This window comes from Mycobacteriales bacterium (assembly GCA_035550055.1).
GTDB lineage: Bacteria > Actinomycetota > Actinomycetes > JAFAQI01 > JAFAQI01 > DASZTV01.
The window spans coordinates 1-57,671 of record DASZRO010000117.1; the positions used below are offsets into that span (position 1 = coordinate 1).

The following is a 57,671-nucleotide window of genomic DNA, read 5'->3' on the forward strand; positions in this document are numbered from 1 at the left end:
GCGTGGTACCAGCCGCCGAACGGCTCGTAGATGCGGCCACCGATCGAAGAGATGTTGATGATCCGACCACGGCGCTGCTCACGCATGTGGGGCAGCACGAGCTGCGTCAGGCGCGCCAAGCCGAACACGTTGACGTCGAACTGGTAGCGCGCCTCGGTCATGGCCACGTCCTCGACCGACCCGTACGACCCGTACCCGGCGTTGTTGACCAGCACGTCGATCCGGCCCGTCTCCGCCACGATCTGCTGAACGCCGGCGACCATCGACGCGTCGTCCGTGACGTCCATCTTCAGCGCCCGGATCCCGGCCTGCGCCAGGTCCGACATTCGCTCCACGCGCCGGGCTGCGGCGTACACGGTGAACCCGGTCTTTGCCAGCCGGAGCGCGGCCGCCTCGCCGATGCCGGACGAGGCGCCGGTCACCAGCGCTGTGCCCGTCGATCCAGCAGTGCTCTCGGACATGAGGCCTCCCCGCATCGAGTCGCTCCGTGGGATCATCCACCACGTGGCGGATGAGCATGTCGATTTGCTGATCATCGGTGCCGGCCTGTCCGGCGTCGGCACCGGCTATCAGTTCGCGAAGACCTTCCCGCGCAAGAGCTACGTGATCCTCGAGCAGCGTGAAGAGCTCGGCGGGACGTGGAGCCTGTTCAAGTACCCGGGCATCCGCTCCGACTCCGACATGCACACCCTCGGCTATCGCTTCAAGCCGTGGACGGCCGCCAAGGCGATCGCCGACGGTCCGGCAATCCTGGACTACGTCCGCGAGACCGCGCGCGAGGGCGACGTCGAGCGCCACATCCGTTACCGGACGAAGGTGGAGCGCGCAGAGTGGGACACCGCCACCGCGCTGTGGACGGTCGAGGCCCGCAACGTCGCCACGGACGAGGTGACGACCTACACCTGCCGGTACCTGTTCTGCTGTGCCGGCTACTACGACTACGACAACGGCTACCGGCCGGACTTCCCGGGCGAGGAGCGGTTCACCGGGCCGATCATCCACCCGCAGTTCTGGCCCGAGGACCTCGACTACACGGGCAAGCGCGTGGTCGTGGTCGGCAGCGGAGCAACCGCCATCACGATCGTCCCGGCGATGGCCCAGACCGCCGAGCACGTCACGATGCTTCAGCGATCGCCGACGTACATCGTGTCGTTGCCGGGCGAGGACGCGCTGGCCAACCGGCTGCGCAAGCACCTGCCGGCGAGCTGGGCGTACGGCATCGTGCGCTGGAAGAACGTCCTGCGCGTGCTGTTCAGCTTCCAGATGAGCCGCCGCAAGCCCGAATGGGTCAGGTGGGTGCTGCGCAAGGCGCTGGAGAAGAACGAGGGACTGTCGCCCGCCGAGATCGACGCGAACTTCACGCCGACCTACAACCCATGGCAGCAACGGTTGTGTGCGGTCCCCGATGGTGACTTCTTCCAGGCGATGCGCGACGGCAAGGTGTCGGTCGTCACCGACCACATCGAGACGTTCACCGAGACCGGCATCCGGCTGAAGTCGGGCGAGGAGCTGCCGGCTGACATCGTCGTGACCGCGACGGGACTGAGCCTGATCCCGTTCGGCGGCGTCGAGCTCGTGGTGGACGGCGAGAAGATCGACGTCGCCAACACGGTGACCTACAAGGGCATCATGCTCAGCGGCGTCCCGAACTACGCCATCGCCTTCGGCTACACGAACTCCTCCTGGACGCTGAAGGTCGACCTGACCTACGCCTACATGTGGCGGTTGATCAAGCACATCGAGCGGAGGGGGTTGCGGCAGTTCATGCCGCGGCACAACCCGCCGGTCAGTGACACGCCGTACATCGACTTCAACTCCGGCTACGTCCTACGAGCCCTCGACAAGATGCCGAAGCAGGGCATCGAGCAGCCGTGGCGGCTGTCGATGAACTACGCGATCGACTTCTTCGAGCTCCGCTACACCAAGGTCGACGACGGCGAGATGCAGTTCAGCAACCCCGCGTCGAGGTCTACGAAGACCACATAGGGCTCGACGGGAGGGTCAGCGGCCGATCCGGCCGCGGTGGGAGACCGCGTCCACGGTGACCGCGGCGAGCAGTACGACGGCGATGACCATGTCCTGGCCGGCTGCACCGATCTGGATCAGGCCCATGCCGTTGTAGATCGTGGTGATGACCAGGCCGCCGAGCAGCGCGTAGCTCATCCTGCCGCGACCGCCGAACAAGCTCGTGCCGCCGATGACGGCCGCCGCGACGGCGTAGAGCACGTAGTTGCCGCCGTCGATGTCGCTGCCGATCGAGCCGAGCTGCGACAGGTACACCAGGCCGGCAAGGCCGGCGGTGAAGCTCGACAGCGTGAACGCCAGCGTGCGGACGTTCTTCACCCGGATGCCGGCGCGGCGCGCCGCTTCGGGATTGCCACCGATCGCGTACATGTAGCGACCGAAACGGGTCTTGCCGAGCATCACGGTGTAGACGATGAGGACCACGGCCAGGAACGGCACGATCCAGAGCACGCCGGACAGATGGACCAGCAGCGACCCGCGGTTGTGGTTGCTGATCAGGACGAGTACGACGCCGGCCGCGGCGACCCCGGCGACCTTGAGCGCCGTCAACGACAGCGGCGGCGTGACCAGGCTGCTCGCACTGCGCCGACGGTGCTGCAACAGCGCGTAAGCCGCGAACACGGCGACCGCGACGATCATCACGATCCAGCCGGTCGAGTTCGACATCGAGCCCTGGTCGATGTCGTTGAGGACGTTGCTCGTCACCGCGATGCTGCCGCCGGGCGCGTGCTTGTCCTTCTGCACGAGATAGAGCAGGAAGCCTTCGCCGCCGAGCAGGCCGGCCAACGTGACGACGAACGAGGGCAGACCGAGCCGCGAGATCAGCAGACCCTGGATCGTGCCCCAGACTGCGCACACGGCCAGGCCGGCGAGGGCGGCGAGGAACCAGTTCACGTTGTGGGGCGCCGCGTTGAGCTCGGCGGTGACGGTCGCACCGATGCCCATCACGAACCCGGTCGACAGGTCGATCTCGCCGAGCAGGAGGGCGAACGACTCCGCCATTCCCAGCAACACGAACACGCCGCACTGCTGAATCAGGTTGTTCAGGTTCGTGGCGGTGAGGAACTTCGAGTTCTGGGTCTGGAACGCGATCACGATGATGATCAGGCCGACGACGACGGGAAGCACGCCGCTCTCGCCCGCCTTGATGCGCTTCCACTGGGCGGCGGCGTACTCGCTGAGGCTGTCCGCGACCAGCTCGTTGCTTGCGGTCGGCGCCTGGGCCGCGACGTCGGTCGCCGCAGGCTCTGAGGTCATGACGGGCCCTTCCTTCCGGCCGATCCGGTGGAGCCGCGGAGTGCGCCGGTCGTGATGAGCTCGACCGCCTGCTGGGTGTCGAGCTGAGAGGTCGGGTAGGTGCCGGCCAGGTGGCCGAGGTAGAGGACCGCGATCTGGTCCGCGACGCTGAACACGTCGACCAGGTTGTGGCTGATGATCAGCACCGCGACGCCCGAGTCGCTGAGGGTCTTGACGAGGTTGAGCACCATCGCGGTCTGCGAGACGCCGAGGGCCGCGGTCGGCTCGTCCATGATGACGAGCTTGGCGTCCTCCAAGACGGCTCTGGCGACCGCGACCGCCTGGCGCTGACCGCCGGACAGCGAGCCCACCGGCTGCCGGATCGAGCGCACCGTCGTGACGGAGAGGTCGCTCAGCGTCTTACGTGCGGCGAGCTCCATCGCGGTCTCGTCGAGGAACCCGAACCGCTTCGGCTCCCGGCCGAGAAACATGTTCTGGACGATGTCGAGGTTGTCGCAGAGCGCGAGGTCCTGGTACATCGTGGCGATGCCGAGCGCCGCCGCGTCGCGCGGACTGCGGACGTGGACTTCCTTGCCCTCCCAGAAGACCTGGCCGCCGTCGGGCGACCACATTCCGGAGATGGTCTTGATCATCGTGGACTTGCCGGCCCCGTTGTCGCCGACGAGCGCCACCACCTCGCCCGGGTAGATCTCGAGCTCCACGTCGGTCAGCGCCTGCACCGGGCCGAAGTTCTTGCTGACCTTGGCGAGCTTCAGCAGCGGCGTGCCGGAGGCCCGGTCTTTCGACCGGGCCTCCGCTCCTTGCACGTTCGCCATGCGGCTAGCTGATCCCCGCTGCCGTGCACTCCGCTGCGTAGCTGCCCGTGCAGAGCTGCTTCGCGGTCACGAAGTTGTCCTTCACGACGGTGTCACCCATGTTCGCGGTGGTGACCCACTCGGGGGTCAACAGCACCGACGGCATCGGCTTGTTGTTGTCGTTCGGGTTGTCGGTCGACCCGTTGACCAGCGCCGAGGGCGGCGTCTGGCCGGCACGGGCGAACATCGCCACGGCGGCGGCAGCCTGCGCCTCCAGGAAGATCGGCTTGTACGCCGTCCCGCACTGGTAGCCGTCGAGGATGTTGTGCAGGCCGTCCAGCGTGGCGTCCTGACCGGTGATCGGGAACGTCTTGGCCTTGACGCCGCGGCCCTTCAAGTAGTGGATGATCGGCGCGGCGTTCTCGTCGTTCGGGATGATCGCCGAGTTGGCCGACGAGTGGGCCGTGTAGGCCTGCTGGAACTCGGTCAGCGCGGTCGGCGGGTCCCAGGTGCCCGGAGGCGTCGCGAGGACCTTCCAGCTCGGGTTGGCCTTGATGACCGAGTCGTAGCCCTGCTTGAACAGCGTGGCGTTGTTGTCGGTCGGGTCGCCGGCCATCTCGATGATCTGCGGGCTGGTGACGTTCCAGTCCTTGGCACATGATGCGAAGCCCTGACCGATGAGCTTGCCGACCTCGACGTTGTCGAAGCTGATGTAGTACGAGCCGGCCGTGATGCGGTCGTAGTCGATGACCGCTACGCCGTGCTGTGCGGCGTACTTGGCGACGGTTTCGCCGGTACCCGGGTCCTCAGGGTCGATGAGCAAGACGGTGGCACCGTTGGTGATCATCGCCTGCGCGTCGGAGATGAACGTGCTGTCGCTGTGCTGCGCGTTCTTGATCGAGATCTGCGACGCGTTGAGCCCGGCCATCGTGAAGGCCTTGGTGAGCAGCGGGGCGTCGAACTCGGTGTAGCGCGACGAGGTGGTCGTGTCGGGCAGGATGACGCCGACCGAGCCCTGGCCCTGCGCGGCGAGCGGGGCCAGCTGCGACATCGCCGAGAAGTCCTGTGTGAACGATGACGCCGTGATGTTGATCGACGACGACGACGATCCGGTCGACGGCGCAGTGCTGCTTCCCACCGAGCTGTTGCCGCCCGACGAGCTGCTACCGCACGCCGACACGAGCATGGCCGCTCCGCAGAGCGCCGCGCCGTACGCGTGCTTCCTTGTTACCCGCAAGATTGCCCTCCTAGTTCCCGGCAGATGCTGCCTGTGGGACATCGTGCCCCGCACGGACCCGTTGCGTGATCACGAACCTGTAACGGTCTGGTCATCAAGCGGTAGGAACGAACCGGTAGAGCAGCGCGTCGAGCGTCACGTCGAAGGCGCCCTGGTAGTCGACCGGCCCGGCCAGGGCGGCGATCAGATCCGGGTCGTCGGTGATCGCGGGCCAGGCGGCGGGGTCGGTGGCCGCGGTTGCCGGCCCGCGTTCGGCGGTGCGGGCGATCACCACCGACGACACGACGTGCAGCTGAAGGGTTCTGATCGCGGTCGCCGCGGCGCGTCCGCGCAGGCCGACGGCGTGGAGCTCACGCGCCAGCGCCGCCTGCATCGGCTGGAACATCGCGGCGGTCTTCCCGCGCTCGTGTGCCACGGCGATCAGGTGCGGGTGCTCCCAGAGCCTGCGCCGCCACTGTTTGCACAGCGACGTGATCCGGGCTCGGGGGCTGCGCCCGTTGACCGTCACATCAGCCATGTCGGAGAGCAGCCGGTAGACCATCAGGTCGAGCAGCGCGTCGCGGTTGCCGACGTGCCAGTAGATGGAGGTGACCGCCGTGCCCAGCTCGGCGGCGAGTCGGCGCATCGTCAGGGCTTCGAGGTCGAACTCCTCGACGAGGCGTACGGCGGCCTCGACGACCACCTCGCGATTGAGCGTCGGCTCACGGGCTGGTCGCGAGGCCTGGCTCATCCGCTCAGCCTGGCACCGGGGCGAACGGGAACTCGTGGCCGGTCAGCCAGTGCCGGCCGACCTCCCGGTGGCCGGCCCAGCGCGCCACGTTGGCCGCGTCGTCGGTCTGCCCGAGCGAGGCAGGGGTCACGTTGATGCGTTCGGCGTGCGGGCGCAGCGACGCGAGGTCGAATCCGTAGATCTCGGCGGCCGCCTCGCCGATCATCCGCCGCGTCTCAGCGATCGGCACGTCGTGGTAGGTCTTCGCCAGCCACTCGCGCGACCGCGGCCAGGTGCCTTCGGGGTGCGGGAAGTCGTTGCCCCACGGCATGTTGTCGATGCCGATCTCGTAGCGCATCCCGATCTCGCGCCGTTTCGTGTTGGACGACCCGATGAAGCAGTTGCGGTCGAACAGCTCGCTGGGCTGGGTCTGGATCCCCATCGAGGAGAGCTTCTCGGCGCCCTTCTGGCCCAGGAAGAGCCGGTCCCAGAACCACAGCAGGTTCGGCACCCACCAGCAACCGGCTTCGGTCACCCCGAACTTCAACCGCGGGAACCGGTCGAACACGCCGGACCAGAGCATGAACCACATCGGCCGGGCCGGCCACCACACGACCTCGGTCACGTAGATCCCGAGGTGGTCGCCGTAGGACTCCTTGTCGGCCGGTCCGCTGTGGGTGCACACCGGCATCTCGAGGTCCTGGCACAGCTCCCACACCGGGTCGTAGTGGCGCGAGTGATATGGCTCCTGGTTCATCCACATCGCCGGGATCATCACTGCGCGCAGTCCCGACTCGTGGGCGCGGCGGATCTCGGCGAGCACGTCGTCGAGCGGAGCGGTGATCTGCACCAGGGCGACGCCTTTGCGTCGCTCGGGGGAGTCCGCGCAGAGCTCGGCGAGCCAGCGGTTGTGGGCGCGCGCACCGGCGAGACCGAGCTCCGGATCGGTGTCGCCGGACAACCCGAGACCGACCCCGAACGGGGCGCAGGTGCGGCTCTCCACGGCATCCGCGTCGGGGAAGATCACCTCTGCGGTGATGCCGTCGTTGTCCATCTCCTTGTTGCGGCGCTCGGCGTCCCAGCCGCCTTCGAGTCCTTCTTCGTTCTCCGCGAACCACTTGTCGGCGAACGCCTTGTCCGACGTACCCATCCGGTGGATCTCCTCGACCGCCTGGTCACGCCCGGCGAGGAACTCCTCGAACGCCGGCCAGTACTTCTGCTCCAGGTAGTCGCGGTACTGCGGCGTCGGCAGGCCCGCGTGCGCGTCGGAGGAGATGACGGTGTAGACGTCGTCGCTCATCGCGTGGTGCTCCTAACTCGGTTCTGCACTGCGTTCATCCGGGCACCGCCCGCAGGTAGTTGTCGGGTTGGCTGCGCTCGAGGATCGACTGCGTGCGCTGGCGCAGCGCGTCGTCGGTGCGCGGGTTGTCGGGATGGATCCAGAACTTGTCGTTGCGCACCGCGTCGAGGGTCGCCGCCGCGACCTCGGTGGGCTCGGTGTAGGCGATCTGCACGCCGGCGGCGCGCATCTGTTCCTCGAGCGCCTCGACGGTGGTGTACGGCGTCTTGCGCTCTCGGGTCTTCGCGAAGCGGTCCGGCCGCGACCGCCACGACTCGAACAGGCCGGTGCGCAACATGTGCGGGCCGGGGAAGAGCACCGATGCCGACAGCGCGGTGTCGGCGAGCTGTCCGTACAGACACTCGGTGATCGTCACGACGGCGGCCTTGGTGGCGGCGTACTGCGGGGTCGACGGCAGCGGGGAGATGCCGCCGTTGCCGCTCGAGGTGTTGACGATGTGGCCGGGCTCACCCGCTGCGAGCATCGCCGGCACGAACGCGTTGATGCCGTGGACGACTCCCCAGATGTTGACGGCGATCGCCCACTCCCAGTCGCGGAGCTCGTGTTCCCAGATCGGACCCTCGGCACCCGCGCCGATGCCCGCGTTGTTGCACACGACGTGGACGCCGCCGTACTTCGCGATCGCGGCGTCGCGAAGCGCACACACCGAGTCGAAGATCGAGACGTCCGTCGGCACCCCGATGACGTCGATGCCGTCTGCCTCCAGCGCCGAGACGGTCTTGGCGAGCGGCTCCGGTTGGACGTCGGCGAGCACGACCTTCATGCCGGCCTTGCCGAAGACCTCTCCCATCGCGCGGCCGATCCCGCCCGCGCCGCCGGTGACGACCGCAACCTTGCCGTCTGTGTCCATCGTTGAGCCGCGCCCGGTCAGTCTGAGCCGACCGGGGACAGGTCGTCGTAGCGCTGATGCACGTACGGCGCCACCCAGTCAGCGGGGATGGTCGAGACGACCTCACCGGTCTGGACGCTGGAACGTTCCGCCAGCTCGATGCTGCGCAGCTTCCGCACCGGCAGGTCGGCGACCGGGTCGAACCGCGACTCACGAAGCACGACCTCGCCGTCGACGTTCCACATCGCCTTCGTCTTCTCGGCGCGGCGGCAGTAGACGAGCATCGGGTCGCCGTCGAAGCCCTTGCCGGTCGGCGATGGCAGGAACTTCAGGTAGAAGCTCGTGCGGGTCCGCTCCGGCGACGGTTCGACCTCGCCGGTGACGCGGCCGGTGACCTCGACGAACGTCGTACCCATGCGCGTGAAGTGGCCGCGAATGTCGTCGCCGTTGCGGTCGAGTCCGATCTCGGCCAGCTTCTTCGGCTCGCCGAACGTCTCGCGCCCGCCGACGACCGCCTGCTCGGTCGTCATCGGCATGACCAGCGCGTAGTCACCGTCGACGTCGTCGTGGCGGGCGTGCACCGCGAACGTCCCGGCACCGAAGACGGGGTAGCCGCGCCCGAGGTCGACGGTGGCGATGGTCAGCCGGACGAGTGGCTCGGCGGGTGGCGACAGCGGCGGCGGCAGCACGGCCGCGATCGCGTCCGGATCGGTCTCGTACGTCGCGACCAGCGTGGTCGCCCAGGTGTCGACTTTGGTCGCCTCCACCTCGCGGTTGCGGAGCTCGTCGAGCGAGCGTGCGCCGTACCTGACTCGTGCCATGTGCTGACTCCTATTCAGGTTTGCCGAAGCCGACCAGTGCGGGGCACTTCTCTGCTTCAGCCGGAAGGGTGTGTGGCGTGAGCGGCTCGTCGACTGCCGTGACGAGCGGGCCGAACTTGTCGGCGAGCGGCGCGAGGGCGTCGACGTCGAAGCCGTAGACCCGAGCGGCGTTGAGGCCGAGCATCGTCTGGACCTCGTCGTGGTCGATGCCGGCGAAGCTCGCTCGCAGCGCCTCGAGGGTGAACGGGTTGCTGCCTTCTTTGTGGGGGTAGTCGCTGCCCCACATGATCTTGTCGAGGCCGACCGAGTGCCGGATGCGTGCTTCGTCGGGGCGGATGAACGACGAGCCGACGCTGACCTGGCGGGTGAAGTACTCGCTGGGTTTCAGGCTCATCCGCTCGACGACCGGCAGCCCCCACTCGGCCTCCTGCGAGCCCGACGCGTTGCGGAACCGGTCGAAGAAGAAGTCCAGGCGCATCAGCTCGTCGGGGATCCACGCCGTGCCCTGCTCGGTCAGCACCAGGTGCAGGTCCGGGTGTCGCTCGAAGGCGCCGGACACCAGCAGGTGGGTGAACGCGCGGTGGGCCCACCAGGTGACTTCGAGGATGAGGATGACCTGGTCCTCCGGCCGGTCACCGGTGTTCGGGGCGGCGCTGCCGCTGTGGTGGTTCACCGGCATCCCGAGCTCGGCGCACGTCGCCCACAACGGCTCGTAGTAGTCGGGGTCGAACAGCGGCGGGAGGCCGGAGCCGGGCGGGGCTCCCGGCAGCAGCACGCCGCCGGTCAGCCCGTTCTGCTTGGCCCAGTGGATCTCGGCGATCGCCTCGTCGAGGTTGTGCAGCATGATCTGCGCGACGCCGGCGCGACGGCCAGGCGCCTTCGCGCAGAACTCGGCGAGCCAGCGGTTGTGAGCTTGCAGACCGGCCCAGCGGGCCGCGAGGTCGCCGGCGTTCTGGGGCGGTGGCTGGTCGGCGAGGCTCGCCTTCGGGAAGAACGGCGGAACCGTGTTGGGGTAGATGACCTCGGCGACGATGCCGTCGGCTTCGAGGTCGGCGAGGCGGCGCTCGGAGTCCCAGTTCCGTTCCCCGTCGGGACCTTTCATGTCCTCATACGGGATCTCGTACGTCGACGCCCAAGCGTCGAACTCGTCGTGCCAACGACGGGCGAGAAACGGCTTGTAGTCGGTGATGTTGCCGCCGCCGTGGCAGTCGGCAGAGATGACCAGATACCGCTCGTTGTCCATGCCCAGTCCCCGGCAAGAGGTTGCTGTAACGGCGTTACAGTAACCGCTCGCCGGGGAGGGCGCCAGACCCGCTCTAGCCGGGGGAGCGGGCCCCCATCACGTCACGCTCAGACGTAGGTGTCCTGGTCCTGGATCACGGTGCTGCCGCCAACGGGTGCGCCGTATCCGGGGCCACTGCTGACGACCCGGGTGCGCCGCCGACGCGGCATGAAGATGATCAGGTCGAGCGCTACGCCGACGATGCCGACGATCATCAGGATCACGCCGATCGTCTGGATGTCGATGCCGTTCACCGTTGCGTTGACGCCCCAGGTGAGCACCGCACCGACCGCTACTAGGAACAGACCGCCGCCGACACCCATGACTTCAACTCCTTGTCCAGACGGCTGCGCCGTGCAGCCGAAGATGTAGTGGAGTTATTGGCTTTTCCCGGCCGAGCAAACCGGCCGAACGGGCGACACTGCGGGCGGTCACCCAGGTGACCGCCGTGCCCCGCGGCCGCTAGTCGAGGAGGCCGGCGGCCCGGAACATGCGGTCGTAGATCTCGCGCACGACGGGCTGTTTCCTCGCGTTGTAGTCCATGACGTTGCCGCCGCCCGGCACGGCGGCCCGCTTCGCCTGCTCGTACTGCTCGCGGTCGGCCGGGTGGGAGCGCAGCCAGTCGCGGAACATCAGGTGTCGGACCACTTCCGGGCAGTCCGGGCCGAACACGTGCAGGTTCGCTCGCGGCTCAGCGAAGCGAAGCAGGCGGTGTTGGTGCCAGGAGGGTTCGCGGACCCGCAGCTGCCAGCCGCCCGCTTCGAGTGCGGGGACGTACGCCGCCTCGTCGGAGGGGTCGGCGACGACCAGGTCGAGATCGATGACGTCCTTCGCGGCCAGCCCGGGAACCGCCGTGGAGCCGACGTGTTCGAGCTCGAGGACGCACTCGCCCAGGCATCGCCGGACGGCGCCGGCGAGCTGGTCGAAGCGGGCCGGCCAGCGGGCGTCGTACTCGACGATCTCGACGGACTCTTCGGGCTCGGGCGCGACGACCCAGGGGTTCTCCGCCGGGTCCGGCTCATGATGCCGCGTGATGTCCTCAGCGGTGGCCACTCCCCGACGCTATGCGACCCCCCCCGCTTGTTCGAAGTAGCACACAACGCGCTGCGATTCGCCGAGTACGTGCCCGGATGTCCGGTTCGGAAGCGACGTTGTGTGCTACTTCGAACCCGCGGGCGGGGTCAGATGGCGCGGTAGTCGAGGCGCGACATCCGCGGGCCGCGGCGTTCTCGCCGTACGCCGCTGAGCTCGAGGAGGCGGACCAGCCGGTAGCGGTGCGGTCGCCACGGCTCGAGGAACGCCTCGCACTCCTCGTGGGGTATCGGGGTGCCGTCACCGAGCCCCTCGCCGAGCAACGCCGGCAGGTGGTAGTCACCGATCGGCGCGGCATCGGCGTCTCCCAGGGCGCGGTGGCCGACCTCGGCGGCGGTCCACGCGCCGATCCCGGGAAGCGCGGTCAGCATGCGGTAGACCTCGCTCGGCGCGGCGGTGTGCGCTGCGGCTTCCAATCGCGCGGCGTACGACGCGGCCAGCGCGATCGTCTGCGCCTTGCGCTGCTCGACACCCGCGCGGTGCCACTCCCACGTCGGGATGTCCTGCCACTGCTCGGCCGTCGGTGGCAGCCGCATCCCGTCCGGGGCAGGTCCCGGTGCCGGGCCGCCGTACTTCGTGACCAGCCGGCGCCACGCCGCAAAGGCGTCGACGCCGACGATCCGCTGTTCGAGTACGGCGGGCACCAGTGACTCCAGCACGCGACCGGTGCGTGGCACCCGCAGCCCGCGCAGCCGCCGGTGGGCGACGCGGACGATCTCGACGCGAGGCTCGAAGGACTCGGGATCGTCTCGGCTGCCGAGCAGGTCCGGCAGTGTCGCGATCAGCTCGTCGGCGCCGGGCCCCCACGCGCCTGCCTCGACCGCGGCAAGCCCGCGCTGGCGGATCCGGTAGCTGACCGGCCCGGTCGCCAGCCGGCTGGTCCGCCAGATCGAGCCGTCGCCGTCACGCCGATGACACGGGTCGGCCGCTCCGTGCTGGAGCACCGAGAGCGTGAGGCCGACCGAGATCGGATAGCCGGGCTGCCAGATGGTCAATCGTCAGTCGGACGAGCGGTCCGGGTCAGCGGATCGGTCGGCCTGCCCGTAGTCGTTGAAGGGCTTGTCGCGCTGCGCGAGCGAGTCGGACAGCTTGCCTTCCACCATCGCGCGCAGGTACTCCTTCGACGAGCGCTGGTGCAACCCGAGCGCGGTGAGCTCGGACCCGTAGCGGATCGCGCTGCGCATCCCCATGACGTCCATCGCGCGGTGGACCGTGCGCTTGTTGATCTGAAGGAGGTCGGCGGGGATCTTCGCCATCCGCTGTGCCATCTCGAGCGTCTTCGCTTCGAGCTGGTCGGCGGGGAAGGCGCGCGTCGCCCATCCCAGCTGCGCCGCCTCGGTCCCGGTCATCGAGTCGCCGGTGAGCATCTGTTCCATGGCGGCCCGCATCCCCATGAGCCACGGGTGGTACTGCATGTCCGCCGTGCTCATGGTGCGGATCGCCGGATAGCCGATGGTCGCGTCCTCCGCGACGTACACGACGTCACAGCCGGTCGCGAGCTCACTGCCGCCCGCCAGGCAGTACCCGTGGACCTGGGCGATGACCGGCTTGCCCAGATCCCAGATCTCGAACCAGCCGGCGACCACGTTGCGCGGCCACTGGCCGTCCCCGCCGGCGGTGTGCCACGGGAACGGGTCGCCCTTCCTGGGGGTCAGGTCGTAGCCCGCCGAGAAGCAGGGTCCGGCACCGCGGATGATCATGACGCGTACGGCGGGATCGGCGTCCCCCTCGTAGAGCGCGTCGAAGAGCTGGCGGCGCAGCGAGTTCGACAGTGCGTTGCGCTTCTCGGGCCGGTTGAGCGTGATCCGCCGGATGCCCTCGACCGGCTCGTCGACCAGCACCAGCGCCTCGTCCGTCATAGGACCATCTTCGCCCAGCTACGGCTTGGGGAACTTCGTGAGGTGGTTGTAGACCTGGGTGCCGTTCGGCGCCTGCGGGCTGCTGAGGTCCGGGGTGAGCAGGTCCGGTCCGTAGCCCGGCTGGCCGCACGACGGCGACCCTTTGTCGCTGGCGACGAAGGCCCAGGCGAGGTAGCTGACGCCGTGGGCGTCCGCCCAGTCCATCCACTGGGTGTCGAACGTGGTCTGGCAGGCGAACTGCCCGAACTCCCCGGTGACGACCGGGACCTTGCTCGCGACGGAGGTGATGGTGGTGTTCCAGCACGTCGTCGTCGCGCAGCTCGATCCTTCGTAGTTGTGGTACGACGCCGCCAGCTGGGCGGGCCTGAGGGTGTCCTTCGGCTCGTTGGCCAGCCAGCCGGACAGGTCGTTGGCCCAGTTCAGGCCGCCGAGCATGATCGGCTCGGTGGCACCGGCGGAGCGGATCGCGCTGACCAGAGCCTGCATGCCGACCGCCGGGTAGGTGTGAGCGGTCGAGCCGTAGGTGCTCGAGACCGGGCAGCCGCCGTTGCGCCAGCACGCCCAGCTGATCGGGGCGCCGGGCTGGGAGACGGGTTCGTTGAACGCGTCGAAGATCACGGCGTGGTCGCTCTTGAACGCTCCCGCGACCGACTTCCAGAAGGCGACCGAGTGGTCGTCACCGAGCTGTGCCTGTGCCTTCGACTGGGTCGAGCCGTTGGCCGACCAGTGCAGGTCGAGGATGGCGTACATGTGTTGGGCGTTGACGTCCTTCACGAACCCTTCGATCGCCTGGCGGTACCCGGCGGCCGTGTCGCCCTGCCATGCCGGCTCGCCGTTCAGGCCGAGCCAGCAGTCCTCGTTGAGCGGGATCCGGACCGCGTTGGCGTGCCAGCTGGCGATGTACTTCGCCTCCGCCGGAAGCGTGTAGGTCGCGTACTGCGGCGTGCCGGTCGAGAAGCCGAACGTGCACCAGTACTCCGTACTGATCTCGTCGACGCCGCGGAGCTGGACCGTCTTGCCGGTCCCGTCGACGAAGTGGTTTCCCTTGATCGAGATCGACAAGCTCGCCGCCGCCGCGGCGCGTGGGACCGCCGGCGCAGCCACTGCTGCCAACAGAGCCAGCAGGCCGGCGACGGTGACCAACCGCCGGCGGGTGAGCTGTTCGTGACGCGCCTGTCGAAACGGCATGAGGTTCCTCGATCCCGGTGACCGCGCGGGGGGTCCGCTGTCGGTGCGGGCAGCAAACCTCTCATCGTCCGCCGGGAAAAGAAACCGACGTTCGAGCTGTCGGCGATCCGACAGTCCGCGCGACGAGGTCAGGCGCGCAGCAGCAGCGCAACCGGCAACGCCGCCAGGAGCTCGGCGACCGGCGCGCCGGTCACGAGGTCGACCGAAGCGCCGGTGAGCACGTCGGTGTAGGTACCGGCACAGTCACCGGGGATCGCGATGCGGGTGTCACCCCACGCGCCGCCGACCGGGAACCGATCGGGGCCGGCAACGGAGTGGGCGAGCCTCGGTACGACGGCGACGGCGACCTCTGATCCGCGACGTCGCACGAAGCCCACGACGTGCTGCGCCGCCTCGCCGGTGGCCTCCAGCGCCAGGTAGTCGCCGGTCGCGAAGAGGTCCGGGTGGTCCCGGCGGGCTTGCAGCCCGGTTCGCAGGACCGCCTGCTTGACGCGGCCGTCGTGCCAGGCGTCGAGCAGGTCACCGACCCGCGCGGTCGCCAGAGCGGCCATAGCGGTGCGGTGCCGTTCGAGCTCGAGCGGGCGCCGGTTGTCCGGGTCGACGAGCGCCAGCTGCCAGAGGTCGTCGCCCTGGTAGACGTCGGGTACGCCGGGGGCGGCCACGCGCAGCACGGTTGCCGCGAGCGCGTTGCTCACCCCGGCGCGCATCACCTCCGAGACGACCGCCGACAGCACCTTGCGCGTTGCGTCGTCGTCGAGCAGCCGCTCGGCGAAGCTGCCGAGCGCTTCTTCGTACGACGCGTCGGGCGCAAGCCAGCTGCTGTGCCGCTTCGCCTCGCGCGATGCCTTGACCAGGTGCTCCTGCACGCGTCGGGTGAACTCGGCGTCGGGCTCGCCCGCAGCCGGCCACGCGCCGACGATCGTCTCGTAGGCGTAGCGGCGGTCCGCCGCGTCAGGCAGTACGTCGGTGGCGCCGTCCGCAGCGGCGCCGGGAGACACGAGGTGCTCGAGCTCCTCGACGGCGGCGAGCCACTGGGGCGCGATCTCGGTGAGCACGGCGAGCCGGCTGCGGACGTCCTGGCTGCGTTTGCTGTCGTGGGTCGAGGCGGCGCTGAGGCTGCCGGGCCAGCTCTGCGCGCGCCGGTCGAAGAACTCGTGCAGCTCGGCCGGCGAGACCGCGGGACGGTCAGGGTCGGTCCCTACGTCGACCCCGACCAGGGCGGCGCCGGCGGCGTAGAGCGAGGTGTCCTCGACGCCCTTCGCCACGATCGGGGCGGTCAGCTGCTGCCATGAGGCGATCGCTTCCCAGGCGGCCGAGCCCGGGTTGACCGGCCCACGCAGGACGTCGAGCACGCGGTCGAGCGCAGCCTGCTCCGGCGGTGTCAACGCCGGCGCCGCGGCGGCCGCGGCCGCCGCGAGGTGGTGGCGGTCGGCCTTCGACAGCTGGTCGCCCGGACGCCGGTACGTGCGGTAGACCGTCACGTTCGTGGTGAGCTCCTCGACAGCGACGGAGGTGTCGGCGAGCGACGGCCGAGGGGGCTCGATCGCCCGGTTCAGCCGCCGGGTCACGACGCCGAGCGACCCGATGAACAGCTGGCCGGCCACGAGGTGCTTGTTGTCGACCGCGCGCTCGCCGAACGTACGGCTGTCGCCGGTCACCGTCGCCGTCTCCGCGGCGATCCGGCTCGCGCCGGCCTCGTGCACGAACAGGCCGGTGACCGCGGCCGCGAACTCGTACCCGGTCGTCCCTGACACCGGCCAGGGCGGCAGCTGCTCGCTGCGTTCGAGGATCTTCTCGACGACGATCACGGGCTGACCGGCCCAGCCTTCCGCGGCGGCGTTGAGCCCCGCGCGCAACGAGGACAGGTACGCCGCCGGGTCGCGCAGCCCGTCGATGTGGTCGACCCGGAACCCGGCGACGCGCGGATCGCGGGCGAGCTCGAACACCAGCGTGTGCGTGGCGGCGAACACCCGGGCGTCCTCTTGCCGCACGCCGATCAAGTCGTTGATGTCGAAGAAGCGGCGGTAGTTGACCAGCCGGGCGGCGTCACGCCAGTTGACCAGCCGGTAGTGCTGGCCGGCGAGGACAAGCTCCAGCTGGCGGCGCCCGGCTGCATCGAGGTCGCCGCGACTGGCGGCGAGCTCGGCGACGATGTCCTCGTTGCCCGTCGGGTCGAGCGGCAGCTCGTTGTCCCGGTACGTCAGCACGTACTCCGCCGCCGACGTTCGTCGCAGTCGGATCTCGTTGGCGTCGAGGACGTCGGCAAGGGCCGCGTCGAGCATCGGCAGCACGATCGTGTTGTCCGCCGTCTCCCACGCCACGTCGAAGAACGAGGCGTACTGCGAGCGCCGGCCGTAGCGCAGCACGTCGGTGAACAACGGGTTCTCGACGGTCGCGGCCATGTGGTTCGGCACGATGTCGACCAGCAGCCGCATCCCGTGCTCGTCCAGCGTCTGCAGCAACGCCGCCAGGCCGTCGGCACCGCCCAGCGCCGGGTCGACCTGCGTCGGGTCGACGACGTCGTAGCCGTGGCTGCTGCCGGAGCGCGCTCGGGTGATGGGGGAGACGTAGAGCGTCTCGACTCCCAGATCGGCGAGGAACGGGACGGTTGCCGCCGCGCCCGCGAACCCGACACCGTTGAGCTGCAACCGGTACGTCGAGCCGAGCGCACGAGAGGGGCTCGTGGTCATGGTCGACGCCTCCTCAGGCGACCGGGTTCTCGTCGTGGCGCAGCAGCATCATCGAGTGGCCGGCGATGTTCACCGCCGCGGTGCGGACCGAGCGACGGCCGGGCCGGGCGGTGCTGAACAGCTCCTCCCACACGCCGGGGCGGCCGAGCTTGGGCAGCGTGTACTTGCGAGGCGACGAACCGGCGTTGAGCAGCCAGAACAGCGTCTCGCCGACCAGCGCGCGACCGCGGTCGTCCACCTCGTCGCCGGCCCGACCCGGCATGAGCATCGCGAGGGCGCGGTTGTTCTCGTCGCTCCACTCGGCGTCGGTCATCTCCTGCCCGTCCGGCCGGATCCACACGACGTCGGGGTCACCGTTGTCGGCCGCTGATCCGGCGAAGAAGTGGCGGCGGCGAAGCGCGGGGTAGCGCTTGAGGATCGCGATCAGCTCACGGGTGAAGTCGAACAGCGCCTGTGCCGGCTCGTCGATGTCCCAGTTCAGGTAGCTGGTGTCGTTGTCCTGGCAGTAGGCGTTGTTGTTGCCGAACTGGCTGCGCCCGATCTCGTCGCCGCCCAGGATCATCCGGACGCCCTGGGAGAACATGACCGTGGCGAGCATGTTGCGCTTCATGCGCTCGCGCAGCCCTTTGATGCCTTCGGACTCGGTCTCGCCCTCGACTCCCCAGTTCGAGCTGAAGTTCTCGGAGGTGCCGTCGTTGTTGTCCTCGCCGTTCGCCTCGTTGTGCCGTTCCTCGTAGGTGACGAGGTCGGTCAGCGTGAAGCCGTCGTGGCAGGTGATGAAGTTGACGCTGGCGTACGTCGGGCGACGGCTCGGCGCGAAGATGTCGCTGGATCCGGCGAGCCGCGACGCGACCTCGGGAACCATCCCGGGGTCGCCGCGCCAGAACTTCCGGATGCTGTCGCGGTACTGCCCGTTCCACTCCGACCAGCCCTGCGGGAACCTGCCGAGCTGGTAGCCGTCCGGGCCGACGTCCCACGGCTCCGCGATCAGCTTGACCGTCGACAGGATCGGGTCCTGCTGCACGATCTCGAAGAACGCGCTGGGTGCGCCCTCCTCACCGCGAGCGAGCACCGGCGCGAGGTCGAACCGGAAGCCGTCGACGTGCATGTCCGTCACCCAGTACCGCAGGCTGTCCATGATCAGCCCCATGGTTCGCGGGTGGACCAGGTTCAGGCTGTTGCCGGTCCCGGTGTAGTCCATGAGGTAGCGCCGGTTCTCCGGGGAGAGCCGGTAGTAGGCCGCGTTGTCGATGCCGCGCAGGGACAGCGTCGGTCCGAGGTGGCTGCCCTCGGCGGTGTGGTTGTAGACCACGTCGAGGATCACCTCGAGGCCCGCGCGATGCAGCTTCTTCACCATCGACTTGAACTCGCTGACCTGCTCGCCGGACTGTCCGGTCGTCGCGTAGCCGACGTGCGGCGCCAGGAACCCGATCGAGTTGTAGCCCCAGTAGTTCGTCAGGCCCTTGTCGATCAGGTCCCGCTCCGGCAGGAACTGGTGGACCGGCATCAGCTCGACCGCGGTGATGCCGAGGTTCGTCAAGTGGTCGATGACCGGGTCGTAGGCCAACCCAAGATAGGTGCCGCGCAGCTCTTCGGGCACCTGCGGGTGTCGCATCGTCATGCCCTTGACGTGGCACTCGTAGATGATCGTGCGGTGCCACGGGGTCCGGGGCCGCTGGTCGTCGCCCCAGCTGAACGACTGGTCGACGACGACGCACTTCGGCATCGCGCCCGCGGAGTCGCGGTCGTCGGGTGTCAGGTCGGCGTCGGGACCGCCGATCGTGTACCCGAACAGGTCGTCGCTCCAGGTGATGTTCTCGGTGATGGCCTTGGCGTACGGGTCGATCAGCAGCTTCGCCGGGTTGAAGCGGTGCCCTTCCTCGGGCTCGTACGGTCCGTGGACGCGGTAGCCGTAGAGCATCCCCGGGCGGGCGTCCGGCAGGTACACGTGCCAGACGTCATCCGTCGCCTCGGGCAGCACGATGCACTCCGACGCTTCGGCGGAGTCGGCGCGGTCGAACACGCACAGCTCGACCCGCGTCGCATGCTCGGAGAACAGCGCGAAGTTGACGCCCTCGCCGTCCCAGGTCGCGCCGAGCGGGTACGGCGCTCCGGGCCAGGTGCGCATCATGCCGCTGATCCGGCCGGGGTGCGGACCGAGAGGGCGTACGGCGCAGCGAAGTCGAAGGTGATCGTCAGCTCCTCGTCGTCGCGCCGCCGGGTCACGGTCAGCGTGGAGCCGCTGACCTCGGTCGTGGCCGCTGCGGCCGGGTCGCGCAGCAGTGGGTACGTGCGGCGTAGCTCGATCAGTCGTCGAACCATCTTCAACACCTCCGCGCCGTCGGTCGTGTCGCGCTGGGTGCGGTCGAGCCGGGCGGCGTCGTACGTCGACTCCGCGGCCGGGTCGAGCTCGTCCGCGTCGCGTCCGAACTCCTTCGCCCGCCCTTGGCGTACTGCTTCGAGCAGGTCCGCGTCCTCGTGGTCGACGAAGTACGGGAACGGGGTCGTCGCGGCGTACTCCTCTCCCATGAACAGCAGCGGGATGTTGGGGGACAACAGCGTCGCCGCAACCGCGAGGCGGTTCTGCGCCGGTTCGAGCAGCGCGGCCAGTCGCGCCGCGTCGGCTCGGTTGCCGATCTGGTCGTGGTTCTGCGCGAAGACCACGAGACGGTCGCACGGCACCGGAGGCGTCGCCACGCCGTGGCGGCGGCCCCGGAACGCGGAGTACTCGCCGCGGAAGACGAAGCCGTCACGGAAGGCGGCGGCGAGCTGGTCGAGCCGGCCGTAGTCGCGGTAGTAACCGTCCTGCTCGCCGGTGAGCACAGTGTGCAGAGCATGGTGAAAGTCGTCATTCCACTGTTGCCGGAAGCCCAACCCGCCGTTGGCTGCCGGAGTCACGACCATCGGGTTGTTGTCGCCGCTCTCGGCGATCGGGACCAGTTGCCGGCCGAGCTCCATCGACAGCTCGGCGATGGCGGTCGTGGTCTCGCGCAGGAACGGCGACGCGGTGGGGTCGACGATGCCGTGGACGGCATCGAAGCGAAGGCCGTCGACGTGGAAGTCCCGCAGCCACATCAGCGCGTTGTCACGGAAGTAGCGGCGGACCTCGTCGGATCCCGCTTCGGAGAAGTTCATCGCGGCGCCCCATGGCGTCGCGTAGGTGTCGGTGAGATACGGCCCGTAGCTGGCGTGGACGGCGCCCTCCGGCCCGAGGTGGTTGTAGACCACGTCGAGAATCACGGCGAGCCCGCGCTCGTGGCAGGCGTCGACGAAGCGCTGGAAGCCGGCAGGACCGCCGTAGCTCTCCTGGACGGCGTACGGGAACACGCCGTCGTACCCCCAGTTGTGGGTGCCCGGAAACGACGCGATCGGCATCGGCTCGACGGCGTTGATCCCGAGCTCGGCCAGCTCGTCGAGATGCTCGATCGCCGAGTCGAACGTTCCGGCGTCGCTGAAGGTGCCGACGTGCAGCTCGTAGATCACCAGGTCCCGCGCTGGTGGAGCGACGAACTCGGCGTCGTGCCAGACGTGCGCCTGCGGGTCGAAGCCCTGCGAGGGCCCGTGTACGCCGTCGGGCTGACGGCGCGACGCCGGATCGGCGAGGACCTGACCGTCGGCGAGCACGAAGCGGTAGCGCGGCTCGCCCGCCAGCCCAGCCACCGTGGCCGAGTGGTAGCCGCCGTCACCGGCGGCCAGCTCGACCTCGCGGCCGTCGCCGTCGTCCTCGACCCGTACCGATACCTGAGAGCTCAGTGGCGCCCACACGGTGAAGCGCCAGCGGTCGTCGGCGACGCGGACCGCGCCTAGCGGGTAGGTGCACTCCGCAGCGCCAGCCGGGCTCACTCCGCAGCCTTGAACGCGACGATGCCGAGTGGTGGCAACGTGACGGCGACGCGGTAGGGCAGGCCGCCCCACTCCTGCTCGGTCGCGACGACCTGGCCGAGGTTGCCCACTCCGCTCCCGCCGTAGATCTCGGCGTCGCTGTTGAGCAGCTCACGCCACGGTCCGCCGAGTGGCACGCCGAGGGTGTGGTTGTCGCGGGGGATCGGAGTCATGTTCATCGCCACCAGCATTGCCTCGCCGGAGCGCGAGTAGCGCAGGAAGCTCGCGGTGCTGTTGTCGGCGTCGTCGTGGCGCAGCCAGCGGAAGCCGGCGGCGTCGCAGTCGAGCTCGTGCAGCGCCGGTTCGCTGCGGTAGAGCCGGTTGAGGTCGCTCACCCAGCGCAGCACTCCGGCGTGAGCCGGCTGTGCCAGCAGGTCCCAGTCGAGCGACTGCTCGTGCGCCCATTCGCGGGCCTGCCCGAACTCGCCGCCCATGAAGAGCAGCTTCTTGCCCGGATCGGTGAACTGGTAGCCGAGCAGCAGACGAAGGTTGGCGAAGCGCTGCCACTCGTCGCCGGGCATCTTCGTGAGCAGCGAGCCCTTGCCGTGCGTGACCTCGTCGTGCGAGAGCGGCAGCGTGTAGTTCTCGGTGAAGGCGTAGACCGCGCGGAAGGTGAGCTCGCCGTGGTGGTGGCGGCGATGGATCGGGTCGCGCTCGAGGTAGGACAGCGTGTCGTGCATCCAGCCCATGTCCCATTTCATGCCGAACCCGAGACCGCCCGCGTCCACGGGCCGGGACACCGACGGCCAAGCCGTCGACTCCTCGGCGATCATCTGGACGTCGGGGTGGTCGGCGTACACCCCGGTGTTGAGTGCCTTGAGGAAGTCGACGGCTTCGAGGTTCTCCCGCCCGCCGTACTTGTTCGGCAGCCATTCGCCGGGCTGCCGGGAGTAGTCGCGGTAGAGCATCGATGCGACGGCGTCCACCCGCAGCCCGTCGGCGTGATAGGTGCGCAGCCAGTGGTCGGCCGACGAGGCCAGGAACGAGCGGACCTCGTGGCGGTCGTAGTTGAAGATCAAGCTGCCCCAGTCGGGGTGGAAGCCCAGCCGCGGGTCGGCGTGCTCGTAGAGGTGCGTCCCGTCGAAGCCGGCGAGCGCGAACGCGTCACCCGGGAAGTGCGACGGCACCCAGTCGATGAGTACGCCGATCCCGGCCTGGTGCAGCCGGTCGATCAGGTACATCAGGTCCTGCGGGGTGCCCTGACGAGCGCTCGGCGCGAAGTACGACGTGACCTGGTAGCCCCACGACCCGTAGAACGGATGCTCCATGACGGGCAGGAACTCGACGTGGGTGAAGCCGGCCGACGTGACGTACTCGATGAGCGGCTCGACGATCTCGCGATAGCTCAGCAGCTCGGACGGTCGTGCCGGGTCGCGACGCCACGACCCGAGGTGCACCTCGTAGATCGAGATCGGCGCGTCCAGGGCGTTGCGCCGGCCGCGGGTTGCCATCCATTCGTCGTCGTGCCACTCGTGGTCGAGATCCCACAGCACCGATCCGGTCTGCGGCGGCCGCTCGGTCGCGAAGGCGAACGGGTCCGCCTTCTCGAGCACCAGTCCGTTGCGCGTGGTGATCGCGTACTTGTAGATCTGGCCCTTCTTCGCGGTGGGTACCACGCCCTCCCAGATCCCCGAGCTGCCGCGCGGGTGCAGCGGCGATGCGGCAACGTCCCACGCGTTGAAGTCCCCGATGACGCTGACCGCAGTGGCGTTGGGCGCCCACACGGCGAACGAGTACCCGGCCGGCTTGCTCCGGGCCGTCTTGCCCGGCACCCGATGCGCCCCGAGGTGCTCCGCGAGCCGGCGGTGCGTTCCCTCGTTGAACAGGAACAGGTCCGCGTCGCTGAGCAGGCTGTACGGCTGATGCGCCGTCTCGACGCTCATGGGACTGATACCTCCTCGTCGGTGCCGCGCCGGTCCTCGGCGGGCCGTGCCGCGGTGAGCCCCTTCATGAGGCGATGGAGCCCGTCGTCGTCGGCGAGCTCGTCGATCGTGCGGGGGAGCCGGCGCCGCCAGTTGCCGGCTTCAGGTCCGGTGCCCGGTCGGTTGTCCGGCTCGGTTTCTCCTTCCAGGTCGGCGACGTCCACCAGCAGGTAGTCAGCGGGTCCCTCGGTGAGCGAGTCCAGGCAGACCGCCAGGGCGCGCGCCGGCTCGGTCTCACCGACTGCGGCCACGAGGTCACGCTGTGCCGGGTCGCTCCAGTACGCCGCGAAGCGCGGCAGGTCATGGCTGCCGAGCGAAGCGGCGGAGGGCTGCCGCGGTTGCGGCAGCGGCGTCTTGGCCGAGGCCTCGAACTGGTAGACGAACGAGTGCAGGATCCCGCCGCGATCCATCGCGCGCCGGATCGTGGGAGAGACGGTGCCGAGGTCCTCGCCGACGATCGTTGCTCCGGCGCGGTCTGCCTCGATCGCGACGATCGCGAGCAGCTCTTCTTCGGCGTAGCGGACATAGACCCCGGACCGGGCGTCCGCTCCCGCCGGGATCCAGTAGAGCCGCTGCAGCCCGAGGATGTGGTCGAGCCGGATCGCTCGCGCGAACCGCAGCACCTGGCGCAGCGCTGCGATGAAATAGGAGTAACCGCAGCGCCGCAGCTCCTCCGGATGAAGCGGCGGAAACCCCCACGCCTGGCCGTCGGCGGCCAGCGCGTCCGGGGGCGCGCCGACCTCGGCGTCGGCGAACAGCTCGGGATGCGACCACGTGTCGAACCCGTCGGGATGCACCCCGACCGGCAGGTCCAGGTAGAGCCCGGCCGCGGGGCCGTCGGCGATGGCCGCGAGCTGGGTCGATGCGGCGTACTGCACGAACCGGTAGTACTGCGCCGCCTCAGGGTCGACCGAGCCGTCGGGCACCGCGCCGGGCGGGCTGGCCCAGCGGCGCCACCCGGTGCCGGTGTGCTCGTGGGCGGACCGGAACTCGGCGTACCGGCCGAGCTCGGGATGGTCGGCGAGGAAGCGCTCGAAGTCGTCGCGGCGCGCTCCGCCGGTCGAGTGGATGGCGGCGGCGCATGCCTGAAGGGCGCGGCGCTTGGCGCGGGCGACCTTCTCGTAGTCCACCCGCTCCCCGGCGCGCACCTTGGTCGGCGGTCGCGCCTGCGTGACCTCCGTTGCGCGGTCGGCCCCGGCCAGCCGGGCCGCCGACGGTACGTCGACGTACAGCTCGTTCCAGAACATGCGGCTGACCGGGACGTACGGGCTCGGGTCGATCGGAGTACGCGTGAACGTCGCGAACAGCGGCAGGGTGCCGGCGAGCCCGGCTCCCCATCGTTGCGCCAGCTCAGCCAGCTGCGCGAGGTCCGCGTAGCTGCCGATTCCCCAGTCGTGATGTCCGCGCAGCGCGTAGACCGGCGCATTGACGACCAGCTGCCTCGTCGGCGCGCGCCGCTTGCTGGGCGGAACGAGCAGCAGTGCCTGCTCGCTGCGGCGGGGCAAGGTCACGGTCAGCCGGTGATAACCGGTCGTGAGCCCCGGCGATGAAGGATCAACTCGCGCGCCGTCGATCTCGACCAACCCGGACTCCGGCAACGCGCTGGACAACGAGCCGTCGGGCCGGCGCACGATCACCGGCTCCAGCAGCTGGGTCTGACGCCGGTGACGGGCTGCCGCCAGCGAAGCCGAGATCGCGGCGGCATCACCCACCGCGTGGCCGAGCGCTGTGAGCGCGCCGGCCAGGCTCTCGACCGACGCGGTCACCGGCTTCCCGTCGTTGCCGGTGTAGCGGAGCTGGACGCCGCTGAGCTTGGCGAGCTCTCGCAGCTCCCGGCGGGTTGTTGCGGCACTCACGTCGCACCGAGGAGGTCCAAGACACCCCGGGCCGGGATGTCGACCCAGGTCGGCCGGTTGTCGGCTTCGTAGCCCAGCTCGTAGATCCCCTTTTCCAGCAACAGGAAGTCGAGCAGGTCTGCGAGCTCCCCGTCGGAGGTCGGCAGGAAGCCACCGGCTCCTGCCGTCGCGAGATAGGACCGAAGGAAGACGCCCGTGATCGAGCGGTACCACAGCGTGGTGAGCGGGTCGAGCCGGGCACGTTCGTCAGCGAGGGTCAGCTCGCGCGAAAGCCGGTCGCCGGCCACTCGCGACACGTAGTGGAACGAGCGGATCATCCCGGCGACGTCGACCAGCGGCGGGCGCTTGAGTCGGCGTGCCGACAAGGGTCGGGCCGGCTCGCCCTCGAAGTCGATCAGCATGAAGTCCTTGCCGGTCCACAGCACCTGGCCGAGGTGGTAGTCACCGTGGCAGCGGATCTTGCGGGCGCTGATCGGGCGCCGCATCGTCGCTTCGAGGCGGGCGAGGATGTCGGCCTCGCGGCCGAGGAGCTCCCGCACGCAGTCGCTCGGTTCGGGGATCGAGCGAAGCGCTCGCAGGGAGCGGCGCAGCAGGCTCTTGGCCCCGTGATGCAGTGAGCGCCGGTCGACCGCGGTGAACGGCTCCGGGGCGAACGCCTCGTCGGTGCCGTCGATGGCGAGCGCGAGGTGGAGCTCGCCGGTACGCCGGCCGAGCATCTCGGCCCAGTGCAGGTGGGGGCCGACCAGCGGGTGGTCACGCGCCGGAGTCGCGGCTGCCGCGGTCAGCGGGTCCGCCGAGACCGCGATCCGCAGCTCGTCCTGCGACGGGTGCGTGATCACCTCGGCGAGCACCCGGCTGAGCGCATCGAGGACATAGCTCCACCCGTCGCCTTCGTTCGCGACGTACTCCTGGGCGACCACGATCGCGGCCGCGTCGTCGTCATCCGTGGCGTAGCTGATCGATCCGCCCAGGCGTGGCGCGTTCGGGAACCTCGCCACATCGGTGAGGAAGCCGCTCACCTCGACGTCTGGGTTCACGCCGTCTTCGAGGCGGCGGATCACCTTGACGACCAGCTGGTTGCCGACGATCACCGACGTGTTGCTCTGCTCTGCCGAGATCGGCACGGCGGGAGTTTCGGGGGTGATCCCGTCGCGCATGCGCCGGAACGTCCGCGTCGGCGACGGTTCGAGTCGCCCCGCCGTGCCGTTGAGCTGCCGGCGGCGGCCCATCAGCTCGACCAGCGCTTTGACGAATGGCGCTGCCGTCACAGCGTCGTACAGCACGCCGTCGCCGTCGGCGGACCGGATGTCGCACATCACGCTCTCCGGCCGCCACTTGCAGATCTCCGCCGCCTCCTCGCTCAGGGCATGCCCGACGGTCAGCACGTAGCGCTCGGGCAGCCCTTGGTCGAGCTGCACGTCGACGATCACCAGACGGCCTGGTGACTGGCCGCCCATGCCGGTGGCGGGCGGAATCTCGATGACGTCGGCGATCGACGTCGCCCGGATACGGCGCGACTTGTCGCGAAACCAGCGCCGGGTCGCGAGGTAGGGGCCGAGCACCCGGTTGAGCGGAGCGCGGCTGCCGCCGCGCACCGCGTCGGTCCACGGACCGGTGACCACGATCGGGTCGCGTCGCGGCTCGACCGCGGTGCGCCGCTGCAGCGAGAACCAGTAGAAGCCGTGACCGCCGAGGGTGATGAAGTACGGCAGGTCGCCGACCTCGGGGAAGTCGGTGCTGCCGAACAGCTCGGTCGGGATCGCCCCGCGGTAGGCCGACAGGTCGAGCTCCACCGCCTGGGTGAACCGCGACAGGTTCACCACCACCAGCACGGTCTCCTCGCCGTACTTGCGCAGGAACGCGAGCACCTTGCGGTTTTCGGGATAGAGCATCTCCAGCTCGCCGCGGGCGAACGCCTGGTAGCGGTTGCGCAACGCGATCAGGCGGCGCATCCACCACAACAGGGAGTTCGGGTTCTGCTCCTGCGCGGCGACGTTGACCGCTTGCGCGTGGTACTCCGGGTCGATGATGACCGGCAGGTAGAGCCGCTGCGGGTTGGCGGTCGAGAAGCCGGCGTTGCGGTCGGAGTCCCACTGCATCGGCGTGCGTACGCCGTTGCGGTCACCGAGATAGATGTTGTCGCCCATGCCGATCTCGTCGCCGTAGTAGACGATCGGCGCGCCCGGCAGGGAGAACAGCAGCCCGTTCATCATCTCGATCAGCCGGCGGTCGTTGCCGAGCAACGGCGCGAGGCGGCGACGGATGCCGACATTGACCCGGGCCTGCGGATCCTCGGCGTAGACCTTGTACATGTAGTCGCGCTCGTCCTCGGTGACCATCTCGAGCGTCAGCTCGTCGTGGTTGCGCAGGAACAGACCCCACTGGCAGTTCTCCGGGATCGCCGGTGTCTCGTTGAGGATGTCGACGATGGGGTAGCGGTCCTCCTGCCGCGCCGCCATGAACATCCGCGGCATCAGCGGGAAGTGGAACGCCATCTGGCACGCCTCGCCGCCGGCGAGGTACTTCACCGCGTCCTCGGGCCACTGGTTCGCCTCGGCGAGCAGCATCCGGTCGGAGAACCGCGAGTCGATGTGGCGGCGCAGGTCCTGCAGGAACGCGTAGGTCTCCGGGAGGTTCTCGCAGGTCGTGCCCTCCCGGCTGTAGAGGTAGGGCACGGCGTCGAGCCGCAGCCCGTCGACGCCCATCTCCAGCCAGTAGTCGACGACGTCGAACATCGCCTGGCGTACGTGCGGGCTGTCGTAGTTCAGCGCCGGCTGGTGGGAGTAGAAGCGGTGCCAGTAGTAGGCCTTGGCGACCGGGTCGAACGCCCAGTTCGAGGTTTCGAAGTCCTGGAAGATGATGCGCGCGTCGGCGTACTTGTCCGGGGTGTCGCTCCACGTGTAGAAGTCGCGGTAGATGCTGCCGGCCGGAGCCATCCGCGCGCGCTTGAACCAGGGGTGCTCGTCGGAGGTGTGTGCGAGGACCAGCTCGGTGATGACGCGGATGCCGCGGGCGTGTGCGCCGCGCAGCACGGCCCGGAAGTCGCGCAGCGTGCCGTAGGCCTCGTGCACCTTGCGGTAGTCGGAGATGTCGTAGCCGTCGTCGCGCAGCGGTGAGGGATAGAACGGCAGCAGCCACAGCGCGGTGACGCCGAGCTCCTGGAGGTAGTCGAGCTTGCCGAGCAGGCCTTTGAAGTCGCCGATGCCGTCACCGTCGCTGTCGGCGAAGGCACGGACGTGCGCCTGGTAGATGACGGCGTCCTTGTACCAGGTCGCCGTCTCCGGATCCGCGGCGATGAGTGGTGCGGTTGTCATGACCGCACCTGCTCCGCCGGCGCCGGAGCGATCGCGGGTTCGATGCGGAAGACGTGCGCCGGCGTCACGTTGGGATCGAGGATCACGAAGCTGCGCGGCCCGGTCCACGTGTAGCGCGATCCGGTGAGCAGGTCGTGGACGTCGTACGACGAGCCCTCGGCGACGCCCAGCGCGCCGAGGTCGAGGTCGACCCAGGCTGACTGACGGTAGCGATCATCGAGGTTGACGATGACCAGGATCGGCGCGCTCGAAACCGAGTAATCCCCGCCGAGACCGGCGGGGAGCGTCTTCGAGTACGCGATGATCGCGTCACTGTCGGTGTGGTGGAAGCGCAACGTCCGGTCGTGCTGGAGGGCGAGCTGCTCGCGGCGGATCCGGTTCAGCTCGGCGAGCAACGGCGCCAGGCTGGTCGCGGCGTCGAGGTCGTAGCTGCGCAGCTCGTACTTCTCACCGGCGAGGTACTCCTCGGACCCTTCGTGACGCGGCTGGCGCTCGGCGAGCTCGAAGGACGGCCCGTAGATCCCGTAGTTGGCCGCGAGCGTGGCGGCGAGCACCGCGCGCATCGCGAACGTGCGGCGGTCGCCACGCTGGAGCTGCTCGGTGAGGATGTCCGGGGTGTTGGGCCAGAAGTTGGGACGGAAGTAGTCCGCCATGTCGGTGCGGGTCAGCTCGGTGAGGTAATGCTCGAGCTCCCACTTCGCGGTGCGCCACGCGAAGTAGGTGTAGGACTGCGAGAAGCCGAGCTTTGCCAGCCGTTTCATCACCTTGGGGCGGGTGAACGCCTCGGCGAGGAAGAGCACCTCGGGATGCGTCTCGTGCACCGTCGGGATCAGCCACTCCCAGAACGGGAAGGCTTTGGTGTGCGGGTTGTCGACCCGGAAGATCGAGATGCCCTGCTCGATCCAGAACTCAACGACGCCGTGCAACGCCTCCCACAGCTCGCGCCAGTGCGAGGTGTCGAAGTCGAGCGGATAGATGTCCTCGTACTTCTTCGGCGGGTTCTCCGCATAGCGGATCGTGCCGTCCGGGCGGTGGCGGAACCACTCCGGGTGCTCGCTGACCCAGGGGTGGTCGGGCGAGCACTGGAAGGCGATGTCGAGGGCGATCTCGATCCCCGCGTCGCGGGCGGCGCCGACCAGCTTGGCGAACTCCTCCAGCGTGCCGAGGTCGGGGTGGATCGAGGTGTGGCCGCCGGCAGCGCTGCCGATCGCCCACGGGCTGCCGACGTCGCCGGCTTCGGCGGTCACGGCGCCGTCTCGGCCCTTGCGGTTGGTCACGCCGATCGGGTGGATCGGCGGCAGGTAGAGGACGTCCGCACCGAGGCTGCGCACGTAGTCCAGCCGGTCGATGACGTCGAGGAACGTCCCGTGCCGGCCGGGCTGCGCCGCGGCAGAGCGCGGGAACAGCTCATACCAGGTGCTGAACCGGGCGCGCTCGCGGTCCACCCACAGGCCGTACGCCGGCGACAGCGTGGCCGGGTCGGGCGAGTAGCGCGCGACGAGCGAACCGAGTTCTTCGAACTCGGCATCGCCTTCCGCCGCAATCGCGGCGGTCCTGACGTCGCTGGCGAGCGCCAGCAGCTGCTTGGAGTGAGCTCCGCTGGCCCGGTCGGCGGCCTGCTCGGCGAGCCGGGCGCCGACTTCGAGCTCGCCGCTGATGTCCTGACCGGCGGCCGCGCGGGCGCGCAAGTCCCGCAACCAGGTCGCGAACCCGTCAACGCGGGCGCGGACCTGGAACAGGTAACGGCCGACGTGGTCGGGGGTGAACGCGCCGTGCCAGCGGTCGTCCCCGATCGGCGCCATTCGCACCTGCTGCCACGCCCGGTCGCCCTCCCGGCGGTACAAGACGTCCACCCGGAGCTGGTCGTGTCCGTCGACGAAGGCGTCGGCGTACACGTCGACCGGAGCGCCGACGGTGGCTTTGGCGTCGAAGCGGCCGTCGTCGACCCGCGGTCGGACATCTTCGACGACGGGGCGTGGCGGGGCCTGCTTGGCCGGGCTGATCTTCACTGTGGTCCGACCTACCCCACCAGCCGGGCGATAAGTCCCGGTGACGCCGATGTGAACGGCCCGCGTCACACCCGGCGCGGGTTCAGCAGACCAGGTCCACCAGTCGGTCGAGCTCGGCGAGGTCAGCCGACGTCGGGACCAGGATCAGCTCGTCGCAGCCCGCGTCCTCGAGCCGCTTGACCGCGTCGGTGACCGCCCCGGCGTTGCTCGCGGTGCACAGGTCGGCCATCGAGTCGCCGACCGCGGCGCCGAAGATGGCGAGGTAGCGCGACGCGTAGTCCTTCAGCTGGGTCGCGCCGTCCGCGGCGAGGGCGTACCAGAAGCTCGTGACGTGACGCGGCCGCTCGCTGCGCCCGGCGGCGCTCCAGGCGTCCTCGACCATCCTGAAGGTCGCGGCGTGGTCCTGGCCGATGGGGTCGAGCACGAAGCCGGCCACCCCTTCGGCCCACCGGGCCGCGCGCGCCGTCGCCTTGGGGCCGAGCGCCCCTGAATACAGAGGAGGGCCGCCGGCTCGGACCGGCGCCGGGCCGACCGGGCTGATGCCCTCGGCCGGTGCGGCACCCGCCCACACCCGTCGCATCGTCGCGACCTGTTCGTCGAGCATCTGATGGCGCTTGGCGTCCGAGCGTTCGAGGGCGCGAAAGTCCTCGCCGCGCCCGCCGATGCCGACCCCGAGCCGCAGCCGGCCGGCCGAGATGACGTCGATCGTGGCGGCCATCTTGGCGACCTCGATCGCCGGATGCGCGGGGAGTACGACGATCGTGGTCATCAGCGTGACCCGCTGCGTGACCGCCGCTGCCGCCGCCAGCGTCGTGAACATCTCCACGTTGGGGTAGGCGATCCGCTCACCCACCGCGAGAGTCGAGAACGGGCCTTCGTCGACTCGGCGGCACCACTCGAGAATCGTGTCTCGGTCGAGGCCCGACACCATCGACGGCAGCGTCATGCCGATCTCCATGGTGCCGGACCCTAACGTCACTAAGGTGCGGCTATGACTGTGCCCGGGCCGGCACCCGCAGCCGGGAGCGCCCCGGTGAGCATCCAGCTGCGCGCCGAGGCGTCCGAGGTCGGCATCAACGCCCGACGAGGCATGGTGCGCATCGCGCCCGCCGTGCTGGCTGCGCTCGGCGCGCGGCCGTATTCGGTGGTGAAGCTCACCGGCACGAAGGCGACCGGCGCGCTCGTCGCGCAGAGCGGACCCGATCTGGACCCGGGCGTGATCCGGGTCGACGACCTGATCCTGGGCAACCTGGGGGTGGCTCCGGACACTGCGGTCACCGTGGAGCTCGTACCGTCGCTGGCCGCCGACCGGATCGTCGTCAGCGGCCCCGAGCAGGTCTCGTCCGTGCTGCCGCCGCAGACCGTCCGGCTCGCTCTGCTGGGCAAGGTGGTGTGTCAGGGCGACGCCGTGTCACTGCTCCAGCAGGACGTGGCGTTGCCCGAGGGGTCGAGCGCTGAGCTCATGGGTCAGGGCCGACTCCAGCTGCAGCAGCTGTTCGGCCAGGCCTGGCAGGGCATGGTGCTGACCGTCGTCGAGGCTCCCGCAGTCCCGACCGTCGTCACGATGACAACGGAGGTCCAGTGGGCAAGCGGGCAGCCCGCCGCCGCGGCCCCGGTGGCCGGTACGCCGCTTGCGGTGGCGACGGTCATCCCGCCGGCGGCCGGTGCCGCGGCGCCCACCTCGGCCGAGGCGAAGCAGCTGCGGGAGCTCCTCGACGTCGGTCTCAACCATCCGGAGCTGCTGGCGAAGCTCGGCACTTCGCCGTCGCTCGGCGTACTGATCAGCGGGCCGTCGGGCAGTGGCAAGAACACGATGGTGGGCCAGGTCGCGTCGGCGCTCGGCCTGACGGTCAAGGCCGTGTGGTGTCCGCAGCTCGCGTCGTTGGCGCCTGACAAGGCGGCTGCCGAGATCGCGTCGCTGAAGGCCGACCTGCTCGCCGCCGCCGACGCCCGATCGGTGCTCGTCCTCGACGACGTGGAAGATCTCGCGCCGGCCGACGGCGACGCGCCGCTTGCCGCCGTGCTGGTCGCCGCCGTCGCGGACCTGGTGAAAGCCGGGCGCGCCGTCGTCGCGTTGACCGCGGCGCCGCAGTCGGTCAGCCACGACCTGCTCGGTCCGGCGATGTTGTCGAACCGCATCGTCGTCCCGCTGCCGGACCAGCCGACCAGGCGGGCACTGCTGGCCGGCCTGACGCAGACCGTCGCGCTGTCCGCCGACGTCTCCCTGGACGACCTTGCGGCGAAAACCCCCGGCTTCGTCGTCGCCGACCTGCTCGCCCTCGTCAACGCCGCCGGCCGGCTGGCGGCCGTGCGCGAGCAGTCGGCGCCGACTCCCACCCCGGCCATCGCGGCCGCGGACTTCGCTGCCGCGCTCGCGACGGTCCACCCGTCGAGCATGGACGGGCAGCTGGTCGATCCCGGGCAGGTCGGGATGGCGGACATCGGCGGGCTGGGCGAGGTGAAGCAGGTCCTCACGGAGACCGTGCTGTGGCCGATCGCCTACCCCGACACCTTCGCCCGGCTCGGGGTCGCACCGACCCGCGGCGTCCTGCTCTACGGGCCGCCCGGCTGCGGCAAGACCTATCTCATCAAGGCGCTCGCGCATGACGGCCACGCCAACGTGCTGTCGGTCAAAGGTGCCGAGCTGATGAGCAAGTGGGTCGGTGAGAGCGAGGCCGGAGTACGCCAGCTCTTCGCGCGCGCCCGTGGCGCCGCGCCGAGCTTGGTCTTTCTCGACGAGGTCGACGCGCTCGCCCCGGTACGTGGCGGCGGCGGCGCCGGCGACGACGGGGTGGGCGACCGGGTGGTCGCCGCTCTGCTGACCGAGCTGGACGGCATCGACCAGCTCCGTGGCGTGGTCGTCGTCGCCGCGACGAACCGTCCCGACATGGTGGACCCGGCGCTGCTTCGACCCGGCCGGCTCGAACGGTTGCTCTTCGTGCCGCCGCCTGACCAGGCCGCTCGTGCCGCGATCCTCACTGCGGCGGCCGCGCACACCCCGCTGGATGCCGGCGTCGATCTCGCCGCCGTCGCGGCGCGCACCGAGGGCTTCTCCGGCGCGGACTGCGCGGCGCTGATCCGCCAGGCGGCGTTGGCCGCGATGCGCCGGTCGATGGACGCGCCAAACGTCACCGGCGCGGACATCGACGCCGCGCTCGCCGTCGTACACCCGTCCCTGGATCCGGCACAGCTCCAGAAGCTTCAGGAGTTCGCCGCAGAGCGCGGGAAATAGGCCCCTCGAGGCATTACACGTTTGCCGGGCCGCAGGCATCTTAGAGACGTGACGTTCGAGGAGTACGCCGCAGCCCGACTGCCCCGCTTGCTCCGTTACGCCGTCATCCTGACCGGCGACGCCGACCTGGCCCAGGACGTCGTTCAGGAGGTGCTGGCCCGCGCGCAGGTCCGGTGGAGCCGGATCCTGCGCGCCGGCTCACCCGACGCCTACGTCCGCCAGATGGTGCTCAACGAGTACCTGTCGTGGCGGCGGCGCTGGGCGGTCCGCAACATCCAGGCGGTGGGTGAGCGGCTCGTGGAAGTGGGCGACCGCACCAACGCCCATCGAGACCACGCCCACGACCTCGTCGAGAGCGACGAGATCTGGGCTCGGCTCGCCACCTTGCCGCGAAAGCAGCGCGCGGTCCTCGTCCTGCGCTACTACGAGCAGCTGTCCGACGGCGAGATCGCCACGTTGCTCGACTGCGCGCAGGCCACCGTCCGCAGCAACGCATCAAAGGCCTTGGCAACCCTGCGGCTTCAACAGGAGCCGCAGCGAATCCCCGTAGCAGGAGACGCCCGATGACTCCCAACCTTCACCAGCTCGACGAGGCCTTCTCGACCCACGAGCTGCTCGCGCCCGACGCGGATGCGGTGCTGTCCCGATCCCACGAGATCGCCCGCAACCTCAAGCGTCGGCAGTGGGCGGTGCGCGCGACCGGCGGCGGCGTACTCGCCGCAGGCTTGATCGCCGGCGGCGTCGTCATCCCACACGCGCTGCAGCACCCGTCGCACAACGTGGTCCTGCACGAGGCCTCCGAAGGTGACGGGTCGTCGCCCAAGGACGTCGCACCGACGCCGACCGCGGCGAGCTCGACCGACGATGCGTACGCGGCGTACTTCGACGCCGGGTACACCTACTCCGACGCGCAGCAGCTGGCGCAGCTCTGGCACGAGTCGGGTCCTGACGCGATTGCGAACGTCAAGGCCGAGGCCGGTGCCAAGCTGCTGAAAGGCCAGACGCTGCCGATCCCGCCGAGCGGGACTCCTGCCTCGCCGCAGGAGCTCGCGATGGACGCGTTCTGGAACGCGGGCTACGACTACAGCGACGCGCAGACGCTGGCCCAGATGTGGCACGAGACCGACATCACGCAGGTCAAGGCCGAAGCCGGTCAGAAGCTCGAGGACGGGCAGACCCTGCCGATCCCGCCGAGCGGTGGTCCGGTGACACCGGAGGACAGTGCGGACACCGACGCCGTCGATGCGTTCTTCGCCGCCGGTTACACCTACGACGATGCCGTCCAGCTCGCGCAGACCTGGAACACCGCGGACCCCTACCACGCGAAGATCGAGGGCGGTCAGAAGCTGGAGGACGGGCAGTCGCTGCCGATCCCGCCGAGTGGTACGCCGTCGACGGCGTACGTCGACCAGCAGGCTCGGCAGGCGTTCTTCGCCGCGGGCTACGACTACAACGACGCGGTCCGGCTCGGTCAGCTCTGGCACCAGACCGACACCGACCAGATCAAGGCCGAGGCCGGGCAGAAGCTCGAGAACGGGCAGACCCTGCCGATCCAGCCGTCATCCTGAAGCGGTGACGACGCTCCATTCGCGGATCGGCTTCGAGGTCGAGCTCCTCGCGCCGCGCGGATCGAGTCGTCGCACCCTGGCCGAGGAGCTCGCCACCCGATCGGGTGGCGAGCTCCTTCCCGTCTGGCACCTGGACAGCGAGCCCGTCCCGCTGGAGTCACTCGGTGGGCGCTTCCTTCACCTGACCCACGGCTTCGAGGTTCGCCGCGCGGGCGGCGAGCAGTTGTGCACGCTGGTCGACGACATCACGATCGCGGCCGACCTGGACCCGACCGCGCCGGCGGCCGACGGCTGGCATCGGCTGTTGACCGACGACATCCGGCTGGCCCGGCTGCTGGACCGGCAGTGTGACCCCGCGGCGGGGATCGAGGCGGTGCTCGACCCGGTCGCGCGGCTGTGGGGTACGCCGGTCGAGACCATCGGCCACATCCGGCGGCTGGACGTCGCGGGTGCGACCGTCGTACTGGCCGCACCGGCCGGGGGCGAGCGGGAGCGGCCCTGCGAGATCGTCACGCCGCCGTTGACCGCCGATCACGGTGACGCTCTTGAGGAGCTGCTCGCGCCGGCTCGTGAGCTCGGTTTCGTCGTACCGCGCGAGGCCGCCATCCACCTGCACGTCGACGGCGCGCCGTACCGGAACCCGGCCGCGCTCGCCAACGTGGTGCGGCTGTTCGGTTACTGGCGGGAGCCGTTGCGCGAGCTGCTCGGGACCAATCCGCAGTGCCGCCGGCTCGCGCCGTTGCCCGACGAGCTGGTCGCGGCAGTCGCCGGGGAGCCGACGTATGACGAGCTGCGCGCGGCGGCGAAGGCGGGCGGGCTCACGAAGTTCTACGACGTGAACCTCACCCAGCTCTTCCGTGACGACCCGATCCGCGACACCCTCGAGATCCGCATCCTGCCCGGCGCGATCAGCGCCGAGGATGTCGTGTCCCGCGCCGCGGTGGTCGAGGAGCTGCTGCAGCGCTGCCTCGACCCGGCCCCGATCGCGCGTCCGCGCGAAAACCCTCCGCCGAGCCCAACCTTTTTGGTCTCTCCCGGCCCCTGAGAGACCAATATCGTTGGGCTCGACATGATCGCGGACCTGGTCGGGCGTTGGCACCGGTTTGTCGAGGCCGGGGATCCGGCTCTTCTCGACGCGTTGCTCGCCGACGACGTCGTCTTCTACTCGCCGGTCGTCTACACGCCGCAACGCGGCAAGGCCGTCACGACGATGTACCTGAAGGGCGCGACGCAGGTGCTCGCGGGTGACGGCGGGGACGGCGCGTTTCGGTACGTGAAAGAGGTGCTCGCCGGGGACAGCGCCGTACTCGAGTTCGAGACCTCGCTCGACGGCAAGTACGTCAACGGCGTCGACATCATCAGGTGTGACGAGACCGGGAAGATCGTGGAGTTCCGGGTGATGCTGCGACCGCTGCAGGCGATCAACGCCGTGCACGCCGCGATGGGTGCGATGCTCGAGGCGCTCGAGGGCTGACCGGATGATCGTCGAGCCGTTCCTCGCTGCCGGGCTCGCTGCGCTCTTCGACGACGGCCTGCCGGCGCCGCAGCCGGGCGAGCCGTTGCCGGCGTACTGGCATCTCGCGGCGTGCGCAACACCGGCCGCGAGCCGCGATCTCGGTGCTGACGGGCATCCCCGAACCGGGATCCTCGTGCCGCCGGCCGACTTGCCCCGGCGGATGTTCGCGGGCGGGTCGCTGCACATCGACCGGCCGCTGGTCGTCGGCGAACGGGTGGAGCATTCGGCGGCGGTCGTCGACACGAGTGACAGGCAAGGCCGCAGTGGGCCGCTGCGCTTCGTGACCGTCGAGCACACCTTCTCCCGGGCGGAAGGCGCAGCGCAGGTCGAGCGGCAGCAGATCGTCTACCGCGCGCCGACCGAGAGCCTGGCGGCGGCTCCCGGCCAGCCGCGACACTCCACACAGGAGCGGCTGCTCACCCCCGGGCCGGGGGCGATGCGCGCGCAGCTTTGCGCGGACCCGGTCGCGCTGCAGCGGTTCTCGGCGCTCACGAGCAATGCGCACCGGATTCACTACGACTACCCGTGGGCCACCGGGGTCGAGGGGTACCCGGACCTCGTCGTACACGGGCCGCTGCTTCTGCTCGCGTTGCTCGAGCTGCTGCGCCTGGACGACCCGCATCGCCAGGTCACCGATGTCGAGTTCACCGCGAGCGCCCCGGTGTTCTGCGGCGAGGAGGTGGAGCTGACCGGTACGCCGGACGGCGACCGCGTCGTCCTCTGCGCGCGCAGTCGCGGCCAGGTCGCGATGACCGCGACCGCCGCCCTCGGTTTCCCGAAGTAGCACACAACTGCCCCGCGGCGGTGCGCTTTGTGGTGGTTTGCCCCGGCCGGCGGAGGACTTCGTGTGCTACTTCGGGGACGGGGGGCGGGTGGTGGTGGCGCGGCGCAGGAGCGCCCGGGCAGTGGCGACCACCGGCGCGTCGACCATGCCGCCGTCGACGACGACCACGCCGATGCCCTCGGCCTCGGCCGCGTCGGCGGCTTCGACCACCTTGCGGGCCCACTGCGCCTCTGCGTCGGTCGGCGCGAAGGCTGCCGCGATCGGCTCGATCTGAGCCGGGTGGATCAGCGCTCGTCCGGAGAAGCCGGCGTGGCGCAACCGGGCGGTCTCGGTACGAAGCAGATCCGCGTCGTGGATGTTCACGCTGACCGGGCCCACCGAACCAGCCAGCCCCGAGGCGGCCGACGCGATCACCACGCCGTCACGCGCAGCCTGCATTGGGCCGGGCAGGGGATCGGCCCCTTTCGACAGATCCGGCGGCAGCCCGAGGTCGGCGCGCAGGTCCTGCTCGCCGAGCTGGAAGAGCGCGACGCGGTCGCTGGCCGATGCGAAGTCGCGACAGCGAAGTACGCCGCGCGCGGTCTCGACCATCAGCATCAGCGGCCGGCGAGCCGATCCGGCGGGCTCGAGCCGGTCCAGGACCGAGCTCATCGCCGCGACCTCGTCGGGCGACTCGACCTTGGGCAGGCAGAACCCTTCGACCAGCGGGTGCATCGCGGCGGCGACGTCGTCAGCCACCGACCCGGCGTTGACGCGGACCCACAGTCGCGGGCGCGGCGCGGCCGGATCGACATCGGCCAGCCATGACGCGAGGCAGTCCCGTGCGGCGTCCTTGCCCGACGCGGACACCGCATCCTCGAGGTCGGCAAGGACCGCATCGGGCCCGGCACTCAGCGACTTGTCAAGCTTGCGGCGCGAGTCGCCCGGGACATACATCCACGTCCGGACGTCGGAGATCCCCATCATCGCAGCGGACCCTAGCGGGCGCACCCGGCGGCAGCTCTCGTCACCCGCCGCCGCTACCGTCGCGCCATGGAGCAGCGCGTCAGCCTCATCACCCTCGGCGTCGAAGACCTGACACGCTCACGCGCGTTCTATGAGGCACTCGGCTGGCAGGGCCAGGAGGTCGAGGAGACCTTCTTCGTGCAGACCGGCGGCAGTGCCGTCGTGCTGTGGGACCGCGGCAAGCTCGCCGCCGACGCGGGAGTCCCCGATGCCGGCAGAGCCACGTTCGGCGGCATCGCGCTGGCCCACAACGTCCGCAGTCGCGAGGAGGTCGACGCGATCCTCGCCGCCGCCGACGCGGCGGGTGCCACAGTGACCAAGCCCGCGGCGGAGACCTTCTACGGCGGGTACGCCGGCTACTTCGCCGATCCCGACGGGCACCTGTGGGAGATCGCCCACAACCCCGGGTTCACCCTCGACGCGGACGGGTCGCTGACGCTGCCGGACTTCGGCGCCTGAGCCGACGTCACATCAGCGGGTCGGGAACCCCGTCGCGCAGGAAGCCGACCAGCAACTCGTTGACGACCTTCGGCTGCTCGATCGGCAGCCCGTGACTTCCGGGGATGACCGCGAGCCGCCCGTCGGGCAGCCGGTCGGCGACCTCGGCGCTGTGGGCGAGGGTGACCTCGTCGCGGTCGCCCTGCAGCACCAGCGTCGGCGCGGTCACGCTGGCGAGGTCAGCCAGGTCGATCTCCGGCTCACTGCCGAACATCGCAAGCAGCTTGTCGCGGACGACCGCAAAGTGCTCAGGGCCGTCGGGGGAGTACGGGTCGTACATTCCCCGCAGGAAGCCTTCGGCCTCCGGTGAGGCGATCATCGACAGCAACGTGCTGCCGGGCACCTTTCCCGAAGAGTTGAAGTACTGCCCGATCAGCACCATCCGGTCCACCAGGTCGGGGCGGCGCATCGCGACCAGCAACGCCACCACCGCCCCGTCGCTCCACCCGACGAGGTGCGCCGCACGGCCGACGACGTCGTCGAGGTAGGAGACGGTGTCCTCGGCCATGAGTCCGTAGGTGATCGGACCGTCGACGTCCGGCGTACGCCCGTGGCCGCGCCGCTCCGGCACGAACACCTGGAACCCGGCGGCCTCGAGGGCCGGCGCCTGCAGCAGCCACGAGTCGGCGCTGGCGAACCCGCCGTGCAGCAGTACGACGGGGTCGCCGTTGCTGCCGTGCACGGCGTGCCAGACGCGTTGCCCGCGGACGTCGAGGTAGCCGGTCTGCTGCGTCACGACTCCTTCCTATCCGCCTATCCGGCCGCGGCGTAGGTCGAGGTGCCGGCCTGCTGCGCGACGTCGACGCGTGCACCCACGCGCCGCGCGCCGGAGCCGCCGACCGCGTGGCCGTCGCGCCAGATCACGACGCCGTCACGGGCGAGGGTCGCGTGCCGGGAGTCGGTCGGGACCGACACGGTGCCGTGCTCACCGGGCGGTGAGTGCACGGTCATCACGAACTCGCCCGTGCGTGGCCGTCGCCACCGCACGCTGATCGGGCCGTGTGGGGTCGGGACCGTACCCTGCGCCCACCGCAGCCCGGCCGGCTGCGGCGACACCTGCCAGCTCGCGAAGCCGGGCGCGGCCGGGCTGACACCGAGCACGTACTCCGACAGCGCCGGTGTCGGGCCGGTCGACCATGCGTGGGCCATGCTGTCCGACACCGCGCCGAGACTGCCGCCCGCGGGCAGCCCGTCGAGCTGGATCCGCTCCCACTCCACACCGCCCGGGTCGTGGTCGACCATGTAGCCCCACTCCTGGCGGATCAGCCCGAGGGCAGCGCCCGCCCGGCCGGTGGCGAAGTCGGCGAGCACGTTGAAGCTGCCCATGTACGGCGAGATGTCGAGCTTGTACGCCGTCGGCGCCGGCCGCGCCGCCACCAGCGGACCGAACCGGGTGTGCAGCTTGCGGGCGAGCACCGCGAGGATCTGGCGAGCTCGGGACCTCCCGGGGATGCCGGCGAGGATCGCCGTCACGTTTGCGTCCTGGACGTAGTTGTCCCGCAGCGTGGTGCCGGCGTCGTAGACGTGTGTCCGCGGGTTCCACAGTTCACGGTTGACCGTCCGCTTCACGGCGAGCGCGGTGTGTCGCCAGGCGCTGGCATCCGTGTGGTCGCCGACCACGTGTGCCAGCTTCGCGGCGTCGTCCAGCGCGAGGACGTAGAGCGCGTTGACGTAGGTCAGCTCGCCGCTGATCATCTCGAGGTTCCACGACGCGTCGTCGGTGGCGTCGACCTTGACCAAACCGTCGGGCGCGGTCTGGGTCGCGTCCCAGCGCATCTGCCGGAGCACCGCTGCCCAGTGAGCGCGGACGAAGGCGGCGTCCGCGGTGAAGCGGAAGTAGTTGTAGACCGCCGGGATCACGGCGAGTGAGTAGCTCGTCGACCAGGTGACGCAGCCGTCGTCGAGCACCAGCGGGTTCGGGCTGCACGCGCCGGGCAGCGGTCCGGGCAGCGCCATCAGTCCGGCGGCCGGGGTGACGAAGCTCGAGGCCGAGGCCGGATGGTCGAGGAACAGTGCGTCGGAGTCGCGGGCGTACACCGGATCGCTGACGTAGTAGTCCGTCAGGTCGGAGATCATGTGGTCCCCGCTCCACACCGCGCGGTCCCGCTTCGCGCCGTCGAGAAGCAGATGGCGGCGGTTGACCTGACCGAGTGCGACCCGGGTGCCCGGCGTCAGCTGGTTGATGTTGAGCGTGTACGCCCCGGCGTACCAGATGCGGTTGAGCAGATCGTCGCTGGACAGGAAGTGTCCGCGCATCCGGCTCGGGGTCTCCCGCAGTGGAGTGAACCGGATGCCGGCGCTGCGTAGCGTGACCGATCCCGGCGTCGCCAACGTCAGTCGTTCATAGCGTTCCCCGCCCTGCACGAGGGTGCCCTCGACCACCCCGGGCGACAGGATCGGGAACACGTCGCTGCGGGCGATGTCGCCGGCTTGGAAGAGGTCGACGCTCGTCGCGCTGTCGACGCCGAGGTTGCGCAACGTCTCGGAGTACGTCGCGCCGATCGAGGTCCCGGACGTCCTGGTGACGTCGAAGGTCGGGTAGCCGCCGACATCCTTGCCGTAGTCGAGCAGCAGCGACGGGGCCGGCCCGCCGACCCGGTAGGTGAGCGTCGTCGCGTCCGCGGTCGTGGGCGTCGTGAGCGCGAGCGGGTCGCTCACCTGACCGCTGACCGACGCGATCGCAACCGGTGCGACCTGTGCCGAGCGCGGTGCCTCGTCGTAGCGACGCCACCCCGGGTCCGTGGGGACCGGCGTCTGCGACAACGCGGCTGCGGTCGGGTACGCCGGGCGGTCGGTCGAGACCGGCCGTGCGGTCGCGGGACTGACCGTGGCGGTGGCGACGGCAGCAGCTGCCGCCAGCAACCCGACGAGGGGCGATCGGCGCACCCGCGAGAGTCTGCCGCAGCGTCCGGTCCGCCCGGTCACGGGGCCGTCACGTCACGGCGACGCGCTGGAACCTAGCGCGGGCGCACCGTGACGGTGACGGTCGCACCGTGCCGATCGCTGACCAGCGTCAGCCGCTGTGCTCCTGGGCGCGAGGTGACGTGTGCGCCCGAGACGTCGGCGCGGTATCCGTTGCGGTAGACGAAACGCGGCACGAAGACGACCGTCGCCGTACCCTTCGCGAGCGTCGCGCCGGGCACCGCGGTCGCGGCGTAGGACAACGTCATCGTCCGGCTGGTCCGGTCGTAGCGGTACCCGCCCGGCGTCCCTGCGATCGCCTGCGGATACGGCACCTCGAACGCGCCCAGCTTCGCCGTCTTGACGTTCGCGAGGCTGCCGGGTCTCGCGTCGTCGCGCAGCAGGCCCTGCCCGGGACAGTTCGCGGGGTCGTCCTTCGCTGCGTAGTACATCCATGCCATCCACGAGGTGTACCGCTCGTCGGCGGCATCGACCATCGCGGCGTTGTCGTCGGTCGCGTCGTTGCAGGAGAACTCGCCGAGGATCGCCGGGACGTCATGACGGGCCGCGAACGACTCGAAGCTGCCGATGCCGTGCCGCTCGAGCGGCTGGCAGGCGGCGTCCGTCGGCTGGACCGCGGTCGCGTCCTGCGTGAGCGGGCAGTAGTAGTGGAAGCTGAACGCCGTCTGCGGGTCGCCGAACCGCGGCAGCGACGGCTGGGCGAGACCGTTCTGCGCGACCCCCTCCGGGAAGATCACGTGGCGGTCGCCGGTCGACCGGATCGCTTTGATGACCCGCCGGTAGAACGCCGCGAGGGGACCGGACTCGAATGCCGGACAGGGTACGAACGGGGCGCACAGTGACTTGGTCCCGGCGTACGGCTCGTTGAACGGGTCGAGTCCGATCAGTGACGGTGCGGCGGGGCTCGCGTCGATCAGCCGTACGACGTGGCGCCACGCGGCAACGAAACGGGTCTGGATGCCGACACCGCCCGGGCCCGGCCGGTTGTCCCAGAACGCCTGGAAGTCCGACAGCAGGTTGTTGCCGAGCGTCGCCCACCGCGGGGCGCCGTCACCGCCGGCCGACGCCGACCAGGCGTCCTGGTGGAAGTCGACGAGGGCATGGATCCGGTGCGCTGCGAGCAGGTCCGCGAACCTGATGAACGTGCGGAGGTAGCGGTCGTCGTAGACCCCGGGCCGCGGCTCGACCGCTGACCAGATGAGTCCGATTCGTACGCCGGTGAACCCGTTGCGCACCAGGAAGTCGGCGTCTTTCGCCGTGAAGTGCGACGGGTAGAACGGCGCGGTCTTGCGGATGATGTCGAACCCGTGCAGCTCGACGACGCGACCTTGTCGGTCGACCAGCCACGAGTCGACCCGCGAGATGTCGGTGCGTGCACCCGGCGAGCGCCGCGCCGCGGTGGCGAGGCTCGGGACCGCGGTGGGCAGCAGCAGTGCGAGGACCGCCCCCAGCGCCAGGCGGGCTGGCCAGGTCGCGCGACGCACCCGGCAAGTCAACACCGGTTGTGGTCCGCGGTCGCGCGATGACCAAAGATGTTTCCCATGAGCGAGATGCGCGTCGTTGCCCTCGGAGTCCACGTTCTCGACGTGCTGGTCCGTCCGGTCGAGTCGATCCCGGAAGGCCAGGGCGGCGCGATCGTCGAGGAGATCCGGATGACCGGCGCGGGCACGGCAGGCGGCACCGCGATCACCCTCGCCAAGCTCGGCGCCGTCGTGCGGTCCGCCGGCGCGATCGGCAACGACCCGCTGGGCGACGCGCTGCTGCGACTGCTCACCGCGGCCGGCGTCGACGTGTCGAACCTCCTGCGGCGCGACGACGTCCAGACCTCCTCCAGCGTGCTGCCGATCCGCCCGGACGGCTCCCGGCCGGCGTTCCATGTGATCGGCGCGAACGGGACCTATCTCGCCGACGACGCGCCCTGGGAGGTGATCGCGGACTCGACCCATCTCCACCTCGGCGGTCCGGAGTTCATGGGCGGCGAGGAGGCGGCGCGCATCCTGTCGTTCGCCCGCGAGCACGGCGTCGTCACGTCGGCCGACTTCCTGGCACCGGGCGAGCAGCTGCGCGACCTGGTCGACTGGGTGGCGCCGATCTTCCCGCTGGTGGACTACCTGTTGCCCAACGACGAGCAGGTCCGGGGGCTGACCGGGCTGGAGTCGGTGGCGCAGGGTTGCCAGGCCCTGGTCGGACGCGGGATCGGGTGCGTCGCCGCGACGGTCGGCGCCGATGGGGCCGTCGTCGCGACCTCGGACGGCGTCGAGCGGGTGCCGGCGTACACCGTCCCGGTCGTCGACACCACCGGCTGTGGCGACGCGTTCTCCGCAGGGTTCCTGCGCGGTCTGTCCCTCGGTCGTGACGTCGCCGCGGCAGCGGCGCTCGGCTGCGCCACGGCGGGCCTAGTGGCCCAGGGGCTGGGCACCGACTACGGCGAGTTCGACCTGGCAACCGCCGACGCCCTCGTCGCCGAAGCCTGACGCGCCCTCACAACCGCGCGAGGACCTCCTCGGCGGCGCGGTAGCCCGAGGAGATCGCACCGTCCATGTAGCCGTTCCAGTACGTCGCGGTCTCGGTGCCGGCCCAGTGCGTGCGCAGGAACGGCGTGGTCAGGTGCGGCAGGAACTCGGTGACGACGCCGGGGGCGACCACGGACACCGGGCAGCCGCGTGACCACTGCTCGGCGGTCCAGTCGTGCTCGAAGTAGGCGATCGGCTCGCGCGCGCGCTCGCCGAACGCCTGGGCGAAGTCGTTCAGCGCGCCGCGACGGCGCCCGACCGGGTCGTTGACGTACTTCCGCCACGAGTGCCCGCCGTGAAAGCCCATCAGCACGCCGGGCGTGCCGGACGTCGGCGTGTTGTCGAACATCTCCGGTACGACGCCGCCGACCTTCAGCGCCATCCAGACGCCCGGGTCCTCGCGCCACCACGGCTTGTCGTAGACGGCGTGGATCTTCATCAGGGTGCCGAGGGTCATCCGCCGCCGCATCGCGTCCTGCACCGCAGGCATCAGCGGATGCCAGACGATGTCGGCGGCCAGCGACGGGGGAGTCGCGACGATGACGTGCTTGCCCTTCCACATGCCCGCGTCGGAGTGGACCGTCACCGAGGTCTTGTCCTGGTCGATGCGGCGTACCGGCGCGTTGAGCACGACCCGTCCGTCGAGGCGGCGGGCGGCCTCGATCGAGATGCGCTGGCTGCCCCCGACGATCCGGCTGTCCTGGGCGCCGCCCTTGCTGGAGATGCCCCGCTCGATCGTGCCGGGCGTCGTGCGGTTGCCGAACCCGGCGACCTGGGCGATCACGTACAGCGCCGACACCTCGGCGGCGGTGCCGCCGTAGGCCGAGTCGAAGAACAGGTCGACCAGCTCGATCGCGGTGTTCGGGTCGACCGCCATCGACCGGACGAGGCTTTCGGCGCTCTGCCGGTCCATCTCCTCGGCCTTGCTCCACCTCCACGGCGCCTCGACGGGGACGTTCGCGGCGTACTGGTCGAGCGTGGTCACGAGCTGGACGAGGTCGACGATGCCGGTCACGCCCGCCGAGGGCAGGTCACCGGAGTACGTCGAGCGGTGGCCCTTCCCGTCGATGTAGACGCTGTCGAGGTCGAGGTAGGCCGGATAGGTCTTCAACCCGAGGTCGCGGATCAGGCCGAGCGCGTAGTCCTGGGTCGGGCCGACGAACTCCCCGCCGACCTCGACCGTCTCGCCGTGGGGGAGCGGGTGGTTCAGGGTTCGCCCGCCGACCCGGTCGCGCGCTTCGAGCACGACCGCCGAGTGTCCCGCCGCGACGACTCGACGGGCGGCCGCGAGCCCGGCGAGGCCGGCGCCGACGACCACGACGTCGGCGCTGCGCGCGCGGGGAGCGGTGACCGCGGCGGCGGCCGCACCGGGCAGCAGCACCGCGCCGCCCGCGGCCGCGGCACCGCCGGCGAGGAGCTGGCGGCGTGACAGCGGTGGGTTGCTCATCTGGTGGCTGCCTTCAGCTCGGCGAGTGAGTCGCGGACCAGCGCGCCGTAGGAGCGCTTCTCGCCCTTCGCGATCCAACGTTCGAACGCGACCTTGAACACGGCGACGCCGGTCTCGGCAGCCAGTGACGCCGCCGGCTCGTCGATCCCGCGCTGCCGGAGCGCTTCGGCGAACGCGCTCGCCAGGTGGCTGAGCTTGATCAGCTCACGTTCCTGCAGCTCGGCGTGGGCGGTGATCACCTGATGGCGCACCCGCGCCAGGTCCCGCGGGGCGAAGATGTCGTCGGCGTGCTCCACGGCCATGACGATCTGGTCCAGCGGCGAGGCCGACGGATCGGTCTTGGCCAGCTCCTCGAGCAGCAGCGCCTGCAGGATCGGCGACCCCGCGAACAACACCTCACGCTTGTCGGCGAAGTAGCGGAAGAACGTGCGTTCGGTCAGCCCGGCGCGCTCGGCGATCTCAGCGACGGTGGTCTTCTCGTAGCCGTGGTCGCGATAGAGCTCGAGCGCCGCGCGCTGGAGGCGTCCCATCGCGTCCGGCTCCCACCGCCCCATGGCGGCAGAGTCTAGGTGATGACAGATCCTGACATCAGGTGTAACGTTCGATGTCAGCGACTGACATCAATAGAGGACATCACATGCGCATCTTCATGACGGGGGCCTCCGGCTGGATCGGCTCGCCGACCACGAGCCGTCTGGTCGCCGCCGGTCACGAGGTAGTCGGCCTCGCCCGAAGCGACACCGCCGCCGCGGCGATCGAGGCGGTGGGAGCTACGCCGGTCCGCGGCGACATCGAGGACCTCGATCTGCTGCGTGCCCAGGCCGCCGAGACCGACGGCGTAGTGCACCTGGCGTTCCGGCACGACGTCGCCTTCACCGGCGACTTCCTGGCCGCGGCCACGAGTGACCGCGCCGCCATCGAGGCCTTCGGTGACGCGCTGGGAGGCAGCGGCAAGCCGCTCGTCATCGCCTCGGGGACGCTGGGGCTCACGCCGGGCGCCGTCGCGACCGAGCGTGACCGGCCGGGCGCCGACTCCAACCCGCGGGCTGCCAGTGCGGCCGCCACTTTGGAGCTGGCCAACCGCGACGTCCGATCGGTGGTGATCCGGTTCGCACCCACGGTCCACGGGGCCGGCGACCACGGGTTCATGGCGACGCTTGTTGCCATCGCGCGGGAGACGGGTGTCTCGGGCTATCCCGGCGCCGGCACGAGCCGCTGGCCCGCGGTCCACGTGTCCGACGCGGCTGAGCTCGTCAGCCGGGCCGTCGTCGCCGCGCCGGCCGGTTCGGTGCTCCACGCGACCGCGGAGACCGCCGTCACCACCAAGGCGATCGCGACGGCCATCGGGGCCCAGCTCGACGTACCGGTGGAGTCCATTCCCGCCGAGCGTGCCGCGCACTTCAGGTTCCTGGCCCCGTTGTTCGGCATGGACTCGCCGGCGTCGAGTGAGCTCACCCGCGAGCTGCTGGACTGGCACCCGACCGGCCCGACGTTGCTCGACGACCTCACCGCCGGTCGCTACACCTGAGCCGACGCGGGCTCCCGGCCGGAGGGCCGGGACTAGCTGGTGGTGCGGCGGGTGCGGGCGGTGGACGTCGGTCGGGTCGCGGCGCGGGCCGTCGTACGACGGCGCAGCGTCGCCGCCACCTCGCCGTCTCGCAGCTGGATCCGTCGCTTCGCGGCGCTCGCCACCTCCTCGGAGTGCGTCGCGAGGATGATGGTGACCCCGGTGTCGACCAACCCGGCGAGCAGCGCCATCACCTCGGCTGCCGTCGCCGAGTCGAGGTTGCCGGTCGGCTCGTCGGCGATGACCACGCGCGGCCGGTTGGCCAGCGCTCGGGCGATCGCGACGCGCTGCTGCTCGCCGCCGGACAGCCGGGATGGCAGGTGGTGCACCCGGTCGGCCAGCCCGACCTGGGTCAGCAGCTCGCGTGCCCGGTCGAGCCGCTCGGGGCGGGAGACGCCGCGCGGCACCATCGCGAGCGCGACGTTCTCCTCGGCGGTCAGCGTGGGGATGAGGTTGAAGTGCTGGAAGACGAACCCGATCTCCTCGCTGCGCAGCCGGGTGAGCTCGGCGTCGGACTCGCGGGAGAGCTCACGGCCGTCGAAGCGGATCGAGCCGCGGGTCGGCACGTCCAGCGCGCCGAGCAGCTGCAACAGCGTCGACTTGCCCGATCCGCTCGGCCCTTCCAGTGCGACCAGTTCGCCGGCGAAGATCTCGAGGGAGATCGAGCGGATCGCCTCGACCGTCACGCCACCCTTGGCGTAGGCACGGCCGACGCCGTCGAGCACGTAGAGCGGCGCCGCTGCGACCGCGGTGGTGGCGCTCATCCGAGGTCCCGCAGGGCAGTCGCCGGGGCGAGCCGTGCGGCTCGCCAGCCGCCGAGGGCGCCGGCTAAGGCGCCGCCGATCAGAGCTCCCAGGAAGCCGAGGACGACGGAGGTCAGCTCGATGGGTGCGGTCAGCGCCACGGAGCCCGTGCTCGATCCGCTGGTCGACTGACCGAACAGCGCGCTCGCGGCTGACGCCCCGACGCTCAGGCCGCTGCTGGTCACCGACAGGCTCGGGCCGACGGCGTCGATCAGGCCGCAGATTCCCGCGCCCAGCGCGATGCCGATCACGCCGCCGAGCACTCCGATCCCGATCGTCTCGGCAAGGATCTGGCGCACGACCAGACCGCGAGACCAGCCCATCGCGCGCAGCGATCCGATCTCGCGGACCCGCTTGGTGATGTTCGACAACGTGAGCAGCACGGCGATCGCGAAGCCCGCCAGCAGGACCACGATGGCCAGCGCCGCACCGAGGTCGTCGGCGAGCTTGTGCGCGTTGGCGAGGCTGCCGCTGACCTGGTCGGCGAGGTCTTTCGAGGTGAGGACCTGCGCGCCGGGCAGGGCCTTGTGGATCGCCGCCGCCACCGCGGAGACCTGGCCCGCGTCCTTGACCGAGACCAGCACCTCGTTGACCCGTCCGGCGCTCGACGACAGCTTCTGCAACGTGGGCAGGTCGAAGTAGAGGTCGGCGACGTTGCCCGTCAGGGTCGGCGACACCAGGCCGACCACGCGATAGGAGGCGGCGTTGATCTTCACCTGCTGACCGACCGCGATCTTGTGGGTGTTGGCGTAGGCGGTGTTGACCAGCACCTCGTCGGCGGCGTGCCCGTCGTACCAGTGGCCCTTGGTGACCTGGCTGCGGGTCACCAGCCCGGAGGTCGGGCTGGCGGGGTCGACGCCGGCGACGGAGTACGTCGTGGTCTTCGTGTCGGTCGACGGCGGGTTCACGACCTGGTGGATGGTCTCGGCCGGGACGACAACGGTCGTGTAGTAGGCGCGGTCCTGGGCGGGCAGGCAGCTCGCGATGACGTCGCTGCTGGCCTTCAGGTGGCTGGTCTTCGACGCTGCTGCGGAGTGCTGGACGCAGGCGAGCGTGCTCTCGAGCTGCGCCACTGTGAAGGAGCTCGGCTTGGCGGCGGTCTTGACGGTCTGCGCCGTCGTGGTGAGCGAGGCCACGATCTTGGGAACCGTGCCGGTCTCGTGGACCGCCGACACCGACAGCGCTCCGACGGCGGAGGTGACGCCGGAGATGTGCGAGACGGCGGAGATGGCCTGGCTCGGGAACGTGATGAGGGTGCCCTGCACGAAGAAGTCGTGAGTGAACTTCGTTCCCGGCGGACCGAGCTTGGCCAGGTCGGTGATCACCGACGAGTTCGCCTGGATCAGTGCCGACTGGTCGGAGGAGTCGAGCTTCGATGCCTCGGCCACCAGGCCTTTGCCGGCGCCGGCGCCGAAGAAGCCGGAGGCGTCGGAGCCGCTCGTGCTGGCCGCCGGTTGCGACGAGGCCGACGCGGACGTCGTCGCGGCGACCGTCCGGGTCACGATCAGGTCAGTGCCCACCGACGACAGCGGCGACAGGACCTTGTTCTGTGCCCGGGAGACGCCGGTGGACACGCCGATGATGGCCATGACCAGGCCGACGCCGGCGGCGAGGCCGAGGGCCGTCACGACGGTCCGGCCGAGGCGGTGCCTCAGCTCCCGCCACATGTAGCTCAGTGCCACGAGTTGCCCGCCCTTCACGCCGGCGTTGCCGGCTCCCGCTGTGAGGTGTCCCGAATCGGGCTCAACCACCACGAACGGTATCGATCAGCGGGACTCGCCTCTACGACGCAAATGCGTCAATTCCCTTTAGTCACAAGGGCTGCGATGCCTAGTCCGAAGTGACTACCGGTTCGGCGACACCGGCAGCGTGATGGTCGTCCCGCCGTCGCCGAGCCGGACGGTGTTCGTCGCCGGCAACAGCGGCTCGATGTCGACGTCGGTCGGGTTCGACAGGCTCACCCGGAACACCCCTGGCAGGGCGTTGGGCATGTTGTACGACGTCAACCGGACCTGGAGCCGGTGGCCGGGCGCGAACCGGTACGCCGTCGGCGCGACCGCGATCTGGTAGCGGATGAAGGTCCCCGGCGTGATGTCGTGCGGGTCGTCGAGGGTCTGCACCGGCTCGATCCGGGTGCTCGCGCGTGCCAGCCGGCGCATCGAGGCGCGCAGCTGCCCCTCGGTCACGATCGACTCGGTGCCGTCGGGCGCGACGTCGGAGATCTTGACGAACCAGTCGGTGTCGGCCGCGCTCGACGCCGCGACGAGGTGCATCGCGATCGGGCCGTCGAGGGTCAACGCGCGCGAGAGCACCGGCGTACGCCACGTGATGCCCTGGTTGTCCTCGAGCCGCTGGTCCAGCGGCAGGTACGGCGAGATCGCGACCGTCCCCTGCTCGTCGAGTGCCATCGACAGTCCCGCGGTCGGGTTGCTGACGAAGCTCTCGGACGTGCGACGCGACGGCCGGGTCGAGATCGCTCCGGCACCCAGATGCATCGTCGTGAACCGGGTCGACCGCAGCGGCCAACGCGTCCCGTCGACGTAGCGGTCGAGCTGCTGGACGTAGACGCGCACTCGCGGCGGCGGCGGCACCGCCCGGTCGCCGTTGAGGTAACGGTCGAAGAAGGCGATCTCGAGAGTCGTCAGGTCGTCGGGGTTCGGCGGGTCGAGGGTGGGCGCGAACTCGTTGCCGCAGCCCTTGTGCGTGCACGGGTCGATGTGGACGAAGGTCGGTGCGCTGCGCCGCTCGAGCGCCTCGTACATCCGCAGGTCGCCCGCCTCGAACGCGTCCCGCCAGCCGTCGAACACGTACACCGGGACGTGGATCCGGCCGACGTGCGTGATCGGCGAACGTGCCTTGTAGAACGCGTCGTCGGTGTTGTGCGCGAGATAGTCCAGCGCGACCGTCCGTCCGCTCGCCTGGTCGAGCTTCGCGCCGATCGTGCCCGGCAGCATTTGCGGCGCGGTGTTGGGCGTCACCAGTCCGGGCGCGCCCTGGACGGCGAGGTACTGCGCATCGAAGGACAGCGACAGGATCCCGCCCGGATAGGCAGCGTCGTTGTACAGATCCGCGAGTGCCTCGTCGGGAGCGATCGCGGCCAGATGCGGCGGGTCCTGCTCGGCGACGAGGTACTGCATGATCCCGAGGTAGGAGCCGCCCGACATCCCGACTTTGCCCGTCGACCACGGCTGGGTGCCGAGCCACTCGACGACGTCGTACCCGTCCTTCGCCTGCCGCGGCGAGAAGTAGTTGCCGTCGAGGTTGCCCCCGCTGCCACCCGTCCCTCGTACGTCGACGACAGCGAGGACGAAGCCGGCCTTGTTGAACGGGCCGGGCACGTCGCAGCCGCACTCGGCGTCGCGGCCGTACGGCGTCATGTCGAGCACCACCGGGAACCTGCCGGGCGCGATCGACGAGCCGTTGGTCGACGGGAAGCTGATGGTGGCGCCGAGCTGGACGCCGTCGTCCATCCGGATGAACCGCTGGATCGTGTACGTCTTCGGGTACGACGCCGGCGTGGCGGCAGCCCGCGAGACCGCGGGGGCGGCCAGCAAGGCGGCCGCGAGCGCTGTGACGGCGAGGGCGATCCGGCGACTGGTCATCGGAGTCAGTTCGCCGTCGTTGCACGCGCGTCCTGCGCCTCGACCGCTCCCGAAGCGGAGCAGCGGCTCCGCTTCCGGTAGCCTCATCGATCCGGAGTGATCGCTCCGGTTGTCGAGGGGAATCTCATGTCTGCGGCCCAGGCCCGCGCGCACCGAAAAGCCACGTTCGCCGTGCTGTCAGCGGCCTCGATCGGCTACGCGCTGTTGCAGTCGCTCGTCGTACCGGTGCTGCCCACGATCGAGCACGGGCTGCACACGTCACAGAACAACGTGACCTGGGTGCTGACCGCCTATCTGCTCTCGGCATCGATCTTCACGCCGATCGTCGGCCGGTTCGGCGACATGTGGGGCAAGGAGAAGCTCCTCGTCGTCGCGCTCGTCGCGCTGCTGGTCGGCTGCGTCATGTCGGCCGTCGCGAGCTCGCTGTTCGTGATGATCCTGGGCCGGGTCGTGCAGGGCGTCGGCGGCGGCGTGCTGCCGTTGGCGTTCGGGATCATCCGCGACGAGTACCCCGAAGAAGAGGTCGCGGGTGCGGTCGGCCTGATCGCGGCAATCATCGCGGCGGGCTCCGGGCTCGGCCTCGTGCTCGCCGGCCCGATCGTGGACGCCCTCGACTATCACTGGCTGTTCTGGTTCCCGGCGATCATGCTGGTCGCCGCGACCGTCGCGGCGCACCTCGTCATCCCGGCCTCGCCGGTGCGGGTGCCGGGCAAGGTCAACTTCCTCGCCGCAGGGTTGCTGTCGGCCTGGCTGGTTGCCGCGCTCATCGCGGTGAGCGAGGCGCCGGACTGGGGGTGGATCTCGGCGAAGGTGATCGGGCTGTTGGTCCTCGGCGTCGTCCTTGCCGTCGGCTGGATCCTGGTCGAGCTGCGCTCGGCGCAGCCGCTGATCGACATGCGGATGATGCGGCTGCCGGTGGTGTGGACGCTGAACCTCGTCGCGTTCATGTTCGGCTTCGGCATGTACGCCGTCATGGGCTTCGTGCCCGAGTACCTCCAGACCGACCCGAGCGCCGGATACGGCTTCGGGCTGTCCGTGACGCACTCCGGCGTACTGATGCTGCCGCTGTCGGCGGTGATGTTCGTCGTCGGCCTCGGCACCGGCAGGTTGACGATCCGCTTCGGCGGCAAGCTCGTGATGCTCGTCGGGTCGATCATCAGCGTGGTGCCGTTCCTCCTGCTGGTGTTCGCCCACGACCACCAATGGGAGATCTTGCTGTCGACCGGTCTGCTGGGCGGCGGCTTCGGGCTGGCCTACTCCGCGATGTCGGCCCTGATCGTCGCCGGCGTGCCGCCGGAGCAGACCGGCGTGGCGAGCGGCATGAACGCCAACATCCGCACGATCGGCGGGTCGATCGGCGCGGCGGTGATGAGCAGCATCGTGACCGCCTCCGCGCATCACGGTTCGCTGCCCACCGAGGCCGGCTACAACCACGGCTTCGCCCTGCTGACCGTGGGCTCGTTTGCGGCGGCCGGCGCCGGGCTGCTGGTCCCGACGGCCCGTCACAAGCTGACCAAGCCCGAGCTCGACCACGCCATGCCGCACGCGGAGCTGGGCTTGGTCGCAGCCGGCACGCTGGTCGGGGACGAGCCCGAATGAGTACGACGATCCTCGCCTGCGAGCGCAAGCAGCTGCGCCGCGACGCGGCCGAGAACCGTGAGCTGCTGCTGGCCGCGGCGGCAAAGGTGTTCGCCGAGCAGGGGCTGAGCGCGGGCGTGGAGGAGATTGCGCGGGTCGCCGGCGTCGGCGTCGGAACCCTCTACCGGCGCTTCCCGAACAAGGACGCGCTGATCGCCGAGCTGGTGCGCGACGTGCTCGAGCGGATGTCGGCACTGGCCTCGGCGGCGATCGAGATCCCGGACGGCGGCGGCCTCGAGCACTACCTCGAGGGCTCCAGCGCCTACCAGATGGAGCATCGCGGCTGTCTGCCCCGGCTGTGGCACACCTCGCCCGACAACGAAGCCCTGGTCCAGCTCCGCGCGAAGATCGCCACGCTGCTCGCCGACGCCAAGCGCCACGGCCGGGTGCGCGAGGAGATCACCGCGACCGACCTCACGATGTTGATGTGGTCGATCCGGGGGGTGATCGAGACGACGCGTGACGTCGCCCCGGAGGCGTGGCGGCGCCACCTCGCGATCCTGGTTGCCGGGTTGCGGCCACCGGGGGAGCCGCTGCACCACAAGCCGCTCACTCGCGCCCAGGTCGACCGGGTCCTCACCGACTCCTAGCCGGCCTGCGCCGCCGGCCCGAGTCCGTCGCAGTCGTGCCGGTCGTCGTGTTCCGGGCGGTCGGCCGGGTAGGGCTGCCGACATGACGCGCGTGGTGATCGTCGGAGCAAGCGGAAACGTCGGGTCGCGGGTCGTCGAGAACCTGCGCAATGCGGGGGTCGATGAACTCGTCGGCGTCGCGCGACGGCCGCCGCGAAACGAGACGGCCTTGTCGTGGGTCGCATGTGACATCGGCCTGCCCGACGCGGCGCAGCGCCTGAGCGCGACGTTCCGCGGCGCTGACGCGGTCGTCCACCTGGCGTGGCAGATCCAGCCGGGTCGTGACACTCATCTGCAGTGGCGTACCAACGTCCAGGGATCCCGGCAGGTGATGGCGGCGGTACGCGGCGCCGGGGTTCCGGCGCTCGTCTACGCGTCGAGTGTGGGCGCGTACTCGGCGGGTCCGAAGAACGAGCCGGTCGACGAGTCGTGGCCGACGCGGGGCACGCCGTCGTCGACCTACGCCTGTCACAAGGCCGCGGTCGAGCGCCTGCTCGACCAGCTGGAGGCGGAGGTCCCGGCGCTTCGGGTGGTGCGCTTCCGGCCCGGCTTGATCTTCCAGCGTGCCGCGGCCAGCGAGATCGCGCGCTACTTCCTCGGTCCGTACGTCCCGCTCAGTGCGGTACGCCGACGGCTCATCCCGGTCGTGCCCGCCTTTCCCCGCCTGGCATTCCAGGCGGTCCACTCCGACGACGTGGGAGCCGCGTTCGCGAAGGCCGTCCTCGACCCGACGGCGGTCGGTGCCTACAACCTCGCCGCCGAGCCGGTCCTCGACGCGGCCGGCCTGGCCGCAGCGCTGCACGCCCGTCCCGTGCCGGTGCCGTACGCCGCGCTGCGGGCCGCTGCCGACGCCGCCTTCCGGTTGCGGCTGACGCCCACGGACGCGGGCTGGCTCGACATGGCTGCCGCGGTCCCGGTGATGTCCTCGCAGCGCGCCCGGGCCGAGCTCGGCTGGGTGCCCCGGCATTCGTCGAAGGCGGCATTCGTCGAGCTCCTCGACGGGATGCACGACGCGGCAGGCGGGGCCACCCCGCCGCTTCGCAAGATGCCCGCGGCCGCGGGTCGGCTGGCCGAGCTGGCGCGCACCGCCGCACACGGCGGACCGGGCTCGGAGAACCCATAGCCGCCGGAACCGGGTGCGCGGTGACAGGCCTGCCAGACTGCGCGGATGGCGGAGCGTGAGAAGGATCAGGTCGCGGTCTACATCGACTTCGACAACGTGGTGATCTCGCGCTACGACGAGTTGCACGGCGAGCGCGCGTTCCACAACGACAACGCCTCGCGCGCGCCGGAGGCGATCGCCGGAAAGCTCGAAGCGGCGCACGTCAACGTGGCGGCGATCCTGGAGTACGCCGCCTCCTTCGGCACGGTCGCGATCTCCCGCGCCTACGCCGACTGGTCGGCGCCGGTCAACGCGGCGTACCGCAACGACCTGGTGCGAGCCTCGATCGACCTGGTCCAGATGTTCCCGCTGTCCGGGACCAAGAACGGCGCCGACATCCGGCTCGCCATCGACGTGATCGACGACCTGTCGCGCTACGACTACGTCAACCACGTGCTGATCGTCGCGGGGGACTCCGACTACGTATCGCTCGCACAGCGCTGCAAGCGACTTGGTCGCACCGTGGTCGGCGTCGGCGTCGCGGGGTCGGTCGGCCGGTACTGGCGTACTGCGGTGGACGTGTTCCGCGTCTACGACCAGCTTCCCGGTCTGAACGCCTCCGCGCCCGACGCCGGGGCCAAGCCCAAGAAGGCGGCGAAGACCGCGACGAAGAAGGCGACTGACAGCAAGCCGGCCGCTCGCAAGACCGCTACCAAGAAGCCCGAGCCGCCCTACGCCCAGTTGCTGCGGCGCGCCATGTCGCTGCAGGCCGAGCGCAGCGCCGACGGCTGGGTGACCGCGTCCGGCCTGAAGAACCAGATGCTGCGCCTCGACGCCGGCTTCGACGAGAAGAGCGAGGGGCATCGGTCGTTCACCGAGTTCCTCGCGGCCTACCCGGGCGTGGTCGAGACGAGGACGGTCAACCAGGTCCTCTCGGCGAAGCTGAAGGACGGCTAGAAGACGTAACCGCGTTCGCTGATAAGATAATGCGATGGCGGCGGTCGGCGCAGACGAACTTGCTGGTGTGCTGCTGCGCCGCGCCCGGCGGCGTCGAGAGTGGAGCCAGGCTGAGCTGGCACGACGGGCGGGAGTGCCCGCCAGCCAGCTCTGTGCTTACGAGACGGGCGCCAAGCAGCCCGGCGTCGCGACCCTGGCGCGGATCCTCGAGATTGCCGGTGCCGGGCTCGGTCTCACCGACTCGCGTGCCGAGCGTTACCGCCAAGCTCAGGAGCTCGCGGACGTGCTCGCGTTCGTCGATGCCATGCCGCCGAGCCCGAGCCGAGAGGCGCCGCCGACGTTCCGGCAGCTCCTGGCGTCATGACGTCGTTCGTCGACAAGATCCTGCACGTCGACCGCGCGCTCGACGACGCTGAGATCGAGCACGCGTTCGGCGGGGCGATCTGCCTCGGCTACCACACGGACTCGCCGCGGGCGACGGTCGACATCGACCTGAACATCTCGCTGGTGCCCGCCGAGGCAAGGCTGGCCTTGCAGTCGCTCCCGCGAGCCGTGGCCTGGGACTCGGCTGACGTCGAACAGATCGAGCGTGATGGTCAGGCCAGGGTCTTCTGGGAGCACACGCCCATCGACCTCTTCTTCCCGCAGCACGAGTTGCATGAAGCGCTGCGCGAACGCGTCGAACGCGTTCCGTTCGGTGGCGCGACCATCCCGATACTGTCGGCGACCGACTTGGCGGTGTTCAAGGCGTTGTTCGACCGCCCGAAGGACTGGGTCGACATCGCAGAGATGCTGTCGTACGGCGAGGTCGACGCAGCGGCGGTTCGCAAGTGGCTGGTTCGCATGATCGGCGCGAAGGACCGACGCGTCGCCAAATGGGACTCCGCGCTGACCTGACGGAACGGATCGCCTAGCGGCGACGCAGCGAGGCGTCGGTCAGCCACGGCGGGTCGTAGCCGCGATCCTCCTCGAGCAGCGTCACGCCTGGCGGCACGATCCCGTCGATCGCATCGAGGATCTCCTCGGACAGCTGGACATCGACCGCACCGAGCTGGCTGTCGAGCTGCTCCATCGTCCGTGGGCCGATGATCGCCGCGGTCACCGCCGGATGGCGGATCACGAACGCGAGCGCCATGTGGATCAGCGAGATGCCGTGGCTGTCGGCGAGCTCGCCGAGTGCGTCGGCCGCGTCGAGCTTGCGTTGGTTGCCCGGCAGCGACAGGTCGTAGCGCGCCGGCAGCAGCGCCGATCGCCGGCTCTCGTTCTTCTCGTTGGACTTGCGCCACTTTCCCGACAGCCAGCCCCCCTGCAGCGGGCTCCACGGGATGACGCCCATGCCGTACTGCTGGGCGACCGGGAGCACGTCGCGTTCGATCCCGCGGGCGAGCATCGAGTACGGCGGCTGCTCGCACACGAACCGTTCGCGGCCGCGGTCGCGGGCGACGTACTGCGCTTCCACGATGCTGTGCGCGGCGAAGGTGGACGTGCCGAGGTAGCGGACCTTGCCGGCGCGGACCAGGTCGGTCAGCGCGCCGAGGGTCTCGTCGATGTCGGTGTCGACCCGTGGCCGGTGCACCTGGTAGAGGTCGATGTAGTCGGTCTGCAGCCGGCGCAGCGAGTTCTCGACCTCCCGGACGATCCAGCGGCGCGACGTGCCCTGCTCGTTGGGGTCGAAGCTCATCGCGCCGTGGAACTTCGTGGCGAGGACGACGTTGTCCCGCTTGCCTTTCAGCGCCTTGCCGACGATCTCCTCGGACTCGCC

Annotated in this window: 48 protein-coding genes and 1 pseudogene (1 of these 49 running past the window's edge); 16 read left to right on the plus strand and 33 right to left on the minus strand. The window is 70.1% G+C overall.

Annotation, left to right across the window (positions count from 1 at the left end; all coding sequences use genetic code 11):
* On the minus strand, window positions 1-461 hold a 461-nt coding region (locus tag VG899_16625; GenBank protein ID HWA67991.1), incomplete at its 3' end, for an SDR family NAD(P)-dependent oxidoreductase.
* Between the two features lie 43 nt (window positions 462-504).
* Between VG899_16625 and VG899_16630 the strand changes: the two genes are divergently transcribed.
* Entirely contained in the window at window positions 505-1,986 is a 1,482-nt protein-coding gene (locus tag VG899_16630) for an NAD(P)/FAD-dependent oxidoreductase (protein ID HWA67992.1), read from the plus strand.
* 15 nt (window positions 1,987-2,001) lie between these two features.
* Here VG899_16630 and VG899_16635 read toward each other — a convergent pair whose 3' ends face one another.
* From VG899_16635 to VG899_16740, 22 genes and pseudogenes are all read right to left on the minus strand, one after another.
* Window positions 2,002-3,282, minus strand: coding sequence for an ABC transporter permease (locus tag VG899_16635; GenBank protein HWA67993.1), 1,281 nt, complete (start codon window positions 3,280-3,282; stop codon window positions 2,002-2,004).
* Window positions 3,279-4,097: an ATP-binding cassette domain-containing protein gene (locus VG899_16640; GenBank protein ID HWA67994.1), complete on the minus strand. Its 819-nt coding sequence runs from the start codon at window positions 4,095-4,097 to the stop codon at window positions 3,279-3,281. Before VG899_16640 ends, VG899_16635 begins: the two co-directional genes overlap by 4 nt.
* 4 nt (window positions 4,098-4,101) lie before the next feature.
* Window positions 4,102-5,262 (minus strand): substrate-binding domain-containing protein, encoded by a 1,161-nt coding sequence (locus VG899_16645; GenBank protein HWA67995.1) that lies wholly within the window; start codon window positions 5,260-5,262, stop codon window positions 4,102-4,104.
* A gap of 145 nt (window positions 5,263-5,407) precedes the next feature.
* Window positions 5,408-6,043: a TetR family transcriptional regulator gene (locus VG899_16650; protein HWA67996.1), complete on the minus strand. Its 636-nt coding sequence runs from the start codon at window positions 6,041-6,043 to the stop codon at window positions 5,408-5,410.
* Between the two features lie 4 nt (window positions 6,044-6,047).
* Entirely contained in the window at window positions 6,048-7,322 is a 1,275-nt protein-coding gene (locus VG899_16655) for an amidohydrolase family protein (protein ID HWA67997.1), read from the minus strand.
* A 34-nt stretch (window positions 7,323-7,356) separates the two neighbouring features.
* On the minus strand, window positions 7,357-8,232 hold the full coding sequence (locus VG899_16660) for an SDR family NAD(P)-dependent oxidoreductase (protein HWA67998.1): 876 nt from the start codon (window positions 8,230-8,232) through the stop codon (window positions 7,357-7,359).
* 17 nt (window positions 8,233-8,249) lie between these two features.
* Window positions 8,250-9,032 carry an acetoacetate decarboxylase family protein gene (locus VG899_16665; GenBank protein ID HWA67999.1) on the minus strand — a complete coding sequence of 261 codons (783 nt, stop codon included), beginning with the start codon at window positions 9,030-9,032 and terminating at the stop codon, window positions 8,250-8,252.
* A gap of 10 nt (window positions 9,033-9,042) precedes the next feature.
* Window positions 9,043-10,275, minus strand: coding sequence for an amidohydrolase family protein (locus tag VG899_16670; GenBank protein HWA68000.1), 1,233 nt, complete (start codon window positions 10,273-10,275; stop codon window positions 9,043-9,045).
* A 107-nt stretch (window positions 10,276-10,382) separates the two neighbouring features.
* Window positions 10,383-10,637 (minus strand): DUF6458 family protein, encoded by a 255-nt coding sequence (locus tag VG899_16675; GenBank protein HWA68001.1) that lies wholly within the window; start codon window positions 10,635-10,637, stop codon window positions 10,383-10,385.
* Between the two features lie 139 nt (window positions 10,638-10,776).
* On the minus strand, window positions 10,777-11,367 hold the full coding sequence (locus VG899_16680) for a GrpB family protein (GenBank protein ID HWA68002.1): 591 nt from the start codon (window positions 11,365-11,367) through the stop codon (window positions 10,777-10,779).
* A 128-nt stretch (window positions 11,368-11,495) separates the two neighbouring features.
* Complete coding sequence (locus tag VG899_16685) at window positions 11,496-12,401, minus strand: DNA-3-methyladenine glycosylase 2 family protein (GenBank protein HWA68003.1); 906 nt, start codon at window positions 12,399-12,401, stop codon at window positions 11,496-11,498.
* 3 nt (window positions 12,402-12,404) lie between these two features.
* Complete coding sequence (locus tag VG899_16690) at window positions 12,405-13,265, minus strand: enoyl-CoA hydratase-related protein (protein ID HWA68004.1); 861 nt, start codon at window positions 13,263-13,265, stop codon at window positions 12,405-12,407.
* Window positions 13,266-13,283: 18 nt separating this feature from the next.
* A complete protein-coding gene (locus tag VG899_16695; protein HWA68005.1) occupies window positions 13,284-14,453 on the minus strand; it encodes a cellulase family glycosylhydrolase in 1,170 nt (389 codons plus the stop codon).
* A gap of 128 nt (window positions 14,454-14,581) precedes the next feature.
* The gene (treY, locus tag VG899_16700) at window positions 14,582-17,143 is read right to left on the minus strand and encodes a malto-oligosyltrehalose synthase (GenBank protein ID HWA68006.1); all 2,562 of its coding nucleotides are present in this window, start codon (window positions 17,141-17,143) and stop codon (window positions 14,582-14,584) included.
* 13 nt (window positions 17,144-17,156) lie between these two features.
* Window positions 17,157-19,274 (minus strand): glycogen debranching protein GlgX, encoded by a 2,118-nt coding sequence (gene glgX / locus VG899_16705; protein HWA68007.1) that lies wholly within the window; start codon window positions 19,272-19,274, stop codon window positions 17,157-17,159.
* The gene (gene treZ / locus VG899_16710) at window positions 19,271-20,986 is read right to left on the minus strand and encodes a malto-oligosyltrehalose trehalohydrolase (protein ID HWA68008.1); all 1,716 of its coding nucleotides are present in this window, start codon (window positions 20,984-20,986) and stop codon (window positions 19,271-19,273) included. The genes glgX and treZ overlap by 4 nt, the downstream gene beginning before the upstream one ends.
* Entirely contained in the window at window positions 20,983-22,908 is a 1,926-nt protein-coding gene (glgB, locus tag VG899_16715; GenBank protein ID HWA68009.1) for a 1,4-alpha-glucan branching protein GlgB, read from the minus strand. The genes treZ and glgB overlap by 4 nt, the downstream gene beginning before the upstream one ends.
* Window positions 22,905-24,803, minus strand: a complete 1,899-nt coding sequence (malQ, locus tag VG899_16720) for a 4-alpha-glucanotransferase (protein HWA68010.1) — start codon at window positions 24,801-24,803, stop codon at window positions 22,905-22,907. Before malQ ends, glgB begins: the two co-directional genes overlap by 4 nt.
* Complete coding sequence (locus VG899_16725) at window positions 24,800-26,425, minus strand: putative maltokinase (GenBank protein ID HWA68011.1); 1,626 nt, start codon at window positions 26,423-26,425, stop codon at window positions 24,800-24,802. Before VG899_16725 ends, malQ begins: the two co-directional genes overlap by 4 nt.
* Before the next feature lie 39 nt (window positions 26,426-26,464).
* Window positions 26,465-28,117: pseudogene (gene treS, locus VG899_16730) on the minus strand (maltose alpha-D-glucosyltransferase).
* On the minus strand, window positions 28,114-30,126 hold the full coding sequence (locus VG899_16735) for an alpha-1,4-glucan--maltose-1-phosphate maltosyltransferase (GenBank protein HWA68012.1): 2,013 nt from the start codon (window positions 30,124-30,126) through the stop codon (window positions 28,114-28,116). Before VG899_16735 ends, treS begins: the two are co-directional and overlap by 4 nt.
* Window positions 30,127-30,208: 82 nt before the next feature.
* Complete coding sequence (locus tag VG899_16740) at window positions 30,209-31,084, minus strand: LLM class flavin-dependent oxidoreductase (GenBank protein ID HWA68013.1); 876 nt, start codon at window positions 31,082-31,084, stop codon at window positions 30,209-30,211.
* Window positions 31,085-31,117: 33 nt separating this feature from the next.
* On the opposite strand from VG899_16740, the gene VG899_16745 reads away from it, so the two are divergent.
* Genes VG899_16745 through VG899_16770 form a run of 6 tightly spaced genes read left to right on the plus strand, consistent with a single transcriptional unit; the run spans window position 31,118 to window position 37,226 of the window.
* Complete coding sequence (locus VG899_16745; GenBank protein HWA68014.1) at window positions 31,118-33,358, plus strand: AAA family ATPase; 2,241 nt, start codon at window positions 31,118-31,120, stop codon at window positions 33,356-33,358.
* A gap of 48 nt (window positions 33,359-33,406) precedes the next feature.
* Window positions 33,407-33,925, plus strand: coding sequence for a SigE family RNA polymerase sigma factor (locus tag VG899_16750; protein ID HWA68015.1), 519 nt, complete (start codon window positions 33,407-33,409; stop codon window positions 33,923-33,925).
* Window positions 33,922-34,926, plus strand: coding sequence for a hypothetical protein (locus VG899_16755; GenBank protein HWA68016.1), 1,005 nt, complete (start codon window positions 33,922-33,924; stop codon window positions 34,924-34,926). Before VG899_16750 ends, VG899_16755 begins: the two co-directional genes overlap by 4 nt.
* A gap of 4 nt (window positions 34,927-34,930) precedes the next feature.
* Window positions 34,931-35,971, plus strand: coding sequence for an amidoligase family protein (locus tag VG899_16760; protein HWA68017.1), 1,041 nt, complete (start codon window positions 34,931-34,933; stop codon window positions 35,969-35,971).
* Between the two features lie 24 nt (window positions 35,972-35,995).
* Complete coding sequence (locus VG899_16765; protein ID HWA68018.1) at window positions 35,996-36,400, plus strand: nuclear transport factor 2 family protein; 405 nt, start codon at window positions 35,996-35,998, stop codon at window positions 36,398-36,400.
* Between the two features lie 4 nt (window positions 36,401-36,404).
* Window positions 36,405-37,226, plus strand: coding sequence for a MaoC family dehydratase N-terminal domain-containing protein (locus VG899_16770; GenBank protein HWA68019.1), 822 nt, complete (start codon window positions 36,405-36,407; stop codon window positions 37,224-37,226).
* A 66-nt stretch (window positions 37,227-37,292) separates the two neighbouring features.
* Here the strand turns inward: VG899_16770 and VG899_16775 are convergent, their stop codons facing one another.
* Window positions 37,293-38,192 (minus strand): CoA ester lyase, encoded by a 900-nt coding sequence (locus tag VG899_16775; protein HWA68020.1) that lies wholly within the window; start codon window positions 38,190-38,192, stop codon window positions 37,293-37,295.
* Between the two features lie 66 nt (window positions 38,193-38,258).
* On the opposite strand from VG899_16775, the gene VG899_16780 reads away from it, so the two are divergent.
* On the plus strand, window positions 38,259-38,690 hold the full coding sequence (locus tag VG899_16780; protein HWA68021.1) for a VOC family protein: 432 nt from the start codon (window positions 38,259-38,261) through the stop codon (window positions 38,688-38,690).
* A gap of 7 nt (window positions 38,691-38,697) precedes the next feature.
* On the opposite strand, the gene VG899_16785 is transcribed toward VG899_16780, so the two are convergent.
* From VG899_16785 to VG899_16795, 3 genes are all read right to left on the minus strand, one after another.
* Window positions 38,698-39,465: an alpha/beta hydrolase gene (locus tag VG899_16785; GenBank protein ID HWA68022.1), complete on the minus strand. Its 768-nt coding sequence runs from the start codon at window positions 39,463-39,465 to the stop codon at window positions 38,698-38,700.
* Between the two features lie 17 nt (window positions 39,466-39,482).
* The gene (locus VG899_16790) at window positions 39,483-41,615 is read right to left on the minus strand and encodes an alpha-L-rhamnosidase C-terminal domain-containing protein (protein HWA68023.1); all 2,133 of its coding nucleotides are present in this window, start codon (window positions 41,613-41,615) and stop codon (window positions 39,483-39,485) included.
* Between the two features lie 71 nt (window positions 41,616-41,686).
* Entirely contained in the window at window positions 41,687-43,135 is a 1,449-nt protein-coding gene (locus VG899_16795; protein ID HWA68024.1) for a cellulase family glycosylhydrolase, read from the minus strand.
* A 57-nt stretch (window positions 43,136-43,192) separates the two neighbouring features.
* Here VG899_16795 and VG899_16800 point away from each other — a divergent pair, with 57 nt between their 5' ends.
* A complete protein-coding gene (locus VG899_16800; GenBank protein ID HWA68025.1) occupies window positions 43,193-44,125 on the plus strand; it encodes a PfkB family carbohydrate kinase in 933 nt (310 codons plus the stop codon).
* Window positions 44,126-44,132: 7 nt separating this feature from the next.
* Here VG899_16800 and VG899_16805 read toward each other — a convergent pair whose 3' ends face one another.
* Together VG899_16805 and VG899_16810 are read right to left on the minus strand one after the other, a co-directional pair.
* The gene (locus tag VG899_16805) at window positions 44,133-45,611 is read right to left on the minus strand and encodes an FAD-dependent oxidoreductase (protein HWA68026.1); all 1,479 of its coding nucleotides are present in this window, start codon (window positions 45,609-45,611) and stop codon (window positions 44,133-44,135) included.
* Window positions 45,608-46,165 (minus strand): TetR family transcriptional regulator, encoded by a 558-nt coding sequence (locus VG899_16810; GenBank protein ID HWA68027.1) that lies wholly within the window; start codon window positions 46,163-46,165, stop codon window positions 45,608-45,610. The genes VG899_16805 and VG899_16810 overlap by 4 nt, the downstream gene beginning before the upstream one ends.
* An 83-nt stretch (window positions 46,166-46,248) precedes the next feature.
* On the opposite strand from VG899_16810, the gene VG899_16815 reads away from it, so the two are divergent.
* Window positions 46,249-47,139: an SDR family oxidoreductase gene (locus tag VG899_16815; GenBank protein ID HWA68028.1), complete on the plus strand. Its 891-nt coding sequence runs from the start codon at window positions 46,249-46,251 to the stop codon at window positions 47,137-47,139.
* A gap of 32 nt (window positions 47,140-47,171) precedes the next feature.
* Here VG899_16815 and VG899_16820 read toward each other — a convergent pair whose 3' ends face one another.
* From VG899_16820 to VG899_16830, 3 genes are all read right to left on the minus strand, one after another.
* Entirely contained in the window at window positions 47,172-47,942 is a 771-nt protein-coding gene (locus tag VG899_16820; protein HWA68029.1) for an ABC transporter ATP-binding protein, read from the minus strand.
* Window positions 47,939-49,732 (minus strand): FtsX-like permease family protein, encoded by a 1,794-nt coding sequence (locus VG899_16825; GenBank protein HWA68030.1) that lies wholly within the window; start codon window positions 49,730-49,732, stop codon window positions 47,939-47,941. Before VG899_16825 ends, VG899_16820 begins: the two co-directional genes overlap by 4 nt.
* Window positions 49,733-49,825: 93 nt before the next feature.
* Window positions 49,826-51,583 (minus strand): CocE/NonD family hydrolase, encoded by a 1,758-nt coding sequence (locus tag VG899_16830; GenBank protein ID HWA68031.1) that lies wholly within the window; start codon window positions 51,581-51,583, stop codon window positions 49,826-49,828.
* A 126-nt stretch (window positions 51,584-51,709) separates the two neighbouring features.
* Between VG899_16830 and VG899_16835 the strand changes: the two genes are divergently transcribed.
* From VG899_16835 to VG899_16860, 6 genes are all read left to right on the plus strand, one after another.
* Complete coding sequence (locus VG899_16835) at window positions 51,710-53,182, plus strand: MFS transporter (GenBank protein HWA68032.1); 1,473 nt, start codon at window positions 51,710-51,712, stop codon at window positions 53,180-53,182.
* Window positions 53,179-53,811 carry a helix-turn-helix domain-containing protein gene (locus tag VG899_16840; protein ID HWA68033.1) on the plus strand — a complete coding sequence of 211 codons (633 nt, stop codon included), beginning with the start codon at window positions 53,179-53,181 and terminating at the stop codon, window positions 53,809-53,811. The genes VG899_16835 and VG899_16840 overlap by 4 nt, the downstream gene beginning before the upstream one ends.
* 82 nt (window positions 53,812-53,893) lie before the next feature.
* Window positions 53,894-54,973, plus strand: coding sequence for an NAD-dependent epimerase/dehydratase family protein (locus VG899_16845; GenBank protein ID HWA68034.1), 1,080 nt, complete (start codon window positions 53,894-53,896; stop codon window positions 54,971-54,973).
* 45 nt (window positions 54,974-55,018) lie between these two features.
* Window positions 55,019-55,909, plus strand: coding sequence for an NYN domain-containing protein (locus VG899_16850; protein HWA68035.1), 891 nt, complete (start codon window positions 55,019-55,021; stop codon window positions 55,907-55,909).
* 34 nt (window positions 55,910-55,943) lie between these two features.
* Entirely contained in the window at window positions 55,944-56,273 is a 330-nt protein-coding gene (locus tag VG899_16855) for a helix-turn-helix transcriptional regulator (protein HWA68036.1), read from the plus strand.
* Window positions 56,270-56,806: a nucleotidyl transferase AbiEii/AbiGii toxin family protein gene (locus VG899_16860; GenBank protein HWA68037.1), complete on the plus strand. Its 537-nt coding sequence runs from the start codon at window positions 56,270-56,272 to the stop codon at window positions 56,804-56,806. The genes VG899_16855 and VG899_16860 overlap by 4 nt, the downstream gene beginning before the upstream one ends.
* 13 nt (window positions 56,807-56,819) lie before the next feature.
* On the opposite strand, the gene VG899_16865 is transcribed toward VG899_16860, so the two are convergent.
* Window positions 56,820-57,671, minus strand: partial view of an aldo/keto reductase gene (locus VG899_16865; protein ID HWA68038.1) — the 3' portion only. 171 nt of this gene lie beyond the right edge of the window; only the last 852 of its 1,023 coding nucleotides appear in the window; its start codon lies beyond the right edge, outside the window — the gene reads right to left on this strand; the stop codon is at window positions 56,820-56,822.

Coding starts and splice junctions, on each gene's coding strand:
- VG899_16800 (HWA68025.1), top strand. CDS start 43,193: ATGAGCGAGATGCGCGTCGTTGCCCTCGGAGTCCACGTTCTCGACGTG.
- VG899_16775 (HWA68020.1), bottom strand. CDS start 38,192: ATGATGGGGATCTCCGACGTCCGGACGTGGATGTATGTCCCGGGCGAC.
- VG899_16665 (HWA67999.1), bottom strand. CDS start 9,032: ATGGCACGAGTCAGGTACGGCGCACGCTCGCTCGACGAGCTCCGCAAC.
- treY (HWA68006.1), bottom strand. CDS start 17,143: ATGACCACGAGCCCCTCTCGTGCGCTCGGCTCGACGTACCGGTTGCAG.
- VG899_16745 (HWA68014.1), top strand. CDS start 31,118: ATGACTGTGCCCGGGCCGGCACCCGCAGCCGGGAGCGCCCCGGTGAGC.
- VG899_16635 (HWA67993.1), bottom strand. CDS start 3,282: ATGACCTCAGAGCCTGCGGCGACCGACGTCGCGGCCCAGGCGCCGACC.
- VG899_16815 (HWA68028.1), top strand. CDS start 46,249: ATGCGCATCTTCATGACGGGGGCCTCCGGCTGGATCGGCTCGCCGACC.
- VG899_16740 (HWA68013.1), bottom strand. CDS start 31,084: ATGGAGATCGGCATGACGCTGCCGTCGATGGTGTCGGGCCTCGACCGA.
- VG899_16850 (HWA68035.1), top strand. CDS start 55,019: ATGGCGGAGCGTGAGAAGGATCAGGTCGCGGTCTACATCGACTTCGAC.
- VG899_16670 (HWA68000.1), bottom strand. CDS start 10,275: ATGGACAACGAGCGGTATCTGGTCATCTCTGCCGACTGCCACGGCGGC.
- glgX (HWA68007.1), bottom strand. CDS start 19,274: ATGATGCGCACCTGGCCCGGAGCGCCGTACCCGCTCGGCGCGACCTGG.
- VG899_16675 (HWA68001.1), bottom strand. CDS start 10,637: ATGGGTGTCGGCGGCGGTCTGTTCCTAGTAGCGGTCGGTGCGGTGCTC.
- VG899_16645 (HWA67995.1), bottom strand. CDS start 5,262: ATGCTCGTGTCGGCGTGCGGTAGCAGCTCGTCGGGCGGCAACAGCTCG.
- VG899_16810 (HWA68027.1), bottom strand. CDS start 46,165: ATGGGGCGGTGGGAGCCGGACGCGATGGGACGCCTCCAGCGCGCGGCG.
- VG899_16860 (HWA68037.1), top strand. CDS start 56,270: ATGACGTCGTTCGTCGACAAGATCCTGCACGTCGACCGCGCGCTCGAC.
- VG899_16780 (HWA68021.1), top strand. CDS start 38,259: ATGGAGCAGCGCGTCAGCCTCATCACCCTCGGCGTCGAAGACCTGACA.
- VG899_16840 (HWA68033.1), top strand. CDS start 53,179: ATGAGTACGACGATCCTCGCCTGCGAGCGCAAGCAGCTGCGCCGCGAC.
- VG899_16770 (HWA68019.1), top strand. CDS start 36,405: ATGATCGTCGAGCCGTTCCTCGCTGCCGGGCTCGCTGCGCTCTTCGAC.
- VG899_16660 (HWA67998.1), bottom strand. CDS start 8,232: ATGGACACAGACGGCAAGGTTGCGGTCGTCACCGGCGGCGCGGGCGGG.
- VG899_16640 (HWA67994.1), bottom strand. CDS start 4,097: ATGGCGAACGTGCAAGGAGCGGAGGCCCGGTCGAAAGACCGGGCCTCC.
- VG899_16830 (HWA68031.1), bottom strand. CDS start 51,583: ATGACCAGTCGCCGGATCGCCCTCGCCGTCACAGCGCTCGCGGCCGCC.
- VG899_16835 (HWA68032.1), top strand. CDS start 51,710: ATGTCTGCGGCCCAGGCCCGCGCGCACCGAAAAGCCACGTTCGCCGTG.
- VG899_16650 (HWA67996.1), bottom strand. CDS start 6,043: ATGAGCCAGGCCTCGCGACCAGCCCGTGAGCCGACGCTCAATCGCGAG.
- VG899_16845 (HWA68034.1), top strand. CDS start 53,894: ATGACGCGCGTGGTGATCGTCGGAGCAAGCGGAAACGTCGGGTCGCGG.
- VG899_16690 (HWA68004.1), bottom strand. CDS start 13,265: ATGACGGACGAGGCGCTGGTGCTGGTCGACGAGCCGGTCGAGGGCATC.
- VG899_16805 (HWA68026.1), bottom strand. CDS start 45,611: ATGAGCAACCCACCGCTGTCACGCCGCCAGCTCCTCGCCGGCGGTGCC.
- VG899_16765 (HWA68018.1), top strand. CDS start 35,996: ATGATCGCGGACCTGGTCGGGCGTTGGCACCGGTTTGTCGAGGCCGGG.
- VG899_16655 (HWA67997.1), bottom strand. CDS start 7,322: ATGAGCGACGACGTCTACACCGTCATCTCCTCCGACGCGCACGCGGGC.
- glgB (HWA68009.1), bottom strand. CDS start 22,908: ATGAGCGTCGAGACGGCGCATCAGCCGTACAGCCTGCTCAGCGACGCG.
- VG899_16855 (HWA68036.1), top strand. CDS start 55,944: ATGGCGGCGGTCGGCGCAGACGAACTTGCTGGTGTGCTGCTGCGCCGC.
- VG899_16695 (HWA68005.1), bottom strand. CDS start 14,453: ATGCCGTTTCGACAGGCGCGTCACGAACAGCTCACCCGCCGGCGGTTG.
- VG899_16755 (HWA68016.1), top strand. CDS start 33,922: ATGACTCCCAACCTTCACCAGCTCGACGAGGCCTTCTCGACCCACGAG.
- VG899_16820 (HWA68029.1), bottom strand. CDS start 47,942: ATGAGCGCCACCACCGCGGTCGCAGCGGCGCCGCTCTACGTGCTCGAC.